Annotated in this window: 48 protein-coding genes and 1 tRNA gene (1 of these 49 running past the window's edge); 29 read left to right on the top strand and 20 right to left on the bottom strand. The window is 69.8% G+C overall.

Going from position 1 to position 57,671, the window contains the following annotated elements:
- The 7 genes from AB0F44_RS24280 to AB0F44_RS24250 all read right to left on the bottom strand — a co-directional run.
- Positions 1–376, bottom strand: the beginning of a protein-coding gene (locus AB0F44_RS24280; protein ID WP_357359230.1) for a hypothetical protein. Its footprint begins 1,343 nt before the window's first position; 376 of the gene's 1,719 nt are visible here — the first part of the coding sequence; the start codon lies at positions 374–376; the stop codon falls past the left edge of the window.
- Between the two features lie 12 nt (positions 377–388).
- Positions 389–1,234: a carbohydrate ABC transporter permease gene (locus AB0F44_RS24275; RefSeq protein ID WP_357359229.1), complete on the bottom strand. Its 846-nt coding sequence runs from the start codon at positions 1,232–1,234 to the stop codon at positions 389–391.
- A gap of 1 nt (position 1,235) precedes the next feature.
- A complete protein-coding gene (locus tag AB0F44_RS24270; RefSeq protein ID WP_357359228.1) occupies positions 1,236–2,195 on the bottom strand; it encodes a sugar ABC transporter permease in 960 nt (319 codons plus the stop codon).
- A gap of 33 nt (positions 2,196–2,228) precedes the next feature.
- Positions 2,229–3,485, bottom strand: coding sequence for an extracellular solute-binding protein (locus AB0F44_RS24265; protein ID WP_357359227.1), 1,257 nt, complete (start codon positions 3,483–3,485; stop codon positions 2,229–2,231).
- A gap of 87 nt (positions 3,486–3,572) precedes the next feature.
- Positions 3,573–4,577: a LacI family DNA-binding transcriptional regulator gene (locus AB0F44_RS24260; RefSeq protein WP_357359226.1), complete on the bottom strand. Its 1,005-nt coding sequence runs from the start codon at positions 4,575–4,577 to the stop codon at positions 3,573–3,575.
- Between the two features lie 114 nt (positions 4,578–4,691).
- Positions 4,692–5,885 (bottom strand): glycosyl hydrolase, encoded by a 1,194-nt coding sequence (locus tag AB0F44_RS24255; protein ID WP_357359225.1) that lies wholly within the window; start codon positions 5,883–5,885, stop codon positions 4,692–4,694.
- Positions 5,886–5,921: 36 nt separating this feature from the next.
- On the bottom strand, positions 5,922–6,944 hold the full coding sequence (locus AB0F44_RS24250) for a LacI family DNA-binding transcriptional regulator (protein WP_357359224.1): 1,023 nt from the start codon (positions 6,942–6,944) through the stop codon (positions 5,922–5,924).
- A gap of 138 nt (positions 6,945–7,082) precedes the next feature.
- On the opposite strand from AB0F44_RS24250, the gene AB0F44_RS24245 reads away from it, so the two are divergent.
- The 12 genes from AB0F44_RS24245 to AB0F44_RS24190 all read left to right on the top strand — a co-directional run bounded on the left by AB0F44_RS24245 (position 7,083) and on the right by AB0F44_RS24190 (position 22,966).
- Positions 7,083–8,354: a sugar ABC transporter substrate-binding protein gene (locus AB0F44_RS24245; protein WP_357359223.1), complete on the top strand. Its 1,272-nt coding sequence runs from the start codon at positions 7,083–7,085 to the stop codon at positions 8,352–8,354.
- A complete protein-coding gene (locus AB0F44_RS24240) occupies positions 8,351–9,253 on the top strand; it encodes a sugar ABC transporter permease (RefSeq protein ID WP_357359222.1) in 903 nt (300 codons plus the stop codon). The genes AB0F44_RS24245 and AB0F44_RS24240 overlap by 4 nt, the downstream gene beginning before the upstream one ends.
- Positions 9,253–10,116, top strand: coding sequence for a carbohydrate ABC transporter permease (locus AB0F44_RS24235; protein ID WP_357359221.1), 864 nt, complete (start codon positions 9,253–9,255; stop codon positions 10,114–10,116). The genes AB0F44_RS24240 and AB0F44_RS24235 overlap by 1 nt, the downstream gene beginning before the upstream one ends.
- On the top strand, positions 10,113–11,354 hold the full coding sequence (locus AB0F44_RS24230) for an AGE family epimerase/isomerase (RefSeq protein ID WP_357359220.1): 1,242 nt from the start codon (positions 10,113–10,115) through the stop codon (positions 11,352–11,354). Before AB0F44_RS24235 ends, AB0F44_RS24230 begins: the two co-directional genes overlap by 4 nt.
- Positions 11,351–14,446 (top strand): GH92 family glycosyl hydrolase, encoded by a 3,096-nt coding sequence (locus tag AB0F44_RS24225; RefSeq protein WP_357359219.1) that lies wholly within the window; start codon positions 11,351–11,353, stop codon positions 14,444–14,446. The genes AB0F44_RS24230 and AB0F44_RS24225 overlap by 4 nt, the downstream gene beginning before the upstream one ends.
- Positions 14,446–17,406, top strand: coding sequence for a glycoside hydrolase family 38 C-terminal domain-containing protein (locus tag AB0F44_RS24220; protein WP_357359218.1), 2,961 nt, complete (start codon positions 14,446–14,448; stop codon positions 17,404–17,406). The genes AB0F44_RS24225 and AB0F44_RS24220 overlap by 1 nt, the downstream gene beginning before the upstream one ends.
- A gap of 14 nt (positions 17,407–17,420) precedes the next feature.
- Positions 17,421–18,320 (top strand): endo-beta-N-acetylglucosaminidase H, encoded by a 900-nt coding sequence (locus tag AB0F44_RS24215; RefSeq protein ID WP_357359217.1) that lies wholly within the window; start codon positions 17,421–17,423, stop codon positions 18,318–18,320.
- An 84-nt stretch (positions 18,321–18,404) separates the two neighbouring features.
- Positions 18,405–19,964 carry a TIGR03767 family metallophosphoesterase gene (locus AB0F44_RS24210; RefSeq protein ID WP_357359216.1) on the top strand — a complete coding sequence of 520 codons (1,560 nt, stop codon included), beginning with the start codon at positions 18,405–18,407 and terminating at the stop codon, positions 19,962–19,964.
- Positions 19,965–20,096: 132 nt separating this feature from the next.
- Positions 20,097–20,510 (top strand): DUF3052 domain-containing protein, encoded by a 414-nt coding sequence (locus AB0F44_RS24205; RefSeq protein WP_008358178.1) that lies wholly within the window; start codon positions 20,097–20,099, stop codon positions 20,508–20,510.
- A gap of 69 nt (positions 20,511–20,579) precedes the next feature.
- Entirely contained in the window at positions 20,580–22,244 is a 1,665-nt protein-coding gene (locus AB0F44_RS24200) for an AMP-binding protein (RefSeq protein WP_357359215.1), read from the top strand.
- Positions 22,241–22,705 (top strand): peroxiredoxin, encoded by a 465-nt coding sequence (locus AB0F44_RS24195; protein ID WP_357359214.1) that lies wholly within the window; start codon positions 22,241–22,243, stop codon positions 22,703–22,705. Before AB0F44_RS24200 ends, AB0F44_RS24195 begins: the two co-directional genes overlap by 4 nt.
- Positions 22,706–22,890: 185 nt before the next feature.
- Positions 22,891–22,966 (top strand) — tRNA-Val (locus AB0F44_RS24190).
- 82 nt (positions 22,967–23,048) lie between these two features.
- Here AB0F44_RS24190 and AB0F44_RS24185 read toward each other — a convergent pair.
- The gene (locus AB0F44_RS24185; RefSeq protein ID WP_357359213.1) at positions 23,049–24,452 is read right to left on the bottom strand and encodes an MFS transporter; all 1,404 of its coding nucleotides are present in this window, start codon (positions 24,450–24,452) and stop codon (positions 23,049–23,051) included.
- Positions 24,453–24,527: 75 nt separating this feature from the next.
- On the opposite strand from AB0F44_RS24185, the gene AB0F44_RS24180 reads away from it, so the two are divergent.
- The 5 genes from AB0F44_RS24180 (at position 24,528) to AB0F44_RS24160 (ending at position 29,888) form a co-directional block, all read left to right on the top strand.
- Positions 24,528–25,460, top strand: a complete 933-nt coding sequence (locus AB0F44_RS24180; protein ID WP_357359212.1) for a LysR family transcriptional regulator — start codon at positions 24,528–24,530, stop codon at positions 25,458–25,460.
- Between the two features lie 65 nt (positions 25,461–25,525).
- Positions 25,526–25,771, top strand: coding sequence for a hypothetical protein (locus AB0F44_RS24175; protein WP_357359211.1), 246 nt, complete (start codon positions 25,526–25,528; stop codon positions 25,769–25,771).
- 177 nt (positions 25,772–25,948) lie between these two features.
- Complete coding sequence (locus AB0F44_RS24170; RefSeq protein WP_357359210.1) at positions 25,949–28,027, top strand: MMPL family transporter; 2,079 nt, start codon at positions 25,949–25,951, stop codon at positions 28,025–28,027.
- Positions 28,024–29,274: a sensor histidine kinase gene (locus AB0F44_RS24165; protein WP_357359209.1), complete on the top strand. Its 1,251-nt coding sequence runs from the start codon at positions 28,024–28,026 to the stop codon at positions 29,272–29,274. The genes AB0F44_RS24170 and AB0F44_RS24165 overlap by 4 nt, the downstream gene beginning before the upstream one ends.
- Positions 29,271–29,888 carry a response regulator transcription factor gene (locus AB0F44_RS24160; RefSeq protein ID WP_357359208.1) on the top strand — a complete coding sequence of 206 codons (618 nt, stop codon included), beginning with the start codon at positions 29,271–29,273 and terminating at the stop codon, positions 29,886–29,888. The genes AB0F44_RS24165 and AB0F44_RS24160 overlap by 4 nt, the downstream gene beginning before the upstream one ends.
- Before the next feature lie 9 nt (positions 29,889–29,897).
- On the opposite strand, the gene AB0F44_RS24155 is transcribed toward AB0F44_RS24160, so the two are convergent.
- Complete coding sequence (locus AB0F44_RS24155) at positions 29,898–30,557, bottom strand: response regulator transcription factor (RefSeq protein ID WP_357359207.1); 660 nt, start codon at positions 30,555–30,557, stop codon at positions 29,898–29,900.
- Complete coding sequence (locus AB0F44_RS24150) at positions 30,554–31,804, bottom strand: histidine kinase (protein ID WP_357359206.1); 1,251 nt, start codon at positions 31,802–31,804, stop codon at positions 30,554–30,556. Before AB0F44_RS24150 ends, AB0F44_RS24155 begins: the two co-directional genes overlap by 4 nt.
- A gap of 148 nt (positions 31,805–31,952) precedes the next feature.
- On the opposite strand from AB0F44_RS24150, the gene AB0F44_RS24145 reads away from it, so the two are divergent.
- Positions 31,953–32,855 carry a type II CAAX endopeptidase family protein gene (locus tag AB0F44_RS24145; protein WP_357359205.1) on the top strand — a complete coding sequence of 301 codons (903 nt, stop codon included), beginning with the start codon at positions 31,953–31,955 and terminating at the stop codon, positions 32,853–32,855.
- Here AB0F44_RS24145 and AB0F44_RS24140 read toward each other — a convergent pair.
- Positions 32,852–34,105: an MFS transporter gene (locus AB0F44_RS24140; RefSeq protein WP_357359204.1), complete on the bottom strand. Its 1,254-nt coding sequence runs from the start codon at positions 34,103–34,105 to the stop codon at positions 32,852–32,854. The genes AB0F44_RS24145 and AB0F44_RS24140 overlap by 4 nt on opposite strands.
- Before the next feature lie 104 nt (positions 34,106–34,209).
- Here AB0F44_RS24140 and AB0F44_RS24135 point away from each other — a divergent pair, with 104 nt between their 5' ends.
- The 5 genes from AB0F44_RS24135 (at position 34,210) to AB0F44_RS24115 (ending at position 41,785) form a co-directional block, all read left to right on the top strand.
- Positions 34,210–35,649 (top strand): aspartate aminotransferase family protein, encoded by a 1,440-nt coding sequence (locus AB0F44_RS24135; protein WP_357359203.1) that lies wholly within the window; start codon positions 34,210–34,212, stop codon positions 35,647–35,649.
- On the top strand, positions 35,646–36,953 hold the full coding sequence (locus AB0F44_RS24130) for a SidA/IucD/PvdA family monooxygenase (RefSeq protein WP_357359202.1): 1,308 nt from the start codon (positions 35,646–35,648) through the stop codon (positions 36,951–36,953). The genes AB0F44_RS24135 and AB0F44_RS24130 overlap by 4 nt, the downstream gene beginning before the upstream one ends.
- A complete protein-coding gene (locus AB0F44_RS24125; protein ID WP_357359201.1) occupies positions 36,950–39,202 on the top strand; it encodes a GNAT family N-acetyltransferase in 2,253 nt (750 codons plus the stop codon). Before AB0F44_RS24130 ends, AB0F44_RS24125 begins: the two co-directional genes overlap by 4 nt.
- Positions 39,203–39,281: 79 nt before the next feature.
- Complete coding sequence (locus tag AB0F44_RS24120) at positions 39,282–41,282, top strand: penicillin acylase family protein (RefSeq protein WP_357359200.1); 2,001 nt, start codon at positions 39,282–39,284, stop codon at positions 41,280–41,282.
- Positions 41,273–41,785 carry a GNAT family N-acetyltransferase gene (locus tag AB0F44_RS24115; RefSeq protein ID WP_357359199.1) on the top strand — a complete coding sequence of 171 codons (513 nt, stop codon included), beginning with the start codon at positions 41,273–41,275 and terminating at the stop codon, positions 41,783–41,785. The genes AB0F44_RS24120 and AB0F44_RS24115 overlap by 10 nt, the downstream gene beginning before the upstream one ends.
- 1 nt (position 41,786) lies before the next feature.
- Here AB0F44_RS24115 and AB0F44_RS24110 read toward each other — a convergent pair whose 3' ends face one another.
- The 5 genes from AB0F44_RS24110 to AB0F44_RS24090 form a co-directional block, all read right to left on the bottom strand.
- The gene (locus AB0F44_RS24110) at positions 41,787–42,122 is read right to left on the bottom strand and encodes a DUF1048 domain-containing protein (RefSeq protein WP_357359198.1); all 336 of its coding nucleotides are present in this window, start codon (positions 42,120–42,122) and stop codon (positions 41,787–41,789) included.
- 132 nt (positions 42,123–42,254) lie between these two features.
- Positions 42,255–43,607: a DUF222 domain-containing protein gene (locus AB0F44_RS24105; protein WP_357359197.1), complete on the bottom strand. Its 1,353-nt coding sequence runs from the start codon at positions 43,605–43,607 to the stop codon at positions 42,255–42,257.
- A gap of 314 nt (positions 43,608–43,921) precedes the next feature.
- Entirely contained in the window at positions 43,922–44,416 is a 495-nt protein-coding gene (locus AB0F44_RS24100; protein WP_357359196.1) for a hypothetical protein, read from the bottom strand.
- Between the two features lie 42 nt (positions 44,417–44,458).
- Positions 44,459–44,971: a SigE family RNA polymerase sigma factor gene (locus tag AB0F44_RS24095; RefSeq protein WP_357359195.1), complete on the bottom strand. Its 513-nt coding sequence runs from the start codon at positions 44,969–44,971 to the stop codon at positions 44,459–44,461.
- The gene (locus AB0F44_RS24090; RefSeq protein ID WP_357359194.1) at positions 44,958–46,229 is read right to left on the bottom strand and encodes a hypothetical protein; all 1,272 of its coding nucleotides are present in this window, start codon (positions 46,227–46,229) and stop codon (positions 44,958–44,960) included. The genes AB0F44_RS24095 and AB0F44_RS24090 overlap by 14 nt, the downstream gene beginning before the upstream one ends.
- Positions 46,230–46,348: 119 nt before the next feature.
- Here AB0F44_RS24090 and AB0F44_RS24085 point away from each other — a divergent pair, with 119 nt between their 5' ends.
- The 4 genes from AB0F44_RS24085 (at position 46,349) to AB0F44_RS24070 (ending at position 52,487) form a co-directional block, all read left to right on the top strand.
- Complete coding sequence (locus AB0F44_RS24085; RefSeq protein WP_357359193.1) at positions 46,349–48,592, top strand: HAD-IB family hydrolase; 2,244 nt, start codon at positions 46,349–46,351, stop codon at positions 48,590–48,592.
- A gap of 11 nt (positions 48,593–48,603) precedes the next feature.
- Positions 48,604–49,794 (top strand): zinc-binding dehydrogenase, encoded by a 1,191-nt coding sequence (locus AB0F44_RS24080; RefSeq protein WP_357359192.1) that lies wholly within the window; start codon positions 48,604–48,606, stop codon positions 49,792–49,794.
- Between the two features lie 31 nt (positions 49,795–49,825).
- Positions 49,826–51,406 (top strand): lactate racemase domain-containing protein, encoded by a 1,581-nt coding sequence (locus AB0F44_RS24075; protein WP_357359191.1) that lies wholly within the window; start codon positions 49,826–49,828, stop codon positions 51,404–51,406.
- A 148-nt stretch (positions 51,407–51,554) separates the two neighbouring features.
- Positions 51,555–52,487 (top strand): lysophospholipid acyltransferase family protein, encoded by a 933-nt coding sequence (locus AB0F44_RS24070; RefSeq protein WP_357359190.1) that lies wholly within the window; start codon positions 51,555–51,557, stop codon positions 52,485–52,487.
- Positions 52,488–52,507: 20 nt separating this feature from the next.
- Here AB0F44_RS24070 and AB0F44_RS24065 read toward each other — a convergent pair whose 3' ends face one another.
- Together AB0F44_RS24065 and AB0F44_RS24060 are read right to left on the bottom strand one after the other, a co-directional pair.
- Positions 52,508–53,590 (bottom strand): Vms1/Ankzf1 family peptidyl-tRNA hydrolase, encoded by a 1,083-nt coding sequence (locus AB0F44_RS24065; protein WP_357359189.1) that lies wholly within the window; start codon positions 53,588–53,590, stop codon positions 52,508–52,510.
- A 57-nt stretch (positions 53,591–53,647) separates the two neighbouring features.
- Positions 53,648–54,082 (bottom strand): hypothetical protein, encoded by a 435-nt coding sequence (locus AB0F44_RS24060; protein WP_357359188.1) that lies wholly within the window; start codon positions 54,080–54,082, stop codon positions 53,648–53,650.
- A gap of 151 nt (positions 54,083–54,233) precedes the next feature.
- Between AB0F44_RS24060 and AB0F44_RS24055 the strand changes: the two genes are divergently transcribed.
- Both AB0F44_RS24055 and AB0F44_RS24050 read left to right on the top strand, forming a co-directional pair.
- Positions 54,234–54,590, top strand: coding sequence for a hypothetical protein (locus tag AB0F44_RS24055; protein WP_357359187.1), 357 nt, complete (start codon positions 54,234–54,236; stop codon positions 54,588–54,590).
- A gap of 7 nt (positions 54,591–54,597) precedes the next feature.
- The gene (locus AB0F44_RS24050) at positions 54,598–55,470 is read left to right on the top strand and encodes a serine/threonine-protein kinase (RefSeq protein WP_357359186.1); all 873 of its coding nucleotides are present in this window, start codon (positions 54,598–54,600) and stop codon (positions 55,468–55,470) included.
- Positions 55,471–55,540: 70 nt separating this feature from the next.
- Here AB0F44_RS24050 and AB0F44_RS24045 read toward each other — a convergent pair whose 3' ends face one another.
- Together AB0F44_RS24045 and AB0F44_RS24040 are read right to left on the bottom strand one after the other, a co-directional pair.
- A complete protein-coding gene (locus AB0F44_RS24045; protein ID WP_357359185.1) occupies positions 55,541–56,206 on the bottom strand; it encodes a response regulator transcription factor in 666 nt (221 codons plus the stop codon).
- The coding region (locus AB0F44_RS24040; RefSeq protein WP_357359184.1) for a HAMP domain-containing sensor histidine kinase at positions 56,191–57,671 on the bottom strand (1,481 nt) is incomplete at its 5' end. The genes AB0F44_RS24040 and AB0F44_RS24045, both read right to left, overlap by 16 nt.

The raw sequence follows: 57,671 nt of genomic DNA, 5'->3' as shown, positions 1-57,671 counted from the left end.
TCGGGTCGGTGAACAGGTAGGTCCCGGTGAACGGGGTGAGCCCGGCAGCGGCATCGCCGAGCCGCAGCGCGAGGCCGGACCCGCGGAGGCGTACGGCGTCCGTGCCGGCGAAGGCCGCCTCGACTCGGCCGTCCTCCTGCGCCCAGGTCAGGGCCGCAGGGTCCGCGGACCAGGTCGTCTCTACCGGCAGGCCGTCGCGCTCCGGCCGCAGCGCGAGCACGCCGTGGAACCCGTTGCGGTGGGAGACGAGGTGGATCGTGTCGGTGCGGGTGTGCAGGGCGACCACGGGGGAGAGGTCGAGCCAGGAGCCGCGCCGGGAGAACGGGATCTCTCGGACGTCGAAGGCGGCCTCGGTCGAGGTGTCGTGCAGCGGCATGCGGGGTGTCCTTCAGTCCTTGACGGCGCCCGCCGTCACACCGGCGGCGACGTACCGCTGGGCGACGACGAGCAGGATGGCGGTGGGGATCGAGGCGACGACGGCGGTCGCCATCAGCGGGCCCCACTCCTGGTTCTGGGAGCCGATGTAGTCGTAGAGCCCCATCGTGATCGGGCGCAGCGAGCCGCCCTCGCGGTTGAGGGTGGAGGCGAAGATGAAGTCCGACCACGCCCACAGGAAGGCGAACAGCGAGACGGTCACAGCCGAGTTGCGCGAGATCGGCAGGACGACCTGGGTGAAGGTCTTCCAGTGGCTCGCGCCGTCGATGGCCGCGGCGTGGAGGAGGTCTCGCGGGATGCCCGCCATGAACGCGGAGAACAGCATCACGCCGAAGGGGATCGCGATCGTGGAGTCGGCGACGATCAGGCCGGGGACGGTGTCGAGGATCCCGAGGTCGGTGTAGATGGTGTAGAAGCCCAGCGCCATCACGACGCCGGGGACCATCTGCGCCACGATGAGGCAGAAGTTGAGCACCCGCCGGCCGGGGACGAACAGCGACGACATCGCGTAGCCGGCCGGGGCCGAGACGAGCAGCGTGAGCGCGACCGTCCCGATGCCGATGATCAGGCTCGTCCCGAGATAGGGCAGCTGGTCCTGGAGCACCACCTGGTAGTGGTCGAGGGTGAACGCCTTCGGGAACATGCCGCCGCTGCGGATGGCGTCGCGCTGGGTCAGCGAGACGTTGATCATCCAGTAGAGCGGGAACAGCATCATCGCGGTGAGGACGAGGCCGATGCCGGTCTTCCCCCAGGCAGAGGCGGTTCGCGTGGTCCGTGTGGTTCGTGTCGAGGTGTCCATGTCAGGCCTCCTTGCGCTGGACGGCGACATAGACCAGCCCCATGAGCAGAGCGACGAGCAGCAGGATCGTGCCGACGACGGACGCCTGGGAGTACTCGATGACTGCCGAGGTGCCCTTCCCGAAGGCCATCCCGTACGCCCAGGTCGCCAGCGTCTGGGACGACCCGGCGCCGGCGGTCATGATCCAGATGATGTCGACGACCTTGAGGGTGTAGACGAAGCCGAGCAGCATGGTGATCGCGCTGACGGGCCGCAGCAGCGGAAACGTGATCGACCAGAACCGGCGCCACGGACCGGCGCCGTCGAGCTCGGCCGCCTCATAGAGCTCGGCCGAGATGTTCTGCAGCCCGGAGTAGAGGATGACCAGGTTGAACGGGATCCCGAGCCAGATGTTCGCGATCATCACGGCCCACAGCGAGTTGTCGGCGCTCAGCCACCAGACGGAGTCGATGCCGAAAGCGCCTAGGAACCGGTTGACGATGCCCGAGTCCGCGTCCATCATCCACTGCCACGTCGTCGCCGAGACGATGATCGGGAGCAGCCACGGGACCAGGAAGAGCCCCCGCAGGAGCACCGACAGCGGGAAGTGGCGGTGGAAGTACGTCGCGAGCGCCAGCCCGATGACGTACTGGAAGACCAGCGAGCCGACAACGAAGATCGCCGTCTGCTGCACGATCGGCCAGAACTGCGGCGCGGTGAGCACCTCGCGGTAGATGTCGGTCCCGGCGAAGGGCGCCTCACCGGTGACGTACGTCGCCCGGGTGAAGCGGTGCAGGCTCATCGACACGTTCTCGGCCAGCGGGTAGGCGTAGAAGACCACGAGGTACGTCACCAGCGGCGCGACGAACGCCACGCCGGCCCAGCGGCGGTGATGTCGGCGCCGGGGCGGTGGCGCCGAGATCGGCACCGCCTCCGGTGCCGTCCGGCGTTCCAGCGTCGAGACTGTGGGATTCCTGGTCACTGTTTCGTCCGTTCTCCAGGGTCCGGTCGCGGGTCAGTTGCCCATGGCTTCCTGAGCCGCGGTCTCGAACGCTTCCTTGACCTGATCGGCGTCACCGGCGGCGTTGAGCGCGGCCTGCTCGGCCTTCGACAGTGCGGCCGAGGTCGCGAGGTAGCTGGTGCCGAGGTCGGTCGTCCGGCCCTGGGCGCTGGAGATGGCGTCGGCCCACGGCTGGTAGTGCTCCGTGGAGGCGATCTGCTGCTCGCGGGTGGCCTCGGTGGCGGTGAAGTAGCCGAGCATGTCGTCGGTCTCGACCTGCGTCTTCGAGCCGAGCAGGCAGTCGAGCACTTCCTTGGCTGCCGCGTAGTGGGCGTCGCTGTTCTCCTTGTGCAGCGGCACCACGCCGAACTCGCCGCCGGTCGGCACCGGAGCCGCGCCGCCGTCCTGGCTCGGGATGGGCATCATCTTGATGGGGAACTTCTGCTCGGTCGCTGCCTGGGCGAACCACGAGCCGTTCTCGGCGAACGCGTAGTCGCCGGTGAGGAAGAGGTCCCAGGACGCGGACTGGTTGTCGGTGACGGCCGACTTGGGGGTGTACCCCTTGCCGATCCAGTCCGAGACGAGCTGGCCCGCCTCGACGGCGTCGGCCGAGCCGATGTCGGACAGGTCGGCGCCGGATCCCCAGAACCAGGGCAGGAACTGGAAGGTGCCCTCCTCGCCGGGGACGCCGGCGAACGTGATGCCCTTGTGACCGGCTCCGGTCACCTTCTCCAGGGCGGCGTTCAGGCTTGCCCAGTCGGTGATGCTCGCCGGGTCGACGCCGGCGTCGGAGAGGACCTTCTCGTTGTAGTAGAGGCCGAGGGTGTTGGCGCCGACGGGGACCCCGTACGTCTCGCCGTCGACGGTGCCGGGGCCGGCGAGGTTGGCATCGGCGTCGGTCGCCTCGAGGCCGACCTCGTCGATGGGGGCCAGCAGGCCGGAAGCGGAGGCCTCGGGCATCGCCGGGTTGTCGAGGAACACCACGTTGGGTGCGTTGTCCTCGCGGACGGCCGTCGTCAGGTTGTTGATCAGGTCGGTGTTCGGGGCGGCTGTGCGCTTGATGGTGGTGCCTTCCGGTGCGCACGACTTGACGTACTTGGCCCAGTCGGAGCTGTCGTCGTACTGGGGGTAGGGGTCCCAGAACCCGATCTCGGTGACCTTGCCCGACTCTTCCGAGGAGCCGCACGCCGCCAGCGACATGGTCAGCGCGGCCGCGGTGAGGAGGGCGACCGTACGACCGTGGGGGCGGCCTGGGGTGGGGGTGCTGTTCATCTCGTGTCCTCTCGCATCATTGCGTGGGTTGTTGAACCGGTTCGACAGTGGGCGCGACGAGGCGCTCCGTACGATCCCGGCGGTGGGTCAGCTGGTGCTGCCGCGGTCACGGAGCACCGGGGTGACGAACCGGACGATCGGCGGTCCGGCCGTGACCGGGTCGGTGACCCGGCCGATCAGCCGGGAGACCGCTTGGCGCCCGAGCTCGTCCGCGGCCGAGTCCACGGCTGTATAGGGGAGCGAGAACTCCTCGCCGAAGTCACGCGAGTAGAGGCTGACCACGCTGAGGTCCTCGGGGACCCGAACCCCACGATCGCTCAGGATCGAGGGCAGCGCGGCGACCGTCGCGTCGTTGTGGACGATCAGGCCGGTCGCGGTCGGATGTGCGTCGAGGATGCGGTTGACGGACTCGCCGATCGCGGGCTGGCGCGACTCGCCGTGGTAGCAGTGGATCTGGATGCCGTGTCGCGCCGCGCGCTCGACGGCCGCGTCGCGGAACCGCCAGGCGTACGTCCCACCGCGCTCGACCACGTGGTGTGGCGGCGCGATCAGGATCAGCTCGCGGTGATCGCGGTCGTGCAGGTGGTCGACGAGCATCCTGGCCGCCTCGCCGAAGTCGAGGTCGACGAAGTCCAGGCCGGCGGTGTCGCGGGCGAGGCCGAGCAGCACGCCGGGCTTGCCGACCTTTCTCAGCGCCTCGAGGCGCGGGTCCTCGGCGGTGACGTCGAGGAGGACGATGCCGTCGACCATGCGGGAGTCCGCGATCCGGTGGATCGCGGAGGGGCCGTCGGGGTCGGTCACCATCAGGATGTCGTAGCCGAGCTCGCGGGCTCGCATGGAGATCGGCAGGACGTACTGCAGCATGGCCGGCGCGAACTCGTCCTCGTGGAACTGCAGCAGCAGCCCGAGCACCATCGTTTGCGAGGTGGCCAGTGCGCGTGCGCCGGCGTTCGGGGTGAAGCCGAGCTCGCGGATGGCCTGCTCGATCCGCTCCCGGGTCTCGGTCGAGATCGTGCGCTTGCCGGAGAGGGCGTAGGAGACGGTGCTCCGCGAGACGCCCGCGTGCCGCGCTACGTCTTGGATGGTGGCCAACTCGCTACCTGACTTTCGAACCGGTTCGACACTGGAATTGACTAGAGTGTGACCAGGGTCACGCGTCGTGTCAAGGGTCTCGACAGGGCTCGACCGCAGTGAAGGTGGCTGAGGTCAGTGCGAGCGGGTGGGCTGGACGATCTCGACCGGCCCGTCGACCCGGGCGGTTACCCAGGCGCGGTGGAAGTCGCTGCCAGGGGCTACTTCGGCGCGGCGCTCGGGTTCGCGGATCAGGTCGACGGGGCACTCGAGCTGCTGTCGCGGCGTGGGTGTGGGGCGAGGGCCGCTGTGCTCGGCGATCGCCTCCGCCAGCGCCTCGGCGACGGGCTTGCGGTGGTGGTCGACCGTGAAGAGGCCGAGGTCGTACTCCCGCTCGGGGAAGTCGACCAGCGATCGGTCCAGGTCGTGGGAGCACCACCAGGTGATGCCGTACAGGGCCGGGTTCTGGACGACGTGGTCGATCGTGCCGGTGACGAACTCGCGCACGCTGTCGGGTCCGATCTCCGGCAGGGGAGCGCCGATCTCCTGGAGCCAGACCGGGCGCCCCGGCTCGGCGGCGTACGCAGCGGCCAGCTCGACCAGGTAGTCGGCATGCGTGAGCGTGGCCGGCCCCAGGGGCGCGTCGATCGCGCCGACGCCGTTGAAGACCCAGGAGTGCACGGTGCTGAGGTCGCCGAGCGTGGTGACGTCGGCGGGCCCGAACGGGTGGTCGGGCGCGTAGAAGGCGTCGTCGAAGAGCGAGTGGAGACAGAGCAGGCCAGGAGCGGCCTTGCGGGCGGTCTCGAGGAGCTCCTGGGCCCAGGAGCGGGACTCGGCGATGGTGGTCGGGTTGGACGGCCACAGGTTGTTGACCTCGTTGCCGAGGGTCAGCGCGAAGACGTTGTCCCGGGTGGCGACGGCGCCGGCGAGGGTGTCGACGTAGGTGCGCAGGCCGTCGCGCACCTCCGGGTGGCTGAACAGCGATCGCTGGTGGTGGGTGAGCACCCACGACGGCAGGAAGTCGAAGCTGGACAGGTGGCCCTGCACCAGGTCGACGCAGACGTCGAGCCCGCGGGCGGCGGCCAGGTCGATGGTGGTGAGCACGTCGTCGACCGCCGAGGACCGGATCAGCGAGCGGTTGGGCTGGATCCACGGCCAGACCGGGAAGATGCGTACGTGGTCGAGACCGAGCCCGGCGAGGTCGTCGAAGTCGCGGGCGATCTGGTCGGCGTCGAAGTCGAGCCAGGAGTAGAACCAGCCGGATGAGGGCACGTGGTTGGCGCCGAAGCGCAACGGGGCAGTGGCTGAGGGCGTCGGAAGAGCTGGCACCCGCGCAATATAAACCGATTAAGTAAACCGAGGCAATCAGTGTCCGGCAGGCGGCGCCGTGCTCTCCCGTGGAACGAGCACCGGGGTGCTCGACTGGTGGCGGACGGTGAGGGTCGGGTCGGCGATCAGCCGGAGCAGCCCGCGCGCGGCCTCGGTGGCCCAGCCCTGGGTGTCGCGGGTCAGGGCGGTCAGCGAGGGGTGGGTGAGCCGGGCGAGCAGCGAGTCGTCGAAGGAGAGGATCGAGAGATCCTGCGGCACCCGCACGCCCATCTCCAGGGCGACGCCGAGTCCGGCCACCGCCATCACGTCGCTGTCGTAGACGATCGCGGTCGGCCGCTCGCGCCGCGACAGCACCCGGCGGGTGATGACCGCGCCCTCGGAGTCGCTGTAGTCGGTCGGGATCGAGACCACCTCGGCGAGTTCGTGGCGTTCCTTGGCCTCGGTGAGCACGTCCATCCGGCGCTTGGTGTGCAGGAACTGCGGCATCCCGGCGACGTGGACGACGTGGCGGTGGCCGAGCGCGGCGAGGTAGTCGACCGCCTCGTGCATGGCCTCGCTGTCGTCAGCCCAGCTGAAGCTCAGCGACGTGTCTTCGAGCGGCCCGCCGAGCACCATCACCGGGACCTCGAGGGCCTCGAGCGCCGCGAACCGGGGATCGTCGATGAGCGGGTCGAGCAGCACGAAACCATCGACCCGCTGCTCGGCGGTCCAGTTGCGGTAGGCGGCCATCTCGGCCTCGGGGTCGTCGACCACGAGCAGCTGCAGCGCCGTGCCGTCCTCGGCCAGGCCGGCCTGCAGGCCGGAGACGATCTGGCCGAAGAACGGCTCGAGGCCAAGCGTACGTGCGGGGCGGGACAGGATCAGGCCGACGGCTCCGGCGCGCGAGTTGCCCAGAGACCTGGCCGCGCGGTGGGGGCGCCAGTTCATCTCGTCGGCGACCGCGAGGATGCGCCGCCGGGTCTCCTCGCTGACCCCCGGCCGTCCGTTGAGCGCGAACGAGACGGCGCCCTTGGAGACGCCGGCGCGCTCGGCGATGTCCGCGATCGTGGGTCGTGCCATCGACATGTCCTTCCTGGGACGAGGCCGGGGGCGATTGTGGCGCCCCTCACACGGATGCCTTGACGGCACACCTCGTTCGGTGAATAGTACGGCCCGAACTTAACCGCTTTATCAAAAGCTTTCAGCAAGGAGCCAGAAATGAGCGTACGCCGGTTGGTGGGGGTCGCCGCTGGGTTGGCCATGGGCATCACTGCGATGACGGGTTGCGGGGCCGGTGACGAGCCGTCCGCCGGTGACCTCGAGGGCAAGATCGAGGGCAAGGTCTCGATCCAGACCTGGGCGCTGAAGCCCAAGTTCACCGACTACGTCGAAGGCGTGATCGCCGACTTCGAGAAGGAGAACCCGGGCGTCGAGGTCACCTGGCTCGACCAGCCCGGCGACGGCTACGACCAGAAGGTGCTCACCCAGGCATCCTCCGGCGACCTTCCCGACGTCACCAACCTGCCTCCGGACTTCGCTCTTCCGCTCGCTCAGCAGGACCAGCTCCTCGACCTGGAGGAGACCGACGTCGACCTGGAGGGGACGTTCGTCGAAGGCGGCCTGCAGGGCTACCAGTACGACGGCCTCGACGGCACCTACGGCTACCCGTGGTACCTCGGCACCGACGTGAACTACTGGAACAAGGACATGCTCGCCAAGAACGGGCTCGACCCGGCCAGCCTGCCCACCGACCTCGACTCGCTGATCGAGCAGGCCAGGACGCTCAAGGAGAAGTCCGGCGGCAAGGTCTACCTGATGACCCGCAAGCCCGGGCTCAACGACCTGCAGCAGGCCGACGTACCGATCTTCAACGACGAAGGCACCGAGCTCACCTTCAACACCCCCGAGGCCGTCGAGCTCGTCCAGAAGTACGCCGACGCGTACGCCGATGGGCTCCTGCCGAAGGACATCCTCACCGACACATTCCAGGGCAACGCGGAGCTCTACAACCAGGAGAAGGCGGCCTGGACGACGGGCAGCTCCAACATCTCCGGTCTCGAGGAGGCCAACCCGGCGCTCGCGAAGGGCACCGAGATCTCGCCTGCCTTCGGCGACGGCCCGCTCTACGTCCAGGGCCTCTCGGTCAACGCCAACAGCAAGAACCTCGCCGCCGCGAACGCGCTGGCTCAGTTCGTGACCAACCCCGACAACCAGCGCGAGTTCGCCAAGTTGGCCCCGGGTGTCTACCCGAGCACCGTCGCCTCGCAGGAGGACCCCTACTTCACCGAGGACGACGGCTCGGTCGCCGCGAAGGCGAAGGTCACCGGTCTGAAGACCCTGACCACCGCCATCCCGAACAACCCGAAGGTCTCGCCGGCGATGTCGACCATCATCGACCAGCAGATCGGCCTCGCCATCAGCGGTGACGCGACGGCACAGGAAGCCCTCGACAACGCCGTCGAGGAGTGCAACAAGCTGCTGGCGCAGTGACGGACTCGATCAAGATGAGCGGCCGGGTGCGTGAACACAAGTGGTTCACGCCCTGGTTGCTCGTCGCGCCCGCGACCCTGTGGCTGTGCGTGTTCAACCTCTATCCGGCGTTGAACACGGTCTACATGGCCTTCACGAACAAGAAGCCGCTCGGCGGAGGAGAGTTCGTCGGGCTCGCCAACTTCGAGCGGATGCTCGATGACGACCAGCTCGTCTACGCCCTGACCAACTCGGTCCTCTACATGCTGGTCTGCGTACCTCTGCTCACCATGCTGCCGCTGCTGCTGGCGGTGCTGGTGGAGAAGAAGCTGCCCGGCCTGACCTTCTTCCGGGTGGCGTTCTACACCCCGGTCGTCGCCTCGGCGGTGGTCGTCGCGCTGATCTGGAACTGGATGCTCGACGACCGCGGCGCCATCAACGCCATCCTGCAGGCGCTCAAAGTCGTCCAGGAGCCGCTGCCGTTCCTCACCGACCGCTGGCTGCTGCTGTTCAGCGCGATCAGCCTGACGGTCTGGAAGGGCCTGGGCTACTACATGATCATCTACCTCTCCGCGCTCGGGAACGTCGGCAAGGAGCTGCACGAGGCCGCCGCCGTCGACGGTGCCGGCCCGGTGCGCCGGTTCTGGAGCATCACGGTGCCCGGCGTACGCGGCACGATGCTGCTGATCATCATCTTGATCACGGTCTCCTCGCTGCGCGTCTTCTCCGAGCTCTACGTGATGACCGGCGGCACCGGCGGTCCGGGAGGCCGGGTCAGCTCGGTGGTGATGCTGATCCAGATGTACTCCACCGGCTTCACCGGCCACCTCGGCTACGCCTCGGCGCTGAGCCTGCTGCTCTTCGTCCTCACCCTGGTGCCGATGGTGCTCCTGGTCCGTCTCAACAGGAAGGACGGCTGATGACCAACCACAGGAAGCAGAAGTCGTACGCCTTCCACCGGATGTCCGTGGGCGAGGTCGTGCTGCGCTACGTGCTGCTGGCGGTGGTGCTGGTCATCACGGTCCTGCCGTTCGTCTGGCAGCTGTCGACGTCGCTGAAGGGGATCGACGAGAACATCTACACCTCGACCCCGCGGTTCATCCCGGAGGACCCGACGTTCGCCAACTACACCAAGGTCGCCGACGTCGTTCCGGTCGTCGACTACGCGATGAACTCGCTCATCGTCGCGGTCCTGGTCGTGGGCGGCAACGTCCTCGGGGCCACGATGGCGGGCTATGCGCTGGCGAAGCTGCGCTTCCGCGGAAGCCGGCTGGTGCTCGGTGCGCTGCTGGCCACCCTGATCCTGCCGGGCGAGGCGACGATCATCGCCCAGTACGTCACGGTTCGCTCGCTCGGGCTGACCGACACCCTGCTGGGCGTCGCGCTGCCGGGCATGATCGGGATGATCAACGTCCTGTTGATGCGGGCGGCGTTCACCGCGATCCCCGACGAGCTCGAGATGGCGGCCAAGGTCGACGGCGCCAACGCCTGGCAGCGGCTGATCCACGTCAACCTGCCCGGCGTACGCGGCATGCTCAGCGTCATCTCGATCTTCGCGTTCATCGGGGCCTGGGACGACTTCCTGTGGCCGCTGATCGTGCTGACCGACCCGGAGAACCTCACGCTGACCGTCGGCCTGCAGTATCTGTCGGGCACATTCACCAACAACCCCCGCCTGATCGCGGCAGGCACGATGATCTCGTTCGTCCCGATCGTGATCGTCTTCGCGGTGCTGCAGCGTTACTTCTTCCGCGGGGTCGAGGAAGGGGCCATCAAGGGATGACCGACCTGCAACTGACCACCGCCGAGATCGCCCGCTTCGAGGAGGAGGCTTCGCGCCTGCTGTCGTTCGCCCGGGCCTCCCGCCACGACGGCGGCGGCTTCGGGTGGCTCGACGAGTACGGTCGGCTCTCTCCCGAGCGGCCCGTCGAGACCTGGATCACCTGCCGGATGACGCACGTCTTCGGGCTCGCGCAGCTGCGCGGTGACGCGTCGGCCGCTGCGTACGTCGATCACGGCGTCGCCGCGCTGACCGGGCTGCTCCACGACGACGACAACGGCGGCTGGCACTCCGCGGTCTCCCCGGACACCGGCGCGGTGGTGAGCACCGTGAAGGAGGGCTACGCCCATGCCTTCGTCGTGCTCGCCGCCATCAGCGCGTACGCCGCCGGCCACCCTGGTGCGGAGGCGCTGCTCGACGACGCGCTGAGCGTGATGGAGGAGCGGTTCTGGCGCGAGGACGACAGCATGATCCTCGACGTCTGGAGCGCCGACTGGGCAACTCTGGACGGCTATCGCGGCGTCAACGCCAACATGCACGCCGTGGAGGCGTTCCTCGCGGTCGCCGAGGTGACCGGGCGCCGGGTCTGGCTCGAGCGCGCGCTGCGGATCCTGGAACGGGTCGTGCACGGCTACGCGCGCGAACACGACTGGCGCCTCCCGGAACACTTCGACTCGTCCTGGCGGGTCGAGCTGGACTACAACGTCGACGAGCCGGGGCACCCGTTCCGGCCGTACGGCGTCACCATCGGGCACCTCTTCGAGTGGGCGCGGCTGGCGCTGCACGCGCGCACCCTGCTCAGGGCGAAGGCTCCTTCGTGGCTGCTCGAGGACGCCGGGTTGCTCCTCGCGGCGGCGACTTCGCGCGGGTGGTCGGTCGACGGAGCTCCCGGCTTCGTCTACACGACCGACTTCGCCGACAAGCCGGTCGTGCGCGAGCGGATGCACTGGGTCGCCGCCGAGGCCGTCGCCGCGGCCTGGACGCTCTTCCGCGACACCGGCTCCGCCACCGCGCTCGCGGACGTACGCCGCTGGTGGGCCTACTGCGAGGAGCATCTGGTCGACCGGGAGGGTGGTTCGTGGCACCACGAGCTCGACGCCCACAACCAGCCCTCGGCCACCGTCTGGCCGGGCAAGCCGGACGTCTACCACGCCTACCAGACCGTGATCCTGCCCCTGCTCCCCGCGAGCGCCAGCTTCGCCGGAGCAGCCCGTGCGGCCAGCGGTGGGGGAGCGGCGTGAAGGGTCCTCGGGATCCCGTCGCCGCCCGGGCCGGGGTCGGCTACTCGTCGGAGGACGCCTGGCTTCTCGAGATGGAGCCTGGGGTCGGCGATGTCGAGGCTGAGTTCCCGCTGGAGGCGCCGATCGAGGTGGCCGACGGGGACGAGCTGCGCTTCGTGGTCTTCCCGGAGTCGGCATCGACCGACGAGCGGCGGTGGGACTCGACGTACGTCTGTCTCGACGCGGTCCTCGACGACGGGCGGCGGCTCAGTGAGATCGGGCTGGTCGACCAGTACGGGCAGGGGCTGACTCCGGCCGCGCAGGGGGAGGGGAGGCGGGCGTGGGTGGACCAGTGGAACCTGCGGCGGGTGGCGCTGACGGGGCTGGCCGGGCGCCGGATCGAGCGGCTCCTGGTCGTGGTCCGTGCCGCGGAGGTGCCGTTGCGGGTGTGGGTCGATGACGTCGGCGTACGTCCCGTCCGCCCGCTCCCGGCGGAGCCGCTCGACCAGGTCGACATCCGCCGGGGAACGCACTCCAGCGACCGGTTCTCGCGCGGGAACAACGCGCCGCTGGTCGGGCTGCCGCACGGGGGCGTCTTCGGGCTGCCGATGACGAACGCCGCCGCGGGCAACTGGCCCTACGCCTGGCACGCGCACAACCGCGACACGGCAGGAGGGCCGAACCGGCCGGCGATCGAGGCGTTCGCGACGTCACACATCCCGAGCCCGTGGATGGGTGATCACGGGGTCTTTGGGGTGATGCCGAGCCCGCTCGTCGAGCCCGACGACGACCGGCGCGCGCGAGCGCTGGGGTTCGACCATGCCGACGAGGAGGCCGGGCCGCACCGCTACGCGGTCGCGCTCGACGGTGGGGTCACCGCTGAGCTGGTCCCCGGCGACTTCGCGCTCGGGATGCGGTTCACCGGGGCCCGCTCGCTGGTGCTCGACCACCATGGCGAGATCCGGTCGCTGACCTGCGCCAATGATGTGTACAGCGGCAGGGAGGGCCTGACAGTCCGCGCCCTCCTCGACGACCGCGAGGGCAGGCCCGCCCAGCACATCCACCTCCGCGTCGAGGGCACATCCCAGCTGCGCCTGGGCGGGGGCCGGCTTCGCGGACACATCGCACTGAACGGGGCGGGGGCGGTCGACGTACGTCTCGGAATCTCGACCGTTAGCGACGAGCAGGCGGCAGCCAACCTCGAGGCCGCCGGGAGCTTCGACGAGATGGCCGCGTCAGCCCGTGCCGCCTGGGAGCAGGCGCTGGCGACGGTCGAGATCGAGGGGGCGAGCGAGGACCAGCTGGTCTCGATCCGCTCTGGCCTCTACCGGCTCTTCCTCTACCCGAACCGCTACGGCGAGGGGCCCGCGCACGCGCACACCTCGCCGTACGACCTGACCACGGTCAGGCATGCGCCGATGACGGTCACCCACGGCTTCTGGGACACCTATCGCACCGCCTGGCCGCTGCTCGCTCTGCTCGACCCGGCCGGCGCGGGCGAGCTGGCGGAGGGCTTCATCGAGCACTTCCGCGACCGCGGCTGGACGCCGCGCTGGAGCGCTCCGGCCGCCGAGGACTGCATGACGGGCACCACCTTCGACACGGTCCTCGCCGACCTGGCACTGCGGGGCGTCCCCGGGATCGACCTGGAGAGCGCGTACGCCTCGGCGCTGAAGAACGCGACCGTGCCGGCCGATGACGTACGGGTCGGGCGCAAGGGGCTGCGGCGCGCGATCTTCCGCGGGTACGTCGACACCCAGACCCACGAGGGCATGTCCTGGACGCTCGACAACGCGATCAACGACTGGTCGATCTCGCGGCTTGCTCGGATAGTCGGGGACGAAACGGTCGGTCTACTGGCTGGTAACCGACCGGTTGATCCCCGACTATCCGGCGCCGCGGAGGATCTGGTGGCCGAAGAGGAGTACTTCTCGAGGCGGGCGCTTGGGTATCGGAACGTCTTTGACACCTCGCGTGGGTTCTTCATCGGGCGTACGCGGTCGGGCGGCTGGCGCGAGGGCTTCAATCCCGACGAGTGGGGGCACGACTACACCGAGACGAACGCCTGGGGGACCGGGTTCACCGCGCCCCACGACGGCGCCGGGCTGGCCGCGCTCCACGGCGGTGAGGACGCGCTCGGCGCGAAGCTGGACGAGCTCTTCGCGCGTCCCGAGACCGGCGCCGCATCGCTGTCGGGCCACTACGGGTTCGCGATCCACGAGATGACCGAGGCCCGGGACGTACGCATGGGGATGCTCGGCCTCTCCAACCAGCCGGCCCACCACATCCCGTTCATGTACATGTTCGCCGGGCGCCACGACGACGCCCACCGGATCGTCCGCGAGTGCCTCGGCCGACTCTTCGTCGGGTCCGATCTCGGCCAGGGGTACCCCGGCGACGAGGACAACGGCGAGATGTCGGCCTGGTACGTCTTCGCGACCATCGGCCTCTATCCGCTGGTGCCCGGCTCCGCCTCCTACGTGATCGTGCCGCCGTCGGTGCGGCGCACGGTGCTGCGGCCTGTCGCGGGAAAGGAGATCGTGATCGAGGCGGTCGGGAGCGGCGGCTACATCCGCTCGGTGACCCTCGACGGCGCGCCCTGGGACGAGATCTCGATCCCGCACGGGCGCCTGGTCGACGGCGCGCAGCTGGTCATCGAGCTCTCCGAGGTGCCGTGCGGCTGGGCCCGGGACTCCCGGCCTCCGTCGGCCTCGCGCATCGCGCCCGGGCTGCCGGTGACCGACACGACCGTCGTGGTCCCCGACTCGCTGACCGACGACACCGGCGAGACCACGATCGCGCTGAGGGCGGGGGAGCAGGTGGAGGTTCCGCTCGTCGGCGAGCGGCGGCTCTCCCTCTACACCGTGACCTCCGCCGAGCCGGGCGACCTCGCCTGGGCACTGGACTACCTCGATGCCGGCGGCGCGACGGTGGCCCGCGAGGAGCGGGTTGCTGAGTCGTACGTCTGGGCTGGTCAGACCCGGGTTTTCCGGATCAGGCGCGGAGACCCGGTCGTGGCGGGCGCCGTACGGTTCACCGCGTTGTCCGACTGCGTGCTCACGCAGCTGGAGCTCATCGAAGACGACCTCGAGAACAGACAGGACGAGCACTGATGCACGACGACGTACACCTCACCGAAGGCCGAGTGAGCCGGGTCCTCAAGGAGCGCCTGTGGCCGGCGGTCCACACCACCGCGGCGCCCGTGAGCGTCGAGTGGCACGAGCTGCCGGGGGAGCCGATCGCTCCCGCGGAAGGGCTGGCCCTGGCGTACGAGAAGGTGGAGGTCGGCACCGACTGGGGTCCCGCCTGGGGGACGACCTGGTTCCGGATCACCGGGACCGTGCCCGCGGAATGGGCCGGCAAGCGGGTGGAGCTGGTCTGCGACCTCGGCTTCGACGTCAACATGCCCGGCTTCCAGTGCGAGGGGCTGGTCTACACACCCGCCGGCGACCCGATCAAGAGCCTCAACCCGCGCAACCAGTGGGTGCTGGTGGCTTCGGAGGCGACCGGTGGCGAGGAGGTCGAGCTCTTCCTGGAGGCCGCGGCCAACCCGGTGCTGCTCGACTACCACCCCTTCTTGCCCACCCAGGAAGGTGACATCCGGACCTCGTCGCCGAAGAAGCTCTACACGACGCGTCGGATCGAGCTGGCCGTCTTCGAGAAGGAGGTCTTCGAGCTCTGCCTCGACCTGGAGACGCTCCACGAGCTGCAGGTCGAGCTGCCTGAGGGGCCGCGCAAGTTCCGCATCCTGCAGGCCATCGACGACGCCCTCGACCGGGTCGACCTGCAGCGGATCGCGGAGACGGCGGCTTCGGCCCGCTCGGCTCTCACCGGGGTCCTCGAGGCGACCTCCCACGACTCCGCCCACCAGATCGCCGCGATCGGCCACGCCCACATCGACTCCGCCTGGTTGTGGCCGGTGCGCGAGACGATCCGCAAGGTCGCCCGCACCACCTCCTCGATGACTGAGCTGCTCGGCGAGGACCCCGACTTCCGCTACGGGATGTCATCGGCCCAGCAGTATGCGTGGCTCAAGGAGCACCGTCCCGAGGTCTACGCCAAGGTGAAGGCCGCGGTCGCCGACGGGCGCTTCATCCCCCTCGGCGGCATGTGGGTCGAGTCCGACACCACGATGCCGTCGGGGGAGTCGCTGGTGCGGCAGTTCCTCTACGGCCAGCGCTTCTTCGAGTCCGAGTTCGGGATCCGCTGCCGTGGCGTCTGGCTGCCGGACTCCTTCGGCTATTCGCCGGCCTTGCCGCAGCTGATGAAGCGGGCCGGTTTCGAGTGGTTCTTCACCCAGAAGATCTCCTGGAACCAGGTCAATAAGTTCCCCCACCACACCTTCGAGTGGGAGGGCATCGACGGATCCCGCATCCTGAGCCACTTCCCGCCGATGGACACCTACAACTCCCGGCTCTCCGGCGAGGAGGTCGCCAAGGCCTCGCGCCAGTTCCGCGAGAACCGGCTCGCCACCGGCTCGATCGCCCCGGTCGGCTGGGGCGACGGCGGTGGTGGCACCACCCGTGAGATGGCCGGCAAGGCCCGTCGTCTCGCGGATCTGGAGGGCTCCGCCCAGGTCTCCTGGCGCCACCCCGACGACTTCTTCGCCGAGGCTCGTGAGGAGCTGGCCGAGCCGCCGGTGTGGGTCGGCGAGCTCTACCTCGAGCTCCACCGCGCCACCCTCACCTCTCAGCACCTGACCAAGCAGGGCAACCGGCGCTGCGAGCACCTGCTCGTCGAGGCCGAGCTGTGGTCGGCCACCGCCGCTCTGCGTGGGCTGGCGGACTACCCCTACGACGAGCTGGACGCGCTGTGGCAGCAGATCCTGCTGCAGCAGTTCCATGACATCCTGCCCGGGACCTCGATCGCCTGGGTCCACCGCGAGGCGGCGGCGCAGTACGCCCGGGTTGCCGAGGCGGCCACGGCTCTCATCGACCGGGCGCTCGCGGCGCTCGCCGGCGAGGGCACGGTCGCGCTGCGTGCCGACGGGCGCTCGGGTGCGGTGACGGCGGCCGCCCCTGCGGCAGCCGTTTCCGTGGTCGAGCAGGGCGGGACGTACGTCTTGGGGAACGACCTCGTCCGGGTCACCGTCTCCGCCGAAGGGCTGATCACCTCGGCGCTCGACCTGGCGACCGGGCGCGACGCGATCCCGGCGGGGGCAGAGGCCAACCTGCTCCAGCTCCACCAGGACTTCCCGAACATGTGGGACGCCTGGGACGTGGACCGGTTCTACCGCAACCGGGTCACCGACTTGCGCGAGGTCACCTCGATCTCGGTGACGCCCGATGGGCTGGTCATCGAGCGGCCCATCTCCGCCGACTCCTCGACCACGCAGGTGCTCTCGCTCGCTCCCGGGTCGCGCGTGCTCGACATCTCGCAGAGCACCGATTGGCACGAGACCGAGAAGTTCCTCAAGGTCGCCTTCCCGCTCGATGTCAAGGCCGAGCAGACGCTCGCCGAGACCCAGTTCGGCTACCACCGTCGCCCGACTCACACCAACACCTCCTGGGAGGCGGCGAAGTTCGAGACCTCGATGCACCGCTGGGTGCTGGCTTCGGAACCTGGGTTCGGGGTCGCGCTGGTCAACGACTCGACGTACGGCTTCGACGTCACCCGGCCTTCCGCGATGACCACGGAGGTGCGGCTCTCGCTTCTGCGGGCCCCGCGCTTCCCGGACCCGGAGACCGACCAGGGCTTGCAGACCCACCGCTACGGCCTGGTCATCGGGGCCTCCGTCGCGTCGGCGACTGAGGCGGGGTCCGCGCTCAACACGCCTCCGCGTTCTGTCACGGGAACCCGGGCGGTCGAGCCGCTGGTGACCGTCTCCGGCGAGGGCCTGGTGGTCTCGAGCGTGAAGCTCGCCGCCGACCGCTCCGGCGACCTGGTCGTGCGTGTCTACGAGTCCACCGGCGCGCGTACGCAGGGGGAGCTGCGCGTCGCAGAGAGCTTCGGGCGGGTCGATGAGATCTCGCTCGTGGAGGACCCGATCGCGGAGGTGAGCGCTGACGGCGGTGTCGTCGCGCTCAGTCTCGGTGCCTTCGAGGTCCGCACCCTGAGGTTCCACCGCAACTAAAGGAGATCCGCCACATGTCAGTTCCCCACATCTCACGCAGACGCATGCTGCTCGGTGCCGGAGCGGCCGGCCTCGCGGCCACCGGCCTGGCCACGTCGGCGAACGCGGCGCGCCCGCTCGCGTCGCCGACCCTGATGACCGGCTATGTCGAGGTCAACAACTACAGCGTCGGCAACGTCGCCAAGTACGAGCTCGCCGGAGGCGGCAACGTCTTCGACATCGGCCTGATCTTCGCCGCCAACATCAACTACGACGGCCAGCGGGCCTACCTCTACAACAACCCGCAGGTGCAGGCGCAGCTCGACGCCACCGACGTACACATCCGCCCGGCCCAGGCCAAGGGCATCAAGATCCTGCTCTCGGTGCTCGGCAACCACCAGGGTGCCGGGTTCGCCAACTTCCCTGACCGTGCCGCTGCCGAGGCGTTCGCAGACCAGCTCGCGGAAGTGGTCAACCGCTACGGCCTCGACGGGATCGACTTCGACGACGAGTGGTCCAACTACGGCGCCAACGGCACCGGCCAGCCCAACAACTTCTCCTTCGTCTACCTGCTCGAGGCACTGCGCTCACGGATCCCCGACAAGCTGATCACGCTCTACTTCATCGGCCCCACCGCCGAGCGGCTCTCCTACGGCGGGGTCAACGCCGGTGACCTCCTCGACTACGCCTGGAACCCCTACTACGGCACCTGGGGCGTCCCCGACGTCCCCGGCCTCGGCAAGCCGTCGCTGGCGCCCGCGGCCATCAACATCCAGGGCACCTCCTCCTCGACCGCCGCCAGCCTCGCCTCTCGCACCGTCTCCCAGGGTTACGGCGTCTTCAACACCTACAACCTCGGCTCCGCCGACGCGAGCGCCTACCTCTCCACCGTCACCCGCAACCTGTACGGCAAAGCGACCGTCTACACCGGCTGACCCATGGTCCGGCCGCCGCGTTCTGGGAGTATCGTTCGCCCCCGGAACGCGGCGGCCGGTCGTGAGGGAGAAGAGGCGGCTTAGATGGGTGTCACGAGCGAGAGCGGTCGGATCGTCGCGGGTGGCCGGAAGGGCAACTACGTACGTCTGGCCGAAGGCCCCCAGGAGCGCCACATCTCGCGTACCGATCTGGCCCGCAGGCCCGAGGATCTGGGCGACCCGGTGCTGACCGTCGCGCACCTGTCCGACATGCACATCTGCGACCACCAGTCGCCGGCGCGGGTCGAGGTCCTGGACCGGCTCATGGACCCCGACGCGACGACCCGCGAGCTGATCGACGAGATCGGGACGTACCGGGCCCAGGAACTGCTGACCGCGCAGGTCGGCGCGGCGATGGTCGAGGCGGTCAACGAGATCACCGAGGGCCCCATCGGCGGTGGCCCGCTCGACCTGGCGATCGCGACCGGCGACAACACCGACAACGGGCAGTACAACGAGCTCGACTGGTATCTGACGCTGCTCGACGGCGGCCGGCTGACCCCGGACTCCGGCGACATGCTGCACTACGAAGGCGTCGCCGACCTGCCCGACAAGCGTTTCTGGCACCCCCAGGGCGAGACGTACGACATGCGCCGGGGCGACCACGGCTTCCCGCTCGTCCCAGGGCTGCTCAAGGCCGTGCGCAAGGCGATCGATTCACCCGGGCTGGAGGTGCCGTGGCTGGCCGTCAACGGCAACCACGACGGGCTGCTGCAGGGCACCGTTCCGGGCACCTCCGCCATCGGTGAGATCGCGGTCGGCGATCTGAAGGCGATCGCCATGCCCGAGCACTGGACCGACGAGGCCAAGGCGAAGCTCATCGCCGGGCTGATCTCGGGCGACCCGGTGGCGCTCGGGATGCTGGCCGAGCTCGAGCCATACGAGGTGACCCCCGACCGGCGTCGCCGGCAGACGACGCTGCAGGAGTTCGTCGACTCCCACGTGCACGACGAGGCGAAGCCGCCGGGCCACGGCTTCAAGGCCGGCGGCAAGCCCTACTACCGCTACGACGTCAACGACGAGGTCACGTTCGTCGTCCTCGACACGGTCAACCCGGCCGGCGGCTTCCAGGGATCGATCGACGCAGAGCAGCTGGAGTGGCTCGACGCCGTGCTCGCCTCCACCGACTATGACGAGCGGCTCGCGGTCATCGCCAGCCACCACGACGTGGCCTCGCTGGTCAACGACATGAGCGGCGCCGGCGCCAAGCGGCGGGTGCTCAGTGACGAGGTCGAGCAGACCGTCTCACGCCATGAGAGCGCCGTGCTCTGGCTCAACGGGCACACGCATCGTACGTCGGTGAGGCCTCGCGGCTCCTGGTGGGAGGTCACCGCGCCGTCCCTCATCGACTGGCCGCAGCAGGGCCGGATCGTCGAGCTCATCTCCGACGGGGACGTGCTCACCATCGCCACCACGATGCTCGACCACGCCGGTCCGGCGCGCTGGAGCGGCTCGATCGAGGAGGTCGGCCACCTCGCCTCGCTCTCCCGTGAGCTGTCCGCCAACGACTGGCAGGGACCGAAGATCCGCCTTGCCGAGCACCCGTCAGCAGGGACGGCGCAGGATCGCAACGTACTGCTCCACCTGCTCGATCCGAGGGCCTGAAAGGCCTCCGACACGCCGTTATCTAGCGAATGACAGGCGGGTGGGGTTGCGTGGACCAGCGTTCTCCGCTGGACTACCACCAACCAAGTTCATGCAAGCGGCGTGGACATCAAGCTTTTGGAGGAACGACACGTGAGCTCGACCGCAGCCACAGGGCCTGCGGACCGGCTGGGCCTCAAGTCCGGCATGGTCATCCAGGAACTGGGCTGGGACAACGATACTGATGACGAGCTGCGGGTCGCCATCGAAGATTCCGTCGACGCGGACCTGGTCGACGGCGACTACGGCAACGTGGTCGACGCCGTGCTGCTGTGGTGGCGCGACGACGACGGCGACCTCGTCGACGGTCTCGTCGACGCGCTGACCGACCTCGTCGGAGGTGGTGTCATCTGGTTGCTGACGCCGAAGGTGGGCCGCCCTGGTGCGGTCGACCCGGCCGACATCGCCGAGGCCGCGCCGATCGCCGGACTGTCCCAGACCACCACCGCATCTGTGAGCAAGGACTGGGCCGCGACGCGTCTGCTGGCGCCGAAGACACCTGTCTGATGGGCGGCATTCTCGGGGCCGCTGGACACCCACAGGAGACCTAGCGTGAGCCTGGCTAGACTTCCAACGGTGTTCTCGACTACGGCTGCCAAGGCGCGCACCGCCGGATCCGCGGCGATGATCCTGGCCGGCTCCGGCATCGTCCGGCCGGTCAACCCTCTCGGGCTCGCACGGACCGGTCTGGCGCTCGCGCGCTGGGGCACCGGGCCGGCCGGAGGATTCATCGGCCTCGCGCACCGCTACCCGCGGCGAACCGCGCTCATCGATGAGCTCGGATCGTTGACGTACGCCGACCTCGACCGCCGCTCCAATGCGATCGCCCGGGCCCTGGCGGCCCGGGGGATCGGTGAGGGCGACGGGGTCGCGATCATGTGCCGCAACCACCGCGGTTTCGTCGACGCGACCCTGGCGGTCGCGAAGCTGGGCGCCGATGTGCTCTACCTCAACACCGCCTTCGCCGGTCCGCAGCTCGTCGGGGTGCTGGAGCGGGACAAGCCCGCCCTGATCATCCACGACGAGGAGTTCACCGGGCTACTGTCCTCGGCGGCCTCGGCCGAGCGACTGGTCGCGTGGGTCGACTCATCGGACCCTGGTGCGACGCTCGAGTCGCTGGTCCACGGCGATGCGCGGCCGGTGTCGCCGCCGAAGAGGCACGGGCGGATCGTGATCCTGACCTCCGGCACGACGGGGGCGCCCAAGTCGGCGCCGCGTCCGGAGGCTGGGTTCGATGCCGCCGTCGCGCTGATGTCGCGGATGCCGATGAAGGACGGGTGGAGGTGCTTCATCGCTGCGCCGCTCTTCCACACCTGGGGGCTCGCCCACCTGCTCTTCGCCGAACTGCTCGGCACCACCATGATCCTGCGCCGCCGGTTCGATCCGGAGGACGCGCTGGCGACCCTCGCCGAGAACCAGGCCGACTCGCTCGTGGTCATCCCGGTCATGATGCAGCGGATCCTGTCGCTGCCGGAGGAGACGCTGGCTGCGTACGACCTCGAGGGGATCGCTTCCCGGCTGAAGGCCGTCGCGTCCTCGGGCTCGGCACTTCCCGGCGATCTCGCGCTGGAGTGGATGGACCGGTTCGGCGACAGCCTCTACAACATCTACGGCTCGACCGAGGTCTCCTACGCCTCGATCGCCGACCCCGTCGACCTGCGGGAGGCGCCGACCTCGGCCGGCAAGATTCCCTGGGGCACACAGATGAAGATCCTCGACGGTGACGGCGTCCCGGTGCCCGACGGTGAGGCCGGCCGGATCTTCGTCGGCAACGGCCTCCTCTTCGAGGGCTACACCAGCGGCGGCGGCAAGGAGGTCGTCGACGGTCTGATGGCCACCGGAGACGTCGGGCGGTTCGGGTCCGACGGCCGGCTCTACGTCGAGGGTCGCGACGACGACATGATCGTCTCCGGCGGCGAGAACGTCTTCCCGCAGGAGGTCGAGGACTGCCTCATCCGCCACCCGCTCGTCGCTGACGCTGCCTGTGTCGGGGTCGACGACGCCGACTTCGGCAAGCGGCTGCGCGGGTTCGTGGTGCTGGTTCCTGGCGCCGACGGCGACGTCGATGCGGCATTGAAGGACTGGGTCAAGGAGAATCTGGCTCGCTTCAAGGTGCCGCGCGAGATCGTCGTGACCGACGCTCTGCCGCGCAACGCGACCGGCAAGGTGCTCCGTCGCGAGCTGGCCACCTGGGACATCGAGGCGGCGGGATCGAACGGCGAGAGGGCGGCAGGGCAGTGAGTGGACTTGAGATCGGTGGTCCGGCTCCGGACTTCACGTTGCGCGACCAGTTCGGCGCCGACGTCACCCTCTCGGACTTCCACGGCAAGAAGGCGGTGGCGATCTTCTTCTTCCCGTTCGCCTTCTCCGGCGTGTGCACCGGCGAGATGAGCGGCCTGCGCGACCGGCTCGACGAGTTCGTCACCTTCGACACCGAGGTCCTGGCGATCTCGTGCGACCCGGTGTACGCGATGCGGCAGTTCGCCGACACCGACCGGCTCAACTTCTCGGTGCTCTCCGACTTCTGGCCGCACGGTGAGGTCACCCAGGCCTACGACGTCTTCAACGACCGCACCGGCGCCCCGCGACGGTCCTCCTACATCATCGACAAGTCGGGCGTGGTGCGGTGGGCCGTACACAACGACAACGCCGACGGCCGCGACCTCGACGAGCATCTCCGGCAGCTCCACGCGGCGGTGTGAGGGAAGTAGTTTACGGGTCATCAAAGGTCCGTTAACAGGCTGGTTACATGCCTTTTCCTATGCCCTGGGTGGGATCTACTCTTGAGTTGTTGAGCCGCTGATGACCCGAGACGTCAGCGGCTCAACTTCCATTTACGGCCCGGTTTCTCTGGCCCGCCCCTGATCGCGTACTCTTGGGGCGCTTCGGACGCATAGCTCAGTTGGTAGAGCGCCTCCCTTACAAGGAGGATGTCGGGGGTTCGAGTCCCTCTGCGTCCACCACCTTGTTTCGCCAGGTCAGGACCCTGTTTCGTCATCGTCCTCATCGTCGCCGGACGGATGAGCTGCTTGACGCAATCATCCGTTACTGCAACCTGGACCCCACCGAGCGGCTACCGTTCCGCCCATGTCCGAGCCCTCGCCGTTGACGCCGCCCGTGCCCGAATGGCTGCTCGGCCTCGTCGTCGCAGCCACGCTCTTTGCCGGCCTCGCCGTCGCGCTCGTCCTGATCGTGCTTCTCATCCGGCACCAGCTCCGACGAGCCAAGTAGGTCAGCGTGTCTCCTCCATCTCGAGCCAGTTCTTGGCCGTGACGAGGATGGGGGCAGCGTGCGGGCGGCGGCGAACGCGATGAGGGTGATCGCGATGACCATGCATGCGGTGCCGGTCCAGCCGGCGGCGAAGGCGAGGCCGCCGAGCCAGCCGAAGAGGCTGGAGCCGGCGTAGTAGAAGAGCGTGTAGAGAGAGGTGGCCTGGGCGATGCCACTGGTTGCCATCGGGCCTACCCAGCCCGATGCGATCGAGTGCGCGGAGAAGTAGGCCGTCGTGAACAGCAGCAAGCCGAGCAGCACCGAGGGCAGTCGGTCGGGGATCGTCATCGCGGCTCCGGCGACCATGGTCAGCGATGAGGCGAGGAGTACGCGTCTGCGGCCGAAGCGTCCGGCGAGCGTGGCTGCGAGCCGGGCCGAGACGGCACCGGAGAGGCTGGCCAGGAAGATCACCGCGGTCAGCGCTGGTGGCAGGTCGAACGGCTCCAGCTCGAGTCGGTAGCCGAGGTAGTTGAAGACCGCCACCTGCGCGCCCATGAGGAGAAACGCCTGTGCGTAGAGCGCTAGCTGGCCGGGGTTGGTGAGGTTGGCGACCATCCCTGGCCACACGCCGATGGGCCGCGGCCGTGCTTTCGCCGGGCGTGGGCGCTCGCGAGGCAGGGTGGTGACCGCGATGGCAGCGCCGAGGGCGCTGACGACTCCGGCCACGAGAGCCGCGACGCGCCAGTCGCTCACGTCGGCGATCGGCGCGGCGATCAGCCGTCCGACGAGGCCGCCGACGACGGTGCCGGAGATGTACGTCGCGCCCGCGGCCATCGCGTCGCGTCGGCTGACCTGCTCGGCGAGGTAGGCGAGGGCGAGCGCCGGGGTGCCGCCCAGGGCGATGCCCTGTGCGACGCGGAGGAGGACGAGGACGGGGAACGAGGTCACGAGCGGGAGGACCAGCCCGATGGCCGCCGCGGCGACGATGGCGATCGTCATCGCCCTGGCTCGGCCGATCCGGCCGGCGATCCACGACCATCCGAGCGCGGCGACGGCGAGCCCGATCGTCGCGCCGGAGACGGTCAGGGCGGCCTGCGAGGCATCGACCGCGAAGTCACGGCTGATCGCCGGGATCAGCGCCTGGGGATAGTAGAGCTGTACGAACGTCGTCATCCCGATCGCGACCAGCGCGACCAGCACGCGTCGATGTCCCGGGTCGGTCGCAGCCTGCTCGCTCACCCTCGTCACGCTAAGGAGCCAGAAACCGTGCGTCCAATGCATCAGTGATGCGCAAAGAATGCTGATCCGCATACGATGTTGGCTGTGGATGCAACCGCACGAAACGTCCTGCCGATGCTCCCGGCGCTCGCCGCCCTGGCCGAGACGGGTCAGACGCTTGCCGCCGCCGATCTGCTGCAGATGCCGCAGCCCACGGTGAGCCGCATGCTCGCGCGCCTCGGTCGCGAGCTCGGCGTCGACGTGGTCGAGCGGCACGGGCGAGGTCTGCGGCTCACCAGGGCGGGGGAGGCGCTGGCCCCGCACGCCGCCGCCGCGGTCGCGGCGGCCACTGCGGGCATCGAGGCGGTGCAGGCCCAGGAGTCAGGCGCCCGCGGACGGATCGCCCTCGCGTTCCAGAGCACGCTCGGCGAGCGTGTCGTGCCGGCGCTGGTCAAGGCGTTTCTCCAGGAGTATCCGGGCACGTCCGTCGACCTGATCCAGACCTCGCGTCCGCGGTGCCTGGAGGCGGTTGTCGACGGCACCGCCGAGGTCGCGCTGATCTCGCCGCTCGAGGAGGGCTCCGGCATGCGCCAGTGGCGGCTGCACACCGAGCCCCTGGTCCTGGTCGTACCGACCGGGCACCGGCTGTCGACACGTGCCCGGGTGAGCTTCGAGGAGGCCGCCGCGGAGACGTTCATCTGCATGAAGCGCGGCTATGGGATGCGTACGCTGCTCGAGGGTCTGGCTCAGGCCAGCGGCGTCACGCCCACGATCGGCTTCGAGGGCGACGACCTCGCCACGCTCCGAGGACTCGTCTCGGCCGGGCTCGGTGTGAGCCTGGCACCCCGGGACCCGCACGGGGCCGCGGGCTGTGTCGAGGTGCCGTTGACGAATCCGGAGGCCGTACGTCACATCGGCGCCTGCTGGCTCGACCGCCGTCCGTCGACGCTCGCGGCCGCCTTCCAGGACCTGCTCCGGCGTCGAGGCCGGCGACTCACCGAGATCGGTCTGCGGCCCCTGGGCGGGTGAGCCGCGGGGGGCTTCCTGCGTGAAATCCGTGCGCCGCCGGATCGCGCGGTGCCATCATGGCCTGCATGGCAGGTCGGAACATCGCCGGACGACAGGACGCCTCGCCACGGGGCTACTTCGACGGAACCGTTGAGGTCCTCCACCACGACGTTGCCCTTCCCGAGACCTCGGTCAGCCACTCCGGTGGCCCAGACCGGGTCCACACCGACGACTCCGCGACCGAGACCGAGTTCGACCCCGTGCGCCGCGTCGGGTTCACCGCCCCACTCCGGATTCGTGAACCGCTCGTCTGGGAGGGCGACCAGGCCTGAACGTAATCGCCGTCGGTTCGGCATCGACGGACGAAGAGCGAGTGCGTGCGGGTCTGGGCCGACGCTGACAACGGTCCTGGAGGGTCTTCCGGGCAGCGGGCATCGTCCTTTTGGATGATTCCTGCCTCAGTCTCGTTCGCGATGATCTGAGACGACGCCGCTGGTGGAGTTGTCGGCATGGCAGATTCTCTGGTTCGTACGCGGTCGGGTGCTCGTCCGCATGTCGCAGACAGGTTGACCTCGCGCCGTGGTGCTTGGGTGGCGCTCGGTGTCGCCGTGGTCGTGATGGGGGTGCTCTTCGGGGCCTTCGCCGGGGCGGAGGCCCCGGCGCAGACCGGGCAGGCGCCGGCGGCCTCGGAGTCGACGCGGGTGGGCGAGCTGCTGGCGGAGTTCCCCGGTGCGGATCGGCAGTCCGTGCTCGTCGTCGCTTCCCGGGACGACGAGGGTGCTCTATCCGGCGGCGATCTCGACGGTCTCGAGCGGCTCGGCGTCCTGGTCGGTGCGCAGGCCGCGCCGGGCTCCGCCGGTCCGATGGTCAGCGAGGACGGGAAGGCAGCGGCTCTCGCCCTGCCGATCACGGTCGGCGCCGACAACGCCGAGACGGCGGGGGTGGTCAAGGCGCTGCGTACCGACATCGCGACGCAGACGCCCGACGGGCTCACCCTGCAGGTGACGGGCGGGCCGGCATTCGGGGCCGATGCGGCCGCTGCCTTCGACGGCGCCGACCTCACGCTGCTGCTGGTGACGGTCCTGATCGTGGCGGTGCTGCTGATCATCACCTACCGCTCGCCGGTGCTGTGGCTGATCCCCCTGATCGTGGTCGCCCTCGCCGACGCGCTCGCCGGGCGCGTCACCGCGGCGGCGGGAGCTCTTTGGGACTTCGGGTTCGACGCCGGCGTCGTCAGCGTCCTCGTGTTCGGCGCGGGGACCAACTACGCGCTGCTGTTGATCTCGCGATACCGGGAGGAGCTGCAGCGGACCGAGGACGACCGGCTGGCGCTGAGCACGGCCTGGCGGAGGACGGTGCTCGCGATCCTCGCCTCCAACCTGACGGTGGTGCTCGCGCTGCTGACGCTGGTCCTGGCCACGATCCCGATGACCCGGGGGCTGGGGGTTCCGGCGGCGATCGGTCTGCTGATCGCCGTCGTCGCGGTGCTGTTCGTGCTGCCGCCGGCCCTGGCGGTGTGCGGGCGGCGCCTGTTCTGGCCGTTCGTCCCGCGCCCGGGTGAGTCACGTGAGCAGGGACGGACGTGGCGCGCGGTCGCGTCACGGGTGGTGAAGCGTCCGGTGGCGAGCCTGCTGGGCGGGCTCGTGCTGCTCGCGGTGATGGCATCCGGCCTCTCCAGTACGTCGGTCGGGCTCGATCAGATCGAGAAGTTCCGGGTGCAGTCCGAATCGGCTGCCGGTCTCGAGACGCTCTCGGCGCACTTCCCGCCGGGTGAGGCCCAGCCGATCTACATCCTCGCCGAAACCAAGGCGGCCGCCGAGGTGGCCTCGGCCGCGAGTGACGTGGAGGGCGTGGTGCGTGCCCAGACGGCCGGGGTGACCGACGACGGCTCCTTGACGAAGATCATGGTGACCAGCGACTACTCGCCGGGCACCGAGCGCAGTCTCGACCAGATCGCCGACCTGCGGGAAGCGGTCCACCCGATCGCGGATGCTCTCGTCGGCGGTGCGGTCGCGACCGAGCTGGATGCCGCCGAGGGGAGCGAGGACGATCTGCTGCTGATCGCGCCGCTGGTGCTCGCGGTGAGCTTCCTCGTGCTCCTGGTCCTGCTGCGTTCGCTGGTGGCACCCGGACTGCTGCTCCTGGTCAATCTCGCCAGCGCAGTCGCCGCGATCGGCGCCGGCGCATGGCTGAGCCGCGTCCTCTTCGACCAGCAGGCGCTCGACCTGCAGGTGCCGATCCTGGCGTTCCTGTTCCTGGTCGCGCTCGGAATCGACTACACGATCTTCCTCGTCCATCGGGCCCGCGCCGAGGCGGCGCAACTCGGCACCCGAAAGGGCGTGGTCGAGGCGGTCGCCCACACCGGCGGCGTGATCACCAGCGCCGGCATCGTCCTCGCCGGGGTCTTCGCCGCCCTCGGTGTGCTGCCGCTGGTCACTCTCGGACAGCTGGGCCTGATCGTCGGTGTGGGCGTGCTCGTGGACACCCTGGTGGTGCGTACGGTGATCGTGCCGGCGATCTTCGCCCTGGTGGGCGACCGCATCTGGTGGCCGGGACGACTGCGGGCCGGGGGAGAATCGAGCACATGAGTGTCGTACACGCGCCGTTGCGGCAGCCCGGCGTCTCGCGTCAGGCCCCGGCCGCCTCGACGGTGCGGGCGATGGAGATCGGGCAGCACGTCATCGCGGTCGTGCTGACGGCGATCGGCGTCAGCAGGGCGATTGGCGACGGGGTGCCGCTTCCTGCCGCGATCGTCTCGGGGCTGGCGATCCTCGGGTGGCACACCGCCGGCACGATCCTGCCGGTCAGGACTAGCTCGCCGCGTCTCCCGGTGTGGTGGCTGCTCGGCTTCGCGCTGATCTGGGTCGCCGCGGTCGCGGTCTCGGACGAGTTCGTCTGGCTCGCGTTCCTGCTGTGGCTGCTCGCCGGCCACCTGCTGCCGCTGCGCTGGGGCCTGGTCTTCTCGGCGGCGATCCTCGTGGTGGTGATCGTCGCCCCGATCCTGCACCGTGGCACGACCAGCTACGCGGACGTCTTCGGACCGCTCATCGGCGGGATCTTCGCGTTCGGCATCTCCCGCGGATACCTGCAGCTCCTCCGCGACGCCGCCGAGCGAGAACGGCTCGTGACGTCCCTGCGGAAGGCCCAGCAGGAGATGGCCGAGCTGCAGGACGAGCTCCTGCTCGCCCAGCGCCACTCCGGAGCCATCGCCGAACGCACCCGGATCTCCCGAGACATCCACGACACTATCGCGCAGGCGCTCTCCTCGATCCGGCTCCTCACCCACGCCGGCGGCAACCGCACCACGGACCCCGAGTCCTCGCGCACCTTCGCACAGGTCGAGGCGCTGGCGGGCGACAGCCTCGCGGACGTACGCCGGATCGTCGAGGCCCTGGCACCGGCCGAGCTCGAGGACGCCGCCCTCGCCTCCGCGCTTCGGCGCATGCTCGACCGCACGAAGGACGAGGCCGGGCTGCACGTCGAGCTCCATGTCGACGACACGCTCCCGCTGCTGCGCACCGAGGTCGAGGTCGCGCTGCTCCGCACCGCTCAGTCGGCCCTCTCCAACGTACGCCTCCACGCCGGGGCGACCCGGGTCGTCCTCACGCTGATCGACGACGGTGACTCGGTGCGCCTGGACATCAGCGATGATGGCGACGGGTTCGATGTCGCCGCCTGGGAGCAGGACGCCGATGCCGGCTCGTCCAGCTATGGCCTGCGTTTCATGCGTGCCCGTCTTCGCGAGCTCGGAGGTGGACTCGACGTGGAGAGCACGCCCGGTGAGGGCACCGCTGTCTCCGCACATCTTCCGATCCACATCGAGGGGTCACGATGACCACGGTGCTCCTCGTCGACGACCACCCGGTCGTACGCAGCGGGCTGCGCGCCGTGATCGAGGCGGGCGACGCGCTGACGGTCGTCGGCGAGGCCGCCACCGGCGAAGAGGCGATCCTCCTCGCCGGCCACCTCCGTCCCGACGTCGTGCTGTGCGACCTGCGTCTGGGGAGCGGGATCGACGGCATCCGGACCACGGTTGCGCTGCGCGCCCTCGATCCGGCGCCCGCCGTGCTGATCCTGACCACCTTCGACCGCGACGCCGAGGTGCTCGGTGCGATCGAGGCGGGTGCCGCCGGCTACCTGCTCAAGGACGTCGACCCTGAGCTCATCGTCCAGGGCATCCACCGGGCCGCCGCCGGCGACATGGTCCTTGCTCCGGACCTGGCCACCCGGGTGCTCAAGGGCATGCGCAGCCCGCTGCCCCGGCTCACCGATCGCGAGATCGAGGTGCTCCGACACCTCGCCAGAGGCGCGACCAACAAGGAGATCGCGCGCACGCTCTTCGTCACCGAGGCCACCGTGAAGAGCCACCTCGCGCACATCTTCACCAAGCTCGACGTCGACAGCCGCTCCCGCGCCATCCACGTCGCGCAGGAGACCGGCCTGATCTGACGCGGCCCCTCAGGTCTCGACGAGTCCCGACTGGTACGCCCACACGGCGGCCTGGAGGCGCGACTTCACGCCGAGCTTCGGCATCATCCGGGCCAGGTGGGACTTGACCGTGGAGACCTCGAGGACGAGCGCCTGGGCGATCTCCTCGTTGGACATGCCCTCGGCCAGATGGAGCAGGATGTCGAGCTCGCGCGTGGTGAGGACCTCGCTGGCGCGGGCGGCGGTCACGGGCTGCGTACGTCTCCGGGTGACGATCTCGCGGAGAACGCGGCGGGTCAGCGAGGTGTCGAGGGTGCCGTGGCCGGCAGCGACGGAGCGTACGGCGGCGACGATGGCATCGGGGTCGGCGTCCTTGAGGAGGAAGCCGGAGGCGCCGGCCTCGAGGGCGCCGAAGACGTAGTCGTCGATGTCGAAGGTGGTCAGGACGAGCACCGGGATCGGCTCGGCGACGTCGGGACCGCAGAGCTCGCGGGTGGCGCTGATGCCGTCACGGCCGGGCATTCGGATGTCCATGCAGACCACGTCGGGCCGCAGCGCAAGCGCCCGTTCGACCGCTTCTGCGCCGTCCTCGGCCACCGCGACGACCTCGATGTCGGGCTCGGTCTCCAGCAGCGTACGCAGCCCGGCACGCACCAGCGGCTGGTCGTCGGCGACCACGACCCTGATCATCCGGCCACCTCCGCTGTCGCGGCGGCGGGGATCCGCAGCCGCGTCTGCCAGCCGCCCTCTGTGGTCGGTCCGGCCTCGAGGGTCGAGTCGGTCAGGTCGGCGCGCTCCTGCATGCCGACCAGACCCAGTCCCCGCCGGCGCGGCGTCCCAACGGGCGTGACCGCCGGCGGTCCGTTGCGCACCGTCACCACCACCTCGGCCGGATCCCGGGCGTCCAGGACCACCTCGCATCGGGCCCCCGGCGCGTGCCGGGCGGCGTTGGCGAGGCACTCCTGCACGGTGCGATAGGCGGAGAGCTGGGCGAGCGGCCCGACGGTCTCGGTGACGGAGTCTGCCCCCAGGGTGGAGAGCGACACTTCGAGCCCGGTACGACGGGCATCCTCGACCAGCGAGGCCAGTTCGGACAGCCGCTCGTGCCCGCTCGCCTCCTCGGCCTGCCCCGGGCTCCGCAGCAGCGTGACCAGCCCACGCAGCTCGCGCAGCATCGCGGTGCTCTGGGTGCGGACCTGGCGTACGGACTCCTTCGCGCCCGCCGGGTCGGTGTCGATCTGCCGCTCGACCGCGCCGGTCATCACCGCGATGCCGGTCAGGTGGTGGGCGGCGATGTCGTGGAGCTCGCGGGCCATCGCCGTACGCTCCTCCGCGATCGCCGCGGCGATCTGGGCGGACTGCTCGCGGTCGACGGCGTCCGCGAGGTCGGTACGGGCCGACCGCGCGTCGCGACGTGCGCGCACGGTGGCCGCGAGCAGCGCCGGAGCGGCGATCACGCCCGCACCCTGGACGAGGCCGGCCAGGACCGCGGTGCCGACCGGGAGGCCGATGCTCGTCTGGCTCAGGCAGGTGCCGAGCGCGACCAGCAGCCCGGCGCCGGTCAGCGCCCCAGCGAGTGGCTGGGCCCGGCGGGGGAGGGACACCGAGGTCACGGCCGACCACACCGCGACCAGCACGGCCGCCGAGGCGAGGCTGGTGGCGTCGCCTGCGCCGCTGATCGCCAGCACGACCGAGGCGGCGGCCACGACCAGCAGCACCGCCAACGGCCGCGAGCGCCGCTCGAGGAGCACCGCCGCCTGAGCGGTGAGCACCACCAGCGCGACCCACCAGCCACCGCTGCCGAGCGCAGGGCTCCCGCCGATCTCGGCGTCGGCCGAGTCGAGGCTCGGCGCGGCGACCAGCAGCGCGGTGGTGACCAGCCAGACCACCACGGGAGGGATCAGTCGCGGCACCATTCGGGTCGTCTCGTCGCTCACGCCATCATCCTTTCCGCAACCGGTCCCGGTCGCCAGCATCTTTCGATGCAAGTGCGAAGGTTCGCTCTTTTGCCAGGCGCGACCGGTTCGGTCCCGTTCATAGGTTCAGGTCCGCCAGGAAAGCGACCCCCGCCGAAAGGGAACGACCATGACCACGACCCAGCCAGTGGCCCAGCCGGTGACCGAACCGGACCAAGGCCTACGAGGATTCGTACGCCGTCACCAGCTCTCCACCTTCTTCGTGCTCGCCCTCGCGGCGAGCTGGCTCGCCTGGACACCGTACGTCCTGTCCAACAGCGGCCTCGGCGTCTGGGACCTCACCTTCCCCGGCGGCATGATCGGCGGCCAGCTCCTCGGGATGCTTCCGGGGGCGTATCTCGGCCCGATCGGCAGCGCCGCGCTGGTCACCGGGATCGTCGGCGGCCGGGCGGGCCTGCGGGCCTGGGTGGTCGGGATGTGGCGCTGGCGGGCGAGCTGGCGTTGGTACGCCGGAATCCTGATCGGCGTGCCGGCCACGATCATCATCGCGACCCAGGCCGTCGGTGGGCAGATGGCGGCGCCGTCGCAGGCGTGGCTGTTCGTGCTGGTGGCGTACGTCCCGGGCCTCATCCTGCAGATGATCACCACCGGCCTCGCCGAGGAGCCGGGCTGGCGCGACTTCGCCCTGCCCCGGCTGCAGCGGAAGGTCGGACCGCTCGGCTCCTCGTTCGTGCTCGGCCCGATCTGGGCGCTGTGGCACATGCCGCTCTTCCTGACCGACTGGGCCGGCTGGCCGGACGTGCGCTGGTACGCGCCGCTCGTCTTCGCGGCCTTCTGCGTCACCTTCGGGATTGTGATGACCTGGGTCTTCAACCGCACCGGGCAGAGCCTGCCGCTGGCGATGCTCCTGCACACCAGCGTCAACAACTACGCCTCGGTGGCCTCCACCGAGCTCTTTCCGGGCGTCGACGCCGACCGGTTCCAGCTCGCGGTGCTGCTCGCCGCGGGGATCGGCGCGGCCATCGTCATCATCGCCACGCGCGGGCGGCTCGGCTACGACGCGAGGCGTTAGTCGGCGGCCACCTCGACCGGTTCCCGGAGGCTCTCGGCCTCCGGGGCACCGTCCTCTTCCGCGGTGAGCAGGAATCGGAGCCGGGTCAGCACCAGGCCCGCGGTGAGGGTTCCGCCGATCACGACGACCGCCCACAGATGGCCGAGGCCGCTGCCGATCAGGGAACCGGTCAGCGCCGGTCCGAGGATCTGGCCGAGGGTCAGGGTGAGACCGAGGGACGCGTTGTAGCGGCCGCGCAGGTGGTCGGGGGCGATGGTGTTGGCCAGGCCGGTCACGATCGGCGCCCACAGCGTCTCGCCGAGGCCGAAGATCGCCAGGCCGATCACGACGGCCGCCACGGCGCCGGCGACGGGCATCAGGTCAGCGGCCGCGAGCACGGTCCAGGCCAGCGACCAGGTCAGCACGGCGCAGGCCAGCGCGGTCGTACGCCGCCACCCGGAGGTGAGCCGCAGCAGGATCACCTGCCCGCAGACGATCACGGCAGCGTTGGCGGCGAAGGCCCAGCCGAGCGCGGTCGCCGGCACCCCGGCCACGTCCACGGCATAGGCGGTCGCACCGGCCTCGAGCTGCCCGTAGCCGAACGTCACCGCGAGCACGCCGCAGCCGACCAGGGCCACCGCCCGCCGGTCCCGCAGCACCTCGCCCCAGGACCCACCGTCGTCGGCCTCGTCCTCGCTGGCTCGAGCGGGGGAGCGGACCAGGAACGCCAGCACCGCGGCGTAGGCCAGATAGGCGACGGCGTCGCACAGGTAGAGCACCTGGAAGGTCTCCGGACGCTCGACGTCGATGAGGAACGCGCTGACCAGGCCACCCACGCCGATGCCCACGTTCAGCCCCAGGAAGGCGAAGCCGTACGCCCGCTCGCGGTCGCTGGCAGGAACCATCCCGGCCAGCAGGGTCGTCGTGCCGGGCCACAGGGGAGAGGCGCCCACGACCACGCCGGCCAGGACCGCCATCGTCGGCACGGTCCCGTCGACGAAGCCGAGCGACCCGATCGAGACGGCCTCCACGATCAGCGCGCCGAGCAGGACGGCGCGAGGCCCGAAGCGGTCGAGGAGCGCTCCGACGCCGGGGGCGGCCGCAAGGCCGACCAGACCCATCCAGGCGAACATCCAGCCGGCGGTCGACGACCCGAGGTCCTGGACCTGGGCCATGTAGACGTAGAGGAACGGAAGGGTCAGGCCGTTGCCCAGGGAGGCGAAGGCGAAGCCTGCGAGCACGCGAGTGGCCTGGGTGGGGGAGTGCGGCACGGGTGTGATCGTCCTCTCTCTGGCCCACCTGTCTGGCGGGGACGCGTTTAGGGTAGCCTCACTTAGGTTCGCCTAACCTAATCCCCCCGTGTCGAAGGAGACCAGTGAGCGCACCGCACTTGGAGCATCTGTTCCACCCCGACAATGCTCGTGAGTACACCAGCGGCATCACCGAAGCAATCCGGCTGCTCGTCGACCAGCTCGCCACTCTGGAGGGTCCCACCACCGGGATCTCGCCCGAGGCGGCCGCAGGACCGGTCGCCGAGGTCGACCTGGACAACCCCCTCGTAGACGGCGCCGCGGCGCTGGCCGAGGTCAGCAAGCTGTGGCTCCAGGACGCGGTCTGGTTCCACGACCCTTCCTACGCCGCGCACCTCAACTGCCCGGTCGTGATCCCCTCCCTCGTCGGGGAGCTGCTGATCGCGGCCGTCAACACCTCGATGGACACCTTCGACCAGTCCGTGGGCGGTACGTTCATGGAACGTCGTCTCATCGACTGGACCGCGGCGCGCGCCGGTTACCCGGAGGCGACCCGCGACGGCATCTTCACCAGCGGCGGCAGCCAGTCCAACCTGCAGGCGCTGCTCCTGGCCCGTGGTGAGGCGGAGCGCCGCGGCGTACCTCTGGACCGGCTGCGCTTCCTGACCTCCGCGGACAGCCACTTCTCCATCGCCAAGTCGGCCCGCCTCCTCGGTATGGGCGACGCGGCCGCGATCGCGATCCCGACCGACGCCGAGCACCGGATGGACGTCGTCGCGCTGCGCGAGGCGCTCGACGAGTGCGTCGTCGACGGCCTCGTCCCGGCCGCGGTCGTGGCCACCGCCGGCACCACCGACTTCGGCGTCATCGACCCGCTCCACGCCATCGCCGACGCCTGCCAGGACTTCAACGTCTGGTTCCACGTCGACGCGGCGTACGGCGGTGGGCTGCTCGCCTCGCCGAAGTATCGCCACCTGCTCGACGGCATCGAGCGGTCGAACTCGATCACGATCGACTACCACAAGACCTGGTTTCAGCCGGTCTCCTCCAGCGCCCTGCTGGTCCGCGACCTGGCGACCATGCAGCACGCCTCCTGGTACGCCGACTACCTCAACCCGCGGGAGTCGGAGAACCCCAACCAGGTCGACAAGTCCCTGCAGACCACCCGCCGCTTCGACGCGCTCAAGCTGTGGCTGACGCTGCGCACGATGGGCCCCGACCAGATCGGCGCCTACCTGGAGACCGTCATCGACCTGGCGCGCGAGGTCTACGACATCCTCAGCGTGCAGCCCGACATCGAGGTCATCACGCCCTCCCAGCTCTCCACGGTCGTCTTCCGCTACGTCGACCCGCACCTGGACGAGGACGCTCTGGGCGACCTCAACCGCCGCATCCGAGCCGAGATGTGGCGCGGCGGCCGCGGCGTCGTAGCCGCGACCAAGGTCGACGGCCGCCAGTTCCTCAAGCTCACCCTGCTCAACCCCAAGGCCTCCGTGCAGGACGTACTCGACATCATCGAGCAGGTTCGTACGCTGGGCCGTGCCGTTCCGGAGGTCGCCCGATGACCACGACTGTCCACGACCTGATCGGCATCGGGCTCGGCCCGTTCAACCTCGGCCTGGCCGCCCTCGCCGACCCGATCGACGAGCTCGACTGCCTCTTCCTCGAGGGCCGCGACCGGTTCGACTGGCACCCCGGGATGATGCTCGACGAGGCCACCCTGCAGGTGCCGTTCCTCGCCGACCTGGTGACGATGGCCGACCCGACCTCGCGGTTCAGCTTCCTCAACTTCCTCAAGCAGACCGGCCGGATCTACCCGTTCTACATCCGCGAGAACTTCCTGCCCCACCGGCGTGAGTACAACCAGTACTGCCAGTGGGTCGCCGAGCGGCTCGACTCGGTGCGCTTCGGGCAGCAGGTGACCTCCGTGGAGCACGACGGCGAGACGTACGTCGTCACCACCGCCTCCGGCGAGACCCACCGGACCAGGCGGCTGGTGCTCGGAACCGGGACGACCCCACGCGTCCCGGAGTGTGCGGCCGAGGCCGTGGCCGCGGAGGGGCCGGCGCTGCACAGCGCCGAGTACCTGGCCCGCAAGAACGAGCTCGTCAGCCGGCGCAGCATCACCGTCGTCGGCAGCGGCCAGTCGGCCGCCGAGGTCTACCTCGACCTGCTGACCGCCCAGCCCGACCACGACTACCAGCTGGCCTGGCTGACCCGCAGCCCGCGGTTCTTCTCGATGGAGTACACCAAGCTCACCCTCGAGCTGACCTCCCCGGAGTACTCCGCCTACTTCCAGGCGCTGCCCAGCGAGAAGCGCGAGCGGCTGCTGAAGGCTCAGCAGAGCCTCTACAAGGGCATCTCGGGCGACACGATCGACGCGATCCACGAGGCGCTCTACACCCGGTCCGTCACCGAGGCGGCCGAGACCACGCTGCTGACCAACACCGAGGTACGCGGCGTGACCCGCACCGAGGACGGCTACCACCTCGCGCTACACCACGTGGAGCAGGAGGAGGACTACGAGATGGCGACCGAGGCGCTCGTCCTCGCCACCGGCTACCGCGCCGGCATCCCGGCCTTCCTCGAGCCCGTCCGCGACCGGCTCCGCCTGGACGAACAGGGGCGCTACGCCGCCAGCTCGACCTTCTCGGTCGACACCGCCGACCGGGAGATCTGGGTGCAGAACGGCGAGGAGCACACCCACGGCTTCGTCGCCCCCGACCTCGGCATGGGCGCCTACCGCAGCTCGGTGATCCTCGCCGCCATCCTCGGCCGGGAGCCGTACCCGGTCGAGAAGCGGGTCGCCTTCCAGGAGTTCGGCGTGCCGGACCGCTTCAAGATTCAGCCTACGGAGGAGAACCGATGAGGATCACGATCGAGCCGCTCGAGATCGAGGCCCACCTCGCCACCGTCCACTCCTGGGTGACCCACCCGCGCTCGGCGTACTGGATGATGCTGGACGCCACCTTGGAGGACGTCGCCGCGGAGTACGCGCGCATCGCCGGCCACCCGCACCACGACGCCTGGCTGGGCCGGGTCGACGGCGTGCCGGTGTTCTTGGTCGAGACCTACGACCCCGCCCACAGCGAGCTCGCTGGGATCACCCACGTGCCCGACCTGGCTCCCGGTGACCTGGGCATGCACGTCCTGGTCGCACCGACGTCGGGCGAGCCCGTCTCCGGCTTCACGACCCAGGTCTTCCGGGCGGTCATGCGGCACTGCTTCGCGGACCCCGGCGTGCGTCGTGTGGTGGTCGAGCCGGACGTACGCAACGAGGCGATCCGCCGGAAGAACACCGAGGCGGGCTTCGTCGAGCTGCGCGAGATCAGCATCGGTGAGAAGACCGCGATGCTCTCGGTCTGCACCCGGGAGATGTACGCAGCCGCCCACCTGCGCCCGGAGAACCTGGGCGTCGCGCACCGCCACCTGGTCGCCAAGGCGATCGCGGAGTTCAGCCACGAGCGGATGATCGCGCCCGTGGCCACCGACACGGGCTGGGAGCTGCAGGGGCCGTCCTCGACCTACACCTTCGCCGCGCGCCGCTTCCAGCTCGAGCACTGGGTGGTCGACCCGGCCTCGATCGTCCGGCGGACCGACGGTGCGGAGGCCGAGGTCGACGCGCAGGCGTTCGTCGCCGAGTTCGCGCCCGATCTCGGGATTCCGGAGAAGCTGCTGCCGACCTACCTGGAGGAGCTGGCGGCCACGATCGCCTCGGCCTGCTGGAAGCTCGAGCACCAGACGCTGACCGCCGCCGATCTGGTCGACGCCGACCACCAGAGCGTCGAGGGCGCGATGAGCGAGGGCCACCCGGCCTTCGTCGCCAACAACGGCCGGATCGGCTTCGACATCGACGACCACGCCCGCTGGGCGCCGGAGACGAGCAACGACCTGAGCCTGCTGTGGGTCGCCGTCTCCCGGGACCAGTCCCACCTGGCCCTGGGCCGCGGCGAGGACGAGCGGGCTCTCTACGAGGCCGAGCTCGGCGAGGCGACGCTGGCCCGGTTCGCGTCGAAGCTGCGCGGGCTCGGGCTCGACCCGGACGGGTTCCGCTACCTGCCCGTCCACCCGTGGCAGTGGCGCCACAAGCTGGCGGTCACCTTCGCCGCCGACGTCGCCGCGCGCCGGCTGGTGCTGATCGGCGAAGGTGAGGACGCCCACCGCCCGCAGCAGTCGATCCGGACGTACTTCAACACGAGCCGTCCCGAGCGGCACTACGTCAAGACCGCGCTGTCGATCCAGAACATGGGCTTCATGCGGGGGCTCTCGCCGGCCTACATGGCGGCGACCCCGGTCATCAACGACTGGGTCGCCGACCTGGTGGAGGGCGATGCGGAGCTTAAGGAGCGCGGATTCGGCGTGCTGCGCGAGCTCGCCTCGATCGGCTGGACCGGCGACATCTTCCACGCCCTGCCGAGCCCGTCGCCCTACCGGAAGATGATCGCCGCGCTGTGGCGGGAGTCGCCGGTGCCGCGCCTCTCCGAGGGGGAGCGGTGCGCGACGATGGCGGCGCTGCTCCACCGCGACGCCTCCGGCGCCTCGTACGCTGCCGAGCTGATCCGCGCCTCCGGGCTGCCCGCCCGGGAGTGGGTGCGCAGCTACCTCGACGCCTACCTGCGGCCGCTGGTGCACTGCCTGCTGGCGTACGACCTGGCGTTCATGCCGCACGGCGAGAACCTGGTGATGGTGCTGCGCGACCACGTCCCGGTGCGGATGTTCATGAAGGACATCGGCGAGGAGGTGGCGGTGATGGGTGACCTGCCGCTGCCGAAGGAGGTCTCCCGGATCCGCGGGCAGTTCCCCGACGACGTCAAGGCGCTGGCCGTCCACACCGACATCTTCGACGGGGTGCTGCGCTACGTCGCCGCGATCCTCGATGATGAGGGGGTGCTGCCGGAGACAGAGTTCTGGGCCGAGACGCGAGCCTGCATCGTCGACCACGCCGCCGACCACCCGGAGCTGGCCGATGCGGTCGCGCGCTACGACTTCCTCCGTCCGCGCTTCCGTCACTCGTGCCTGAACCGGCTCCAGTTGCGCAACACGCTGCAGATGGTCGACATCACCGACCAGGCCGAGTCGCTCATGTTCGCCGGCACGCTGGCCAACCCGATCGCATGAGCGAGCGCGAGCGAGCGAGTCATGGAGTCAACATGCCGCCGCGTCCGTACTCTGGCGCTTGCGCTACGGATGTGGCGGCATGAGCGTTCTCCTTCGGGACGAGTGGGGCATCCCGCATGTGCGGGGTGCCTCGCTCGCCGAGGTGGCCCGGCTGCAGGGCTGGGCCACTGCGCGGGACCGCGCGTGGCAGCTCGAGATCGAGCGGCTGCGCGGCGAGGGCCGTACCGCCGAGCTGCTCGGCCCGGCCGGGCTCGAGTGGGATGCCTTCGCCCGCCGTGCCCGGCTGGCGGCGGTGGCGCAGGCGGCCTATGCGCGGCTCGACGAGGAGACGCAGGGGTTCCTGACGGCGTACGTCGAGGGGGTCCGCTCCGGTCTGGAGGGGGCCTCCTCGCCGGAGCTCGACGGGCCCGACGGGCTCGGGCCCGCGCCGGGGACGTGGCAGCCGTGGACGCCGCTGGCGGTCTTTTGGGTGCAGCAGATCCTCTTCGGTTCGTTCCCGTCCAAGCTCTTCGGCGCCCGAGCGGCGCGGGTGCTCGGGACCGATGCCGAGCTGTTCCGTACCGAAGGGTTGACCGGGGGACTGTCCGGCGGCTCCAACGCGTACGCCGTCGGCGGTGGCCGCACCCGGTCCGGCGCGCCGATCGTCGCTGGTGATCCGCACCGGGTCTTCGAGGCGCCCAACGTCTATCTTCAGGTGCGGCTGGCCTGCACCGATCCCGATGACGCCTTCGACGTGGTCGGGATGACCTTTCCCGGCGTACCCGGCGTGCAGCACTTCGCGCACGCCGGTCAGGTCGCGTGGGGGATCACCAACGCGATGGCCGACTACCAGGATCTCTACCGCGTCGATCTGCGTTCGGGCAGCGATGTGGTGCGGCGGAGCGTGGAGACGGTGCTCGTCCGCGACCAGGAGCCGGTCGAGGTCGAGGTGCTGGAGACCGACCGTGGACCGGTGGTCCTCGGCGGTTCTGACGAGGGCTGGGGACAGGTGCTGCGCACGCCCGGCCACGAGCTCGGTGACCTCGGCTTCGGGGCGCTGCTGCCGCTGCTGCGGGCCCGCTCGGTCGCCGATGTCGAGGCCGCGGTGGAGCACTGGGTCGAGCCGGTCAACAACTGGGTGATCGCCGACGTGGCGGGCGACGTCGTCCACACCGTCGGCGGCCGGGTGCCGCTGCGCGACGAGGCGGGGGAGTGGACCGGCTGGGTCGACCCGCTCCCGCGGCGTACGGCCCCGGCGGATGGTTCCGTCGTGACCGCCAACGACCGGTGCATGCCGGAGTTCGACGTGCTCGCGGCCGGTTTCGCGCCGCCGTTCCGGGCGCACCGGATCGGCCAGCTCCTCGACGAAGCCGGCCCCCTCGACGCGGAGCAGGCGGTGGCGGTGCTCGCCGACACCACCCAGACCGCGGGCGTGCCGCTGCTCGCGCTGGTCCCGGCCGAGCTGCGGCCGCAGGCATTGGCCGAGTGGGACGGCGCGATGGACGGCTCGCTGGGCGCGGCCTGGTACGCCGCGCTGCGCGCCGAGGTCGTCGACCGGATCTGCGCGGCACCAGTCCTCGCGCCGCTGCGGGAGCCGTCGGAGCACGGGCCTCTCTATGAGCCGTGGTTCAGTCTGTCCGCCCGAGTGGCCGGCGCGCTGCACATCATCCTGGCCGCGGAGAAGCCCTTCGGTCTGGACCCGCGAGCGCTCGTCGCCGACGCGGCGAAGGCCGTACGCGACGTCGACAGCGAGCCGACGCCCTGGCCGGAGGAACACCGCTTCTGGCCGCTGCACGCGCTGGAGCAGTTCGACCTCCCGCACACCCGGACCGCTCCCGCCACCCCATTGCCCGGCGACACCGACACGGTCCGCTGCAACGCCTGGATCCCGGGCACCATCGTGACCGTCCGGGGCTCGGTCGCGCGCTACGCCTGGGATCTGGCCGACCGCGACAACAGCCGTTGGGTCGTACCTCTCGGTGTCAGCGGGTCCCCTGACAGCCCCCACCACACCGACCAGCACGACGCCTGGGCCAGGGGAGGCGCGGTCCGCGTCGTCACCGACTGGTCCCTGCTCACCGAGGAGAAGACATGCCCCTGAAAGACCCGGCCCTGACCATTCGCGACCTGAAGCCGTCGGCCGACATCGACCTGCTGTGCGACTGGCTGCACGACGATCGGGCCCAGTTCTGGGGCATGGTCGAGAAGCCGCGGGAGGAGATCGAGGAGATCTACACCTGGCTGCAGGAGCAGCCTCACCTGGCTGCGTACATCGTCGAGCTCGACGGCGAGCCGGTCGCGCTCTTCCAGACCTGGGACCCCGAGGTCGATGAGCTCGGCACCTTCTACGACCGCCGCCCCGGCGACATCGGCGCCCACCTCTTCCTGGCCGACACCCCCACCCGCAAGGGCCGGACGGAGACGGTCTTCGACTTCTTCATCGAGAACGTGATCGTCAAGGCCGGCGCTCGCCGCGTAGTCGTCGAGCCCGACGCCACCAACGAGGCCTCCCTCGCCAGGCTCGACGACTACGGTTTCAAACGCGGCCCTGTCGTTCAGCTTCCGCACAAGGTCGCTCAGTACGCCTTCCTAGACCTGCCCTGACTCATGCGAGCTTCGAGGCGACCTCGTTGAGGTTCGCGCGGAGCTTGGCGCGGTAGGCGTCGTGCTGCTCGGGCAGCCGTGCGTCGCAGAAGGCCGCCAGGTCGGTCCCGGTGACCTCGATGACCGACCGCCCAGCAGCCGCCTCGGTCTCGAAGAGGTCGAGGATCTCGCGCAGGACCTCGACGATGTCCATCCCGTCGCCGGCGGTGAAGCGCCACATGTAGCTCTTCATCTCTCCATAGACCTTGCGGTAGTCCGCGGGCAGTTCAGCGGCGCGGGCTTCCATGCGCTTCCAGTCCTTCTTGTCACCTACGAGGCGGCTGAGGAGGTTGTTCATGGTGATGCTCCTTGTGATCGGTTTGGTGTGTTCCCGTGGCTCCTTGTTTGGGGCCGTGAAAGAAGCGTGCAGCCCTGACGTAGCGTCAAGGTCAAGCACCGATCCGAAGAAAGTTCTCGAGAGCCCTGGATCTCAGGCTGCGTCGCGGTGGTCGAGGAGTACGTCGCGCAGCACGAACTCAGCCCGGGACAAGGCTGGTGGATCTGGTTTCCAGGTGTCGGGTGGCGGGCTCGTGTAGCTATGGCCCGTCGGAGTGATGGTGATGATGCTGCCGTCTGGTCCCGGTCTGGCCCGCCAGCCGAGAGCCTCCTTGGCCTGGTTGCATCGCTCGCACAGCCCTTGGAGATTCTCGGCTCTGGTCTTGCCGCCGTCGGCGTGGCGCTCGACGTGGTCGATGTTGCGGATTGGGGCGTCGCAGCCGTTGGTGCGGCAGATCCCTCCGTCGCGGGTGGTGATGAACTCCGCGAGCCCGTCGGGTGCCTTCCTGGCGCGTGATTCCATCGCGATCAGTTGCCCGGCGGGGTCGGTGAACAGGCGGCGGACGAAGACCTCCGCGTCACCGAGTGCTTCACGGGCCCAGGCCGCGGGGACGGGTCCGTAGCCCTCGACCATGGCCGGCTGATCGGCATCACTGGTGAGCGAGTCGGCGGTCATCACGATCTTGACCTCGATCCGCGGCTTGCCACCAGCCTCGCGGCCGGTGACTCGGTCGACGAGGGTGTCGGCCATGACCTGACCGCGAGTGCGTTCATCGCCTGCCGCGCGGGCAGCCTTGGCCGCCTGATCGAGCGCGGCGAAGACGGCGACGCCGTCCTTGACTGGCAGTAGCGCGCCGAGCCAGGTCATCGTGTCGGGTGCTGGGCGGAGGCTGACGCGTCGGTCTTTCTCTGCGTTGGCGGCCCGGGCGACGACGGATTCTTGGTCGAGGGTGATGGCGAGCTTCTTGGCGGCATTCTCGAGCTGCCGCAGCCCCATCGACACCGCCTTCGCTGGCTCACCACCCGGCCCAGTGGCACAGAGTTCGTGGTCGATGACCCGACGGTCCTCCACCGATAAGCAGGCGGTTTCGCGGGCCAGGATGGTGGCCTGCCATTGGGAGAACAGCCCCGCCTTCATCAGCGCGAAGGTGTGCGGCATCTCCGCGATCAGGATCTTCGCCAGCCCGAGCAGTTTGGCGCCCTTCTCGGGCGAGACCCGCCGCGCCAACGCGATCTGCGAGGCGACGCCTTCGCCGAGTTTGCGGGCAGGAACATCAGCCTCGGCCTGGCGCGCGCGAACGGCTTCGTCGAGACGTACCGCCGCTTCGGCCTGCACCGCCTCGGCAGTGCACTTGATCTCTTCGAGACGGCTGATCCAGTCGACCAACTCACCCTCGGACGCACCCGAAGGCGGCCCTGCGAGGAGGTGGTCGATGGTCTCGTACATAAGCCTTATTATATGCCACAGAACACCATGAAGCGACCCATTTAAGCAGGTCAGGCCCAAGTTACGCAGTCAGCGAACAAGCAACGTGAACTCCGCGCCACTTTCTCGCCGCCGCCCCGATACAGGCGAAATCTTTCTCGATCGGGTGCCGAGTCAAGGACCGCGAAGCGGCCGGCGAAGCCGGCGCCCGAAGGGCGTCCTTGACGCGGCGCACGATCGAGAAACACTCAAAGAACGGGTCGGCGGCGAACCTAGAAACGAAGAACAGTCGCCAAGCGAGGTTTCCCCAAAGCGACTGTGTTGGTCTCGACACGCCTCCGCCTAGAGGCTCCGGCGGCTCGACCAGCGGGGAAGGCCAGCTCGACCAGCGGAGATCAGTCCGCAACCATCTCCACAAGCCGCCCCATCGCCCCGAGCTCAGCGTCATGAACCCCCTGATCAGGAACGATCACAAGCGACCAGAGCCGATTCTCAACAGCAACATTCCCCACCACAAGATCCCCGTCATCGTGCGACTCAATACACACGAACGCCCGAGATCCGATCTCAACAGGCGCAGGAGAAGAGATGCAGTCGTCCCGACTAGCAGAGAGCCCAGCAGAAACAGAGGTGTCGACCAAGGTTGTCACGAAGATCGCGCCCCGGTCGCTGGTGTAGGTGCAGACGTCCTCGTCGGCGGTATGCGACCAGGTGCCAGGGATGGCGCTGGCGACCTGGCCGGGCTCGAAGAGACAGGGCCCGGAGGCTTCGACGGGGGACGAGGTCGAGGGGCTCGGCCCGGGACTGCTGCTGGTGGGCTCCCCGGAAACACACCCGGCGAGAGCGGTCGCCGAGAGGACGGCTGCGACGCTCAGCAGCTTCCTCGACACGTACGTCTCCTCGGGTTGCGGAAGTGTCGCCAGTTTCGCAGGTCACCCTCGCAAGCCCGCAACCGAGGCATCGGAGGCGGCGAGGTCGGGGACCAAGGTGCGGAGCCGCGCGAGCGCGTCGCTGGTCTGCGACTTGACGGTGCCGATCGCGATGCCGAGGGTGGCCGCGGTCTCGCGCTCGGTGAGGTCGTCGTAGTAACGCAGGACGATGACGGCGCGCTGTCGGGGTGGGAGCCGCAGCAGCGCGTCCCTGACGGTGATGTTCCAGGCCAGACTCGGCCCCGCTGCCTCTCGTTCCGGGAGATGCTCGACCGAGGTCTCCCGCCAGCGACGGGTTCGCCAGCGGGTGGTGGCTTCCCGGGCGAGCACCTTGCGGACGTACGGCTCGGGGTTGTCCTGGATCTTGCCCCACTTCGGAACCACCTTGATGAGCGTGGTCTGGACGAGGTCCTCGGCGTCCTCGGGGTGTCCGGTGAGGAGGTACGCGGTACGAAGCAGGGCGGGGCGGCGGGTGGTGACGAACTCGTCGAATAGCTGACCGTCAGGCTCTGGCACGGCGCCTCCAGGCGAGGATCGCGAGGGCGGCGACCACGAGCGTCGTGCCGGCCGTGATGGGCAGGAACCACGGCGACCGGGGGTGCGGCGGGGGCGGCTGGTCTCTGACCGGCGAGCCGAGGAGGTTGATTGCGACTCGGAAGTTGTCAAGGCTTCTGCTGAGCACCTCAGTGGAGCCGTCCCGGACATCGACCGAGACGAGGTCGAGGGTGGGTCCGTCACCCCGGGGCTTGAGGGCTGCTAGGTGGGTTTTGTCCAGCCAGGCGATCACTCCGGCGAAGGCGCCAGGGATCGGGACACCGTTGCCGTCGTCATCGATTCCCTTCACGCTGATCTGGCCCGGCGAGCTGTCTCCGATGATCGCGGCTACCCGCTTCGAGTCCGGGGTCATGGCTATGAATTGTGACCCGCCTACCCTCGCCGCCGTTTGGGGGATCTTGGCGGGCGTAGGTGTCCCATCGGCCTCGATGATGACCGCGTCCGTGCTCACATCGATCACTGAGCCGGCGCCAGTTGTGCTCGCGGAGTCGAGACTGGCGCGGATGGCGGCGGCCCGGCCAGTGCTCAGGTTGAAGACCGTGGCCCGATGGTTGGTTGAGCCGCAGCAGTCCTGCATCTGCCCGAATTCGACGCCGAGGTGGGTGGCGTCGAACCAGACGAAGGCTCCGTGCCCGATCCCGCGCTTGGTGCTGGGTTTCTGGCTGACGACCTCACCCGTCACGGTGTCATAGACGGCATAGCCATTGATCGTGTCGCCTTCGCGGTCCCGAATCGGGTTGGCGACCTCCCCCTTGGTCCAGTAGGCCACATGGCGGCCATCCGGCGAGAGCGTGGCCTCGAAGAGGAAGGTGGAAGCCGCGTGGGGGAGGTCGAGGAAGGCGTACGCACCGGTCTCGGCCGAGACGCCCACCAGGCCGTTGGTGGTCCCGAGCCAACCCTTGCGAGGCGCTTCCAACGTCGCGATGAGCGGACCTGACGGACCCACCGAGTCCGTGCCGGGGAGATGTGGACTGGGTTCGTGGAAACGGTTGGGGAGGTAGCTGCCGGTCCCGGTGTCCGTCGCCGGCTCGACGCCGGTGCGTTGCTGCCAGGTCGCCGTGCCGAGCGCGATCAGCAGCACGCAGGTGATGGCAGCGATGGTGATCGTTCCGAGGCGCTGCGTACGCGCCATGCGGCGGCCACGCCGCCACAGCTGTCCGGGGGCATCGCCGCCGGAAGGCGCGTCACGGGCGAGTTCTTCGAGTAGGTTGGTCAGCACATCGGTCTCCAGTTCGATCGTCCGATGACTGACACGTATCGAGCCTCGCCGAAGGTTGGGTGTGCTGATTTGAACAGAATTCCCGTGCGACCTTTGCTGGATTGGGCAGAATCACAGGCGTGAACTCTGACATCGGAGAACGGCTCGCGGGGCAGCATGTGCTGCTCACGGGAGTGACCGGGTTTGTCGGCGAGGCGCTGCTGCATCTGATGCTGACCGAGGTGCCGGACGTACGTCTCAGCGTCCTGGTCCGGCCGAAGGGGTCGACGTCGGGGGCGGACCGGATCGCGAAGATGCTGACCAAGCCGATCTTCGAGGCTGTCTCCGATGCGCAGGTGAACGTCATCGAGGGCGATCTCTCCGCTCCGCCGGCGCTGCCGGACGATCTCGACGCCGTGGTGCACTCCGCGGGCGACGTCTCCTTCGACCCGCCGGTCGACGAGGGCTTCGTCACCAACGTCGTCGGCGTCCGCGAGCTGCTCAAGCGGGTCGAGGAGACCGGGCGGGACATCCACTACCTGCACGTCTCGACTGCGTACGTCTCCGGGCGGCGCCGCGGGCACATCCCCGAGGGTCCGGTCGACCACTCCGTCGACGTGGACGCCGAGCTCGCCTGGGGGCTGGCGCAGCGCGCGGCCGTCGAGGAGCGCTCGCGCGGCGTCGAGGTGATCTCCAAGCTGCGCAAGCAGGCCGAGCGCGAGCACGGTCGCGCCGGCCTGATGACCGCCGCCGCTGCCGCCGAGGAGGCGCGCAAGAAGTGGGTGAAGGACGAGCTCGTACGCCTCGGCACCGAGCGGGCGCGGTCGCTGGGCTGGACCGACGCCTACACCTTCACCAAGGCGCTGGGGGAGCGGGTCGTCGAGGCCCACGCTGCGGCAGGGAATCGCGCCACGATCTACCGCCCGGCGATCATCGAGTCGGCTGTCTCCCGCCCCTATCCGGGCTGGATCGAGGGCTTCAAGATGGCAGAGCCGCTGATCCTCGCCTACGGCCGCGGCGAGCTGCCGCTCTTCCCGGCGGCCGCGGACACCCCTGTCGACATCGTGCCTGTCGACCACGTCGTCGCCTCGATCGTGGCGTGCCTGGCGCATCCGCCCGAGCACGGGAACCCGGCCTACTTCCATCTCGCCTCCGGCGACCGCAATCCGGTGACCTTCGGGATGCTCTACGAGACCGTGCGGGCCTACTTCTCGAAGGAGCCGTTCGCGGCGGGTGACCGCGGTGCGGCCCGGCTGCCGGAGTGGACGTTCCCGGGCGGGGCCTCGGTCGAGCGGATGATGGTGACCGGGGAACGGGTGCACAAGGTTGCCGACCGGCTGCTCGGGCTGGCTCCACGCAGCGACCGCACCCGCGGCTGGGCGCGCGACCTCGACCGGCAGGGCCGGCGGCTGCAGTTCCTGCGCCGCTACCTGGACCTCTACAAGGAGTACGCCCAGGCCGACCTCCGCTTCGTCGACGAAAACACGCTCGCGCTCTACCGGTCGCTGTCGCCGGCCGACCAGGAGACCTTCGCCTTCGACACCGGCGTGATCGACTGGCACGAATACCTCTACGACATCCACGTGCCGTCGGTGACCAAGCCGGTCCGTGAGCTCGACGAGCTGCGCAAGCTGCGGAAGAGGCCCGACTCCGGCCGGCTGCCGCAGCTCAAGGATGGGCGGGTCGCGGCCTTCTTCGACCTCGACGGCACCCTGATGTCCTCCAACGTGATCGAGACCTACCTGTGGCTGCGCCTCGGTGAGCTCTCCGGCACCCAGAAGGCGGCCGAGATCGCCCGGATGGCGAGCAAGGTGCCCGGCTACGTGTGGGCTGACCGCACCGAGCGCGGCACACTGCTGCGTACGGTCTACAAGGAGTACGCCGGTGCCCGGCTCTCCGAGCTGGACGAGATCGTCGACGAGCACCTGACCACGCACATCCTCGGGCGGCTGGCCCCGGACGCGGTCCGGCGGATCCGGGAGCACCGAGCCGCGGGGCACGTGACGGTGCTGGTCACGGGCGCGATCCGGCCGCTGACCAGGCCGCTGATGCCGCTGTTCGACCACATCGAGGCGGCCGACCTGGCCGTCGACGATCGTGGGTTCTGCACCGGTCACATGGCCGCCTCGCCGCTGGTCGGGGAGTCGCGCGGGGCGTTCGTCCGAGAGTGGTCGCGCCGCGAGGGCATCTCGCCGGCCGACTGCTTCGCCTACGCCGACTCCCACTCCGACCTGCCGCTGCTCGCTGCGGTCGGGCACCCGGTGGCGGTCCGGCCCGACGTACCTCTGTTCCGGCACGCCAAGAAGTCGCACTGGACGATCGTCGACTGGGAGTCGCCGGGCCACGCGAGCCGGACCCTCGACCCGGCCGGGCTGCACCGATGAGGAGGGGCTGAATGCTCGCGCTCGAGATGTACCGCAGCGTCGCCAAGACGGCGCTTGGGAAGGTCGCCGGCGGGCGGCTACCGCTCCTGCTGACCGGGGCCGCGGCGCCGCTGCGGATGGTGACGCTCGACCCGCCGAGGGTCGAGCACGAGGGGTGGGCGCGGCTGCGGGTCTCCCTCTCCGGCATCTGCGGCTCCGACCTGGGGATGCTGTCGGGTAAGACGAGCCTCTACTTCCAGCCGCTGGTCAGCCTGCCGTTCGTGCCCGGCCACGAGATCGTGGGCGAGCTGCTCGACCCCTGCGGCGACTTGGACGCCGGGACCCGTGTGGTCGTCGATCCGGTCCTGACCTGCGCCGCGCGCGGGCTGGAGGCATGCGAGGCGTGTGCGCGCGGCGAGACCAACCGCTGCTCCCGGATCACCGTCGGCGACATCTCGTCCGGGCTGCAGACCGGGTTCTGCCACGACACCGGCGGCGGCTGGTCGCAGCAGCTCTCGGTGCACCGCTCCCAGCTCCACGTGGTGCCGGAGGGCTACTCCGACGAGCAGGCACTGCTCGCCGAGCCGGTGGCCTGTGCGGTGCACACGGCGCGAAGGGCCGCGGTCAAGCCCGGTGACCGGGTGCTCGTCTCGGGGGCCGGGGCGGTCGGGCTGCTGGCCACGCTGGCTCTGCGCGAGCTCACCGACGCCGGCGAGATCCTGGTCGTCGCCAAACACGCTCACCAGCGAGAGCTGGCGCTGGAGTTCGGCGCCACCGAGGTCGTCGCGCCGTCGGAGACGCTGCGACGGATCAGGCGCGCGACCAGCGCGTTCATGCTCGAGCCGGAGATGCTCTCCTCGCCCTACCTTCTCGGCGGCGTGGACGTGACCGTTGACGCGGTCGGCTCGAAGGAGTCGCTGCAGACCTGCCTGCACGCCACCCGCGCAGGTGGACGCGTGGTGCTCTCCGGGATGCCCGCCTCCGCCGATCTGTCCGCGGCCTGGTTCCGGGAGCTCGAGGTGGTCGGGACGTACGCCTCCTCGCGGGGCTCCGGCGACTTCGCCACCGCCCTCGACCTGGTCGGCCACGACGCCATGTGCCGCCTGGCCAAGACCGTCGCGCCCTACCCGCTCCACCGCTGGCGCGAGGCCCTCGACCATGCCCATTCAGCCGGTCGGCTCGGCACCGTCAAGGTGGCGTTCGACCCCCGCCGGACCAGCTGAGCACAGCCGTCTTGAAGAAGGAGAGTCATCGATGACACGCCCAGGTTTCGTGCTGGAGGTCGACGACCGTACGCCGCCCCTGCTCGTCCACGAGGGGCTCGGGTTCCGGCTGGAGGAGTTCCCGCAAGGCACCCGGGTGGTCTACCCGCCCGAGTCGCTGCCGACGGTGCCCGACGTGGAAGCCGCGATCCGGGAGTCGCTGGAGAACCCCGTCGACTCCGAGCCGCTGCGGGAGCTGATGTTCCCGGGGATGCGGCTGACGATCGCCTTCGACGACCTCTCGCTTCCGCTGCCGACCATGAAGGCGCCCGACATCCGGGGCCGGATCATCGAGCAGGTGCTCACGATCGCGGCCGAGAAGGGCGTCGACGACGTCGAGATCATCGCCGCGCTGGCCCTGCACCGCCGGATGACCGACGCCGAGATGAAGCACATCGTCGGCGAGCGCGTCTTCCGCAGCTTCGCGCCGCAGGGGCTGCTCTACAACCACGACGCCGAGGACCGCGCCAACCTCGAGCACATGGGAGTCACCGAGAAGGGCGAGGACGTCGAGATCAACAAGCGGGCGGCCACCTCCGACCTGCTGATCTACGTCAACGTCAACCTCGTCGCGATGGACGGCGGCCACAAGTCGGTCGGCATCGGGCTGGCCTCCTACAAGTCGATCAAGCACCACCACAACGCCAAGACGATGGTGCACTCGCGCTCGTTCATGGACCACAAGCACTCCGAGATGCACTCCTCGGCCTGGCGGATGGGCAGGCTGATCGGCGAGCACGTCAAGGTCTTCCAGATCGAGACGACGCTCGACAACGAGGTGTTCGGGAAGCCGTACGACACGCTGCTCAAGCGCGAGTGGGAGTGGTCGCTGCGCGACCAGGCGACGGTGCTCGGCCTGCGCCGCGGGCTGGCGGTCGCGCCGCAGAAGATGCGCCACAAGATGTTCCACGACCTGCGGTCCAACTACGGGCTGACCGGGATCACCGCCGGCGCGGTCGAGCCGGTGCACGAGCTCACCGTGCAGCGCGTCCACCAGCAGCAGCGGGTCAAGGTCGAGGGGCAGTCCGACGTGATGGTGATGGGGGTGCCCTATCTCGGCCCCTACAACGTCAACTCGACCATGAACCCGATCCTGGCCGCCTGCATGGGGCTGGGCTACTACTTCAACTCCTACCTGCGCCAGCCGGTCGTGCGCGAGGGTGGCGTCGCGATCCTCTACCACCCGCTCGACGAGGGTTTCAACACCCTCACCCACCCCTCCTACGTCGACTTCTACGAGGAGGTGCTGGCCGACACGAACGACCCGGCGCTGATCGGGCCGAAGTTCGAGGAGCAGTTCGCCACCGACCCCTGGTACGTCCACCTCTACCGCACCTCGAACGCCTACCACGGCGTCCACCCGTTCTACATGTGGTACTGGATCGCGCACGCCCTCGACCACCTCGGCGACGTCATCTGGGTCGGCGGCAACCCCAAGGCCGCGGCGCGGATGGGTTTCCGGTCGGCGACCACGTTGCGCGATGCGCTCGAGATGGCGAGCTCGACCGTCGGCCCGTCCCCGTCGATCACCTACCTGCGCAACCCTCCGCACCTCCTGGCGGACGTCCGATGAGCGCCGCGCGTCGGTCGAGCCCGCGAGCGCTAGCGAGCGGTGTCGAGACCAACACAGTCGATTCGAGCGCGGAGGGGACCGTGTTGGTTTCGACACGCCTCCGCCTAGCGGCTCCGGCGGCTCAACCAGCGGGGGCGGGGTGGTCCGCATGAGTGGCTTCTGGAAAGAGACGGTGCGCGACGTACGGCTCTTCCAGCGGGGCTGGCGGTGGGGTCACCGAGCGCAGGTGCCGCGGTCGGCGGAGCCGTTCGTGCCGCCGGCGACGACGACGGTCTTCGACAACGAGTGGTCGCGCAAGCCGCCCGCGCGAGCGGTCAGGGAGGTCGCGCAGGCCGGGCTGGAGGCGGTCTTCCGGTCGCAGGTCAAGACCCAGGTCGAGGGGCTGGACGTGCTCGAGAGGCTCGACGGGCCGGTGATCTTCGTGTCCAACCACGCCTCCCACCTGGACACTCCGCTGATCCTGCTGAGCCTTCCGGACCAGTGGCGGCGGCGTACGGCGGTGGCGGCCGCGGCCGACTACTTCTTCGACACCTGGTGGCGGGCGGTGGGCTCCTCGCTGGTCTTCAACACGCTGCCGATCGACCGTCGCGGGGGCGCGCTCGCCAACGCGCCCGGTGAGGTGCTTGCCGACGGTTGGTCGCTGGTCGTCTTCCCGGAGGGCACCCGGTCCAAGGACGGGACCGTGGGCCGGTTCCGGTCCGGCGCCGCCTACCTGGCCATCGAGTACGGCGTCCCCGTGGTCCCGATCGCCCACCGCGGCACCTACGCGGCGATGCCGCGTGGGGTGAACTGGCCCGGCAAGGACAAGGCCGGCGGCCGCCGCCAGTTGACCGTGCGCTTCGGGGAGCCGCTCCGCCCGGCCGAGGGCGAGTCGATCCGTGAGTTCGCGCCCCGGATCAGGACGGCGGTGGCGAGGCTGCTGGATGAGGACGCCACGGACTGGTACGCCTCGATGCGCCGCGCCGCCGAGGAGCGCACTCCCGACCCCGCCGGTGAGGAGATCGCCGAGTGGCGCAAGGTCTGGGCGGCCACGGAGTCACCCGACACCGAGCCGGACCGGATCAGGGCCTGGCGGCGCTGATCCGGTGTTGCTGAGCCGGGTCAGGCCCAGCGCAGCAGCGCCGCGACGGGTGCGTCGCCGAGCACGCTGGCGGGCAGGACGCACACCTCCGCGTCGGTGAGGACTGCGGCGGCGATGAGCGCCTCGCTGGCCGGGACGGGACCGGAGACCGGGGCCTCGCCGAAGGTGAGGCCGGGGTGGTCAGCCGGGTCGAGGGTGTGCTCGGCCAGTGCGTCGGGGTCGATCAGCAGGGTCTCGACGCGGCCGGTGACGAAGGCGTCGGCCACGTCGCGTACGCCGGTGGCCGCGCGCTCGCCCTTGCCCCAGGCCTCCTCGAGCCGACGGACCAGCGCCGTGCGGCGGCGTACGACCTGGTCCAGCAGCGCGGTGCGGATCGCGTCGTCGCGAGCCTGGTCGCCGCCGTCCTCGGCACGCTGCCCGCTCGACAGCTCGACCACCTCGGCGCGAAGGCCGGCGAGCCCCTCGCGCAGCCTGCCCACCGTGGTCGGGTCACCACCGACGAGCACGAGCTCGTGGCCGTGGTCGCGGACCAGCCTGGTCACCTCCTCGGCGACCTTGTCTGCGCTGTTGCGCCACACGTTGTCGGTGGTCTGCTGCATCCGGTAGGCGGCCCACCCGACGTTGTCCTGGATCTTGTGGACGTGCTCGAGTTCGTCGCCCTCCACGGTGGTGGTGCTCGTGGGCTGCGGCAATCCCGAGTCCCACAGCGAGATGTCGCCACCGGTGTGGTCGGCCAGGACCAGCACGAACGGCAGGGAGGCCTCGCGCGCGGCGATCCAGGAGCCGAGGTCGGGCAGGGCGTCCCAGGTCGCGACCGGGTTCGGGACCTCGGCTACAGCGACCTCGTCGTAGGCGATCCCCTCGGGCGTCGCGACGATGACCCTCGCGAGCGGGGCAGGCTGGCGTACGTTCGCCTCCAGCCGGTCGGAGACCTGCGCGACGATGCCCGGGGGAGCCCCCTGGGCGGAGAGCTCCTCACAGGCGGCTCGCACGCGGAGCTCCTTGGCGTGGGCCGCGTTCTCCGAGTCCTGGCTGACATCGGCCAGCACGGTGGCGTACGGCCCGGGACGGGTCAACAGGTTGGTGAATCCAGCGGTGTCCATATCGGTGTGGTACCCACCGACCGGGACTGGTAGACGGGGGCTGGCAGACGGGCCGGATCAACCGGCCTTGCAGGTGACCTCGGTGACCTGCCACTCCTCGTCCTTGCCCTCGCCGGAGCGGGTGACGACGAGGGTGAACACGGACTGGCCGCCGTCGGGGGTCAGCTCCACCGTGGCGCCGGTCTTGGTGAGGTCGGTGGAGGTGATGCGTACCTTCTCCAGGTGGCCGCGCGCGTCAGCCGTCTTCTCGGTCGGCGGGGTCTGGACCGAGGGACAGGCCCGCGCCCACTGCGCCACCAGCTCCGGCTTCGCCTCGACCGTGGTCCAGCTCGTCGTCCGCGCGAACCGGCTGGCAGCCGTCTCGGACTGCTCGGTGGCGTGCTCGCGGAAGCGTGAGCGCGAGTAGCCGTAGCCGGCCACAGAGATCAGCACTCCGACCAGCAGAAGCACACCGACCTTGACCGCGATCTCGCGCCGCTCGCTGCTTTGCACGGGACGTTCCTACCACCACCGGCCCCAGGACCCGAACCGGCTCGCGGATGAGAGAGCTCTCATGGTCATCTCACGATCACCTCACCGCGGGTCGAGATGGTTCTTGCATGGCGCCGGGAACACCCGGTGCAGAACCTGAAAGGGACGAATGATGAAGAAGCTTCCGATGATCCTCGGTACCGGCCTGGTCGGTGTGGTCGCGGCCGGCGTGTTCAGCTACCAGAGCGCTGCCGCTGTCGATGACGACAGCTATGCCAAGCGTGAGGAGAAGTCCAACACCCAGGTGACCACCGTCGATGATGACGATGACAACGACGCCGACGACGTCACCCGCGACGCCGCCGGCAACGACGACGCGACCAACGGCACCGGCGTGACCCGGGCGACCAAGGACAACACCCGGGACAACACCCGCGACAAGGTCACCCGCGACGACCAGACCAAGGACGACAACACCAAGGACGACAACACCAACGACGACAACACCAACGACCGGACCCAGGGCTGAGTCGAAGATGACCGACACCTGGGGCCTGGTCCAGGGTGACGCGATCACCCCCGAGCTGACCGCGATGCGGCTGCTCGGGGGCGGCTCGTCGTACGAGGCCTTCCTGGCCTTCGACGAGATCACCTACGGGCCGGTCGTCGCCAAGGTCCTGCGACCGAACCTGATCGACAGCGAGACCAGCCGCAATGCGCTGCGGCGCGAGACCGACGCACTGACGCAGTTGCGCCATCCCGTCCTCGTCCGCGCCCTGCGCGAGGACCTCGACGGCGAGCGGCCGTACGTCGTGATGGAGCACGTCGAGGGCCCCCGGCTCTCGACGCTGGTCCGCCGCCACGGGCGCCTCCCGGAGCAGCAGTACCTGCCGCTCGCGCTCGACCTCGCCTCGGCGCTGCACTACCTGGGCCGCTCCGGCTGGGTGCACCTCGACATCAAGCCGAGCAACCTGATCATGGGCTCGCCGGCCCGGCTGATCGACCTCTCCGTCGCCCGACCTGTCGCCGCGGCCGCCGCGCTGCGCCACGAGATCGGCACCGACGCCTACATGGCGCCCGAGCAGTGCCTACCCGGCGAGCGCGGCGAGGTCGGCCCCGCCAGCGACGTGTGGGCCCTGGGCGCGACCCTGTTCCACGCGGTCACCGGCGAGCGGCCGTTCCCCCATGGCGACCCGTCGGCCGCGGACCGCACCGAGCGCTACCCGCAGCTCGTCTACCGTCCCGGCGACCTCCCCAGGCGTACGCCGCCCGAGGTCGTCAAGGTCATCGAGGCGTGCCTCGCCCCGGCTGCCGGTGACCGGCCGGCCCCGGCGGAGATCGCCGAGACCGTCTCACCCGCGCTCGAGCGGCTCCCGCGGGCCTCGCTGGGAGGCCTGCGGATCCACTGACCCTTCTCGATATCCCCCGCGGCTGAGGGCCCGGCGCTTGCCGGGTCCTCAGCCGTTCCGTGCGCCGAGATCAGGGCTGGAAGCGGTAGCCCATGCCGCGGACGGTCTCGACCCGGGCCGAGCCCAGCTTCTTGCGCAGATAGCCGACGTAGACGTCGACGACGTTGGAGCCCGGGTCGAAGTCCATACCCCAGGCCAGGTCGAGCAGTTGCGCGCGGGAGAGGACCTGTCCCGGATGCCGCAGCAGCACCTCCGCGAGCGCGAACTCACGCGCCGAGAGGTCGCTCTCGCGCCCGTCGACCCTCAGCCGCCGCGTACGCAGGTCCAGACCCACCGATCCGGAGCGGAGCTCGCCCACCTCGGCGTCGGTGTTGTCCTGCTGCCGCAGGCGTACGTTGATCCGGGCCCGCAGCTCGGCGAAGCGGAACGGCTTGGCCAGGTAGTCGTCGGCGCCGCCCTCGAGCGCGGAGACGGTGTCGTGCACCGAGTCGCGGGCGGTCAGCACCACCACCGGCATCCGGGAGCCCTGGGCGCGCAGCTGGTCGAGCACCTCGAAGCCGTCGATGGTCGGCAGACCGATGTCGAGCACCATCAGGTCGAAGGCGCCGCTGAGCGCCTCCTCGAGTCCCGCCAGCCCGTCGGCGACGGTGCTGACCTGGTGGCCGTCGGCGCTCAGGCCCTTGGCGAGGAAGGCCGCGATGCGGTCCTCGTCCTCGACGATCAGGATGCGGGCCATGCCTCTCCTTCGTGTCCGTAGGGGCGTGCGGGCAGGGTGATCGTGAAGCGGGCGCCCGGTCTGGCGTCCTCGACGCCCACGGTGCCACCGTGGGCGGTGGCGATCGCGGAGACGATGGCGAGGCCGAGTCCGAGCCCCGGCCGGTCGCCCGAGCCGGTCTCCGCGCTGCGCGCGAACCGCTCGAAGATCCGCTCCCGGTCCTCGGCGGGCACGCCGGGTCCGGTGTCGCGTACCCACAGCCGCAGGGTGCCGTCAACGGTCGCCGAGCCGACAGCGATCCGGTCGCCGGGCGCGGTGTGGCCGGCCGCGTTGTCGCACAGCTGCAGCATCGCCTGGGTGACCCGCTGCGGGTCCAGGCGCCAGGTGCCGGGCGTGGCTTCGTCGAGGTGCCAGTCGCGCTCGGCCAGCGCGCTGGCCTTGGCCAGGATGTCCTCGGTGAGGGTGTCGACGTCGACCTCCTCCAGGGTGAGGAAGTCGGGCCGGTCGTGCTTGGCCAGCAGGATCAGGTCGCCGACCAAGCGACTCATCCGGTCGATCTCGTCGAGCGCCAGCCGCCGGGTCTGCTCGACCTCGGCCGGGTCGGACTCGTCGAGGAGCTCGAGGTGGCCGCCGATGATCGTCAGCGGCGTACGCAGCTCGTGGCCGGCGTCGTCGAGGAACTGACGTTGGTCGGTGAACGCCTGCTCCAGGCGGGCCAGCATGTCGTTGAAGTTCCTGGTCAGGGCCGAGATGTCGTCGTTGCCCGACTCGGGCAGCCGGGCGGAGAGGTCGCTGGCGTTGACCGCTCCGGTCGCCTGCCGGAGCCTGGTCAGCGGGGCCAGCAGCCGTCCGGACTGCCAGGCCGCGACCAGGGTGACGAGCAGGGCGAGGAGGGCGGCCACGATCGTGTAGGTGCGCATCGTGCTGCGCAGCTCGGCACGGTCCTCATCGAGGTAGGAGACGACCAGAAGGGCGCCCTCGGTGGTGCCCTGGGCGTTGTCCTGCCGCACCGGCTGGCTGGTGATGCGTACCTCGCCGTCCGCGGTGTCGAGATAGGTCGTACCGCCGTTGCGGACCACGTCGCGTACGGCGCTGTGGAACCGTGGCGAGGTGACCAGCGGGTCCTCGGGGAAGTGCGCGCGCGGCCGGCCGTCGACCCAGGCGACGAGGAGCTCGTCGTCGTCGGGCACGTTGCGGCTCAGGAACGTCCGCAGCAGGCCCTCGACGTCGTACGGCGCCCTGGTCTCGGGGTCGATGCCCTCGGTGCGCAGCCTGGAGAACTCGTCGAGCTCCTGTTCCATCTCGCGCGTGGTCGCGGCATCGACGCGGCTGAGCTCGACGGCGTAGACGATCAGGCCGGCCCCGGCCAGGGCGAGGGTGACCAGGAGGGCCACGGACGCCGTGATCCGGGCGCGCACGGACAGCCCCCGGCGCGGCGGGGGCGGTGTGGTCCCGGGAGGCTGAGGGTCAGTCGTCGTCATGGCGG

The organism is Nocardioides sp. NPDC023903 (assembly GCF_040639295.1).
Classification (GTDB): Bacteria; Actinomycetota; Actinomycetes; order Propionibacteriales; family Nocardioidaceae; genus Nocardioides.
This window is presented reverse-complemented; position numbering and strand designations above follow the sequence as displayed.

Coding starts and splice junctions, on each gene's coding strand:
- AB0F44_RS24165 (WP_357359209.1), top strand. CDS start 28,024: ATGAGTGTCGTACACGCGCCGTTGCGGCAGCCCGGCGTCTCGCGTCAG.
- AB0F44_RS24175 (WP_357359211.1), top strand. CDS start 25,526: ATGGCAGGTCGGAACATCGCCGGACGACAGGACGCCTCGCCACGGGGC.
- AB0F44_RS24050 (WP_357359186.1), top strand. CDS start 54,598: ATGACCGACACCTGGGGCCTGGTCCAGGGTGACGCGATCACCCCCGAG.
- AB0F44_RS24215 (WP_357359217.1), top strand. CDS start 17,421: ATGTCAGTTCCCCACATCTCACGCAGACGCATGCTGCTCGGTGCCGGA.
- AB0F44_RS24115 (WP_357359199.1), top strand. CDS start 41,273: ATGCCCCTGAAAGACCCGGCCCTGACCATTCGCGACCTGAAGCCGTCG.
- AB0F44_RS24235 (WP_357359221.1), top strand. CDS start 9,253: ATGACCAACCACAGGAAGCAGAAGTCGTACGCCTTCCACCGGATGTCC.
- AB0F44_RS24125 (WP_357359201.1), top strand. CDS start 36,950: ATGAGGATCACGATCGAGCCGCTCGAGATCGAGGCCCACCTCGCCACC.
- AB0F44_RS24210 (WP_357359216.1), top strand. CDS start 18,405: ATGGGTGTCACGAGCGAGAGCGGTCGGATCGTCGCGGGTGGCCGGAAG.
- AB0F44_RS24110 (WP_357359198.1), bottom strand. CDS start 42,122: ATGAACAACCTCCTCAGCCGCCTCGTAGGTGACAAGAAGGACTGGAAG.
- AB0F44_RS24180 (WP_357359212.1), top strand. CDS start 24,528: ATGTTGGCTGTGGATGCAACCGCACGAAACGTCCTGCCGATGCTCCCG.
- AB0F44_RS24250 (WP_357359224.1), bottom strand. CDS start 6,944: ATGGCACGACCCACGATCGCGGACATCGCCGAGCGCGCCGGCGTCTCC.
- AB0F44_RS24145 (WP_357359205.1), top strand. CDS start 31,953: ATGACCACGACCCAGCCAGTGGCCCAGCCGGTGACCGAACCGGACCAA.
- AB0F44_RS24120 (WP_357359200.1), top strand. CDS start 39,282: ATGAGCGTTCTCCTTCGGGACGAGTGGGGCATCCCGCATGTGCGGGGT.
- AB0F44_RS24080 (WP_357359192.1), top strand. CDS start 48,604: ATGCTCGCGCTCGAGATGTACCGCAGCGTCGCCAAGACGGCGCTTGGG.
- AB0F44_RS24055 (WP_357359187.1), top strand. CDS start 54,234: ATGAAGAAGCTTCCGATGATCCTCGGTACCGGCCTGGTCGGTGTGGTC.
- AB0F44_RS24230 (WP_357359220.1), top strand. CDS start 10,113: ATGACCGACCTGCAACTGACCACCGCCGAGATCGCCCGCTTCGAGGAG.
- AB0F44_RS24160 (WP_357359208.1), top strand. CDS start 29,271: ATGACCACGGTGCTCCTCGTCGACGACCACCCGGTCGTACGCAGCGGG.
- AB0F44_RS24155 (WP_357359207.1), bottom strand. CDS start 30,557: ATGATCAGGGTCGTGGTCGCCGACGACCAGCCGCTGGTGCGTGCCGGG.
- AB0F44_RS24130 (WP_357359202.1), top strand. CDS start 35,646: ATGACCACGACTGTCCACGACCTGATCGGCATCGGGCTCGGCCCGTTC.
- AB0F44_RS24245 (WP_357359223.1), top strand. CDS start 7,083: ATGAGCGTACGCCGGTTGGTGGGGGTCGCCGCTGGGTTGGCCATGGGC.
- AB0F44_RS24275 (WP_357359229.1), bottom strand. CDS start 1,234: ATGGACACCTCGACACGAACCACACGGACCACGCGAACCGCCTCTGCC.
- AB0F44_RS24265 (WP_357359227.1), bottom strand. CDS start 3,485: ATGAACAGCACCCCCACCCCAGGCCGCCCCCACGGTCGTACGGTCGCC.
- AB0F44_RS24220 (WP_357359218.1), top strand. CDS start 14,446: ATGCACGACGACGTACACCTCACCGAAGGCCGAGTGAGCCGGGTCCTC.
- AB0F44_RS24170 (WP_357359210.1), top strand. CDS start 25,949: ATGGCAGATTCTCTGGTTCGTACGCGGTCGGGTGCTCGTCCGCATGTC.
- AB0F44_RS24065 (WP_357359189.1), bottom strand. CDS start 53,590: ATGGACACCGCTGGATTCACCAACCTGTTGACCCGTCCCGGGCCGTAC.
- AB0F44_RS24070 (WP_357359190.1), top strand. CDS start 51,555: ATGAGTGGCTTCTGGAAAGAGACGGTGCGCGACGTACGGCTCTTCCAG.
- AB0F44_RS24045 (WP_357359185.1), bottom strand. CDS start 56,206: ATGGCCCGCATCCTGATCGTCGAGGACGAGGACCGCATCGCGGCCTTC.
- AB0F44_RS24075 (WP_357359191.1), top strand. CDS start 49,826: ATGACACGCCCAGGTTTCGTGCTGGAGGTCGACGACCGTACGCCGCCC.